The following is a 56,642-nucleotide window of genomic DNA, read 5'->3' as shown; positions in this document are numbered from 1 at the left end:
GAGGCCATGGCGTTATTTGAAGCGAGCTAGGAAGGCTCGTCTGGTCCGACTGGCCCGCCCGTGCAGCCGCGCACCAGCCCGACGTGGGCTCATGGGCATCGAAGGTCAGCGATTTTGACGCATTGAATCTGCGTCGTAGGGAAGGTAAGCAAGATGGTACAGGTGAGAGCACACCAGCCGATCAACACCGACGGCAGTATCAATCTCGAGGCTTGGCTCGATCACGCGGTCAGTGTCGATCTGGCACTGGATCGCGAAGCCTTGAAAGAAGCCTGCGAGTACGCTCGTGAGGCCGAACAACAAGCCAATGCGGCGAAGAACCTGTGGTCGGAAGGAAACTCGAGTTTCCGCACCGGCCTTGAGATCGCCGAGATTCTCGCCGACCTCAAGCTCGATCAGGATTCGCTGGTCGCCGCGGTCTTGTACCGTGGCGTGCGCGAAGGCCAGATTCAACTGCCCGCGGTCAGCCAGCGCTTCGGTCCGGTGGTGGCCAAACTCATCGACGGCGTGCAACGCATGGCGGCGATCAGCGACAGTCTGAGTCCGCGTAAATCCATGGTGATGGGCACTCAGGGCCAGGTCGAAAACCTGCGCAAAATGCTCGTGGCCATGGTCGACGATGTTCGCGTCGCGCTGATCAAACTGGCCGAGCGCACTTGCGCGATCCGTGCGGTGAAAACCGCCGACGACGAGAAGCGCAACCGCGTGGCCCGCGAAGTCTTCGACATCTATGCGCCGCTCGCCCATCGCCTGGGTATCGGTCACATCAAGTGGGAGCTGGAGGACTTGTCCTTCCGTTACCTTGAGCCTGACCAGTACAAACAGATTGCCAAGCTGCTCCACGAGCGGCGCCTGGATCGCGAGCGATTCATCAGCGACGTGATGAGCCAGCTGAAAAACGAATTGCAGGCGACCGGCGTCGAGGCCGACATCAGTGGCCGGGCCAAACACATCTATTCGATCTGGCGCAAAATGCAGCGCAAGGGTCTGGAATTCAGCCAGATCTACGACGTGCGCGCCGTGCGTGTGCTGGTCCCGGAAATGCGCGACTGCTACACCGCGCTGGGTATCGTCCACACCTTGTGGCGGCACATCCCGAAAGAGTTCGATGACTACATCGCCAACCCCAAGGAGAACGGTTACCGCTCGTTGCACACGGCGGTGATCGGCCCGGAAGGCAAGGTGCTGGAAGTACAGATCCGCACCCACGCGATGCACGAAGAAGCCGAGTTGGGTGTCTGCGCGCACTGGCGTTACAAAGGCACCGACGTCAAGTCCGGCTCCAACCACTACGAAGAGAAAATTTCCTGGCTGCGTCAGGTGCTCGAGTGGCATGAGGAACTGGGTGACATTGGCGGTCTGGCGGAGCAGTTGCGGGTCGATATCGAACCTGATCGGGTCTACATCTTCACCCCTGACGGTCACGCCATCGACTTGCCGAAGGGCGCGACGCCGCTGGACTTTGCCTACCGCGTGCACACCGAGATCGGTCATAACTGCCGTGGCGCCAAGATCAACGGGCGCATCGTGCCGCTCAACTACAGCCTGCAAACCGGTGAACAAGTCGAGATCATCACCAGCAAGCACGGCACTCCGAGTCGGGACTGGCTGAACCCGAACCTGGGTTACGTCACCACGTCGCGGGCACGGGCGAAGATCGTCCACTGGTTCAAATTGCAGGCGCGCGACCAGAACGTCGCTGCCGGCAAGACCCTGCTGGAGCGTGAACTCAACCGCCTTGGCTTGCCGCAGGTGGACTTCGACAAATTGGCCGAAAAGGCCAACATGAAGACCGCCGAGGACATGTTCGCCGCGCTCGGCGCCGGCGATCTGCGCCTGGCGCAACTGGTCAACCTGGCGCAGCAACTGGTCGAGCCGGAGCGCGGCAACGAGCAGCTGGAACTGATTCCGCGCAAGGCCACCGGTTACAAGCCAGGCAAGCGCGGCGATATCCAGATCCAGGGCGTCGGCAACCTGATGACCCAGATGGCGGGCTGCTGCCAGCCATTGCCGGGCGATGCGATCGTCGGTTACATCACCCAGGGCCGTGGCGTGAGCATTCACCGCCAGGACTGCGCCTCGGTGCTGCAACTGGCCGGGCGCGAGCCGGAGCGGATCATCCAGGTCAGCTGGGGGCCGGTGCCGGTGCTCACTTACCCGGTGGACATCGTCATTCGCGCCTACGACCGTTCCGGTCTGCTGCGTGACGTGTCGCAGGTGTTGCTCAACGAGCGGATCAACGTACTGGCGGTCAACACACGCTCGAACAAAGAGGACAACACCGCGCTGATGTCCCTGACCATCGAGATTCCGGGCCTGGATGCGCTGGGGCGGTTGCTGGGGCGGATTTCCCAGTTGCCGAACATCATTGAAACCCGGCGTAACCGTACGCCATAAAACGGGAGCGCTTTTCTGTAGGAGCGAGCCTGCTCGCGATGGACGTTAACGATGACGCGTGCTGTCTGGATGAAGGCGCCGCTCTCTGATCCATCGCGAGCAGGCTCGCTCCTACAGGGAGCGGACAGAGATTGAACGATGTATTCACTCGAAGACCTGCTGCACCTCATGAGCCGCCTGCGCGACCCACAGTACGGTTGCCCGTGGGACATCAAGCAAACCTACGCCACCATCGTCCCGCATACCCTGGAAGAAGCCTACGAGGTCGCCGACGCCATCGAGCGTGGTGACTTCGATCACTTGCAGGGTGAGTTGGGCGATCTGCTGTTCCAGGTGGTTTACTACAGCCAGCTGGCCCGGGAAGAAGGGCGTTTCGAATTCGCCGGTGTGGTCGACAGCATTACCCGCAAACTGATTCGCCGGCATCCACACGTGTTCCCCACCGGCGATCTGTACGCGCCGCTGGATGTCCCGCGTTTGAGCGAAGAGCAGGTCAAGCAACGCTGGGAAGAGATCAAGGCCGAAGAACGGGCCGAGAAGTCATCCGCGCCCCAGCAACTGTCCTTGCTTGATGATGTTCCCGCCGCACTGCCGGCGTTGTCCCGTTCAGCCAAATTGCAGAAGCGTGCCGGGCAGGCTGGTTTCGATTGGCCGGATGCCTTGCCGGTGCTGGACAAGGTCCGTGAAGAGCTTGATGAAATACTTGAGGCGATGGCCGACAACGACTCGGGCGCGATTGCCGACGAGGTCGGCGACCTGCTGTTTTCCGTGGTCAATCTGGCGCGCCACCTCAAGGTTGATCCGGAAACCGCGCTGCGTGGGGCCAACAGCAAGTTCGAACGACGTTTCCGTTTTATCGAACAGGCATTGCGCGACACCCATCGTCCCATGGAAGATTGCACCCTCGAAGAGTTGGACGCCCTGTGGGGCGAAGCCAAACGTCAGGAAAAGAATTTGCCCAGCTGCGGTTGAGCAGTTGCCTAAGTGAGTAATAAGCACCATGAGCATTTCCCTCCGCGACCAGTTGCTCAAAGCAGGGCTGGTCAACCAGAAGCAGGCCAAGCAGGTCAGCAAAGAGAAACAGAAGCAGCAGCGTCTGGCCCACAAAGGCCAGATCGAACTCGATGACTCCCAGCAGCGTGCGGCTCAGGAAGCCATGGCCGAGAAGGTCAAGCGCGATCAGGAACTCAACCGTCAGCAGCAGGAGAAGGCCGAGGCAAAAGCCCGTGCCGCGCAGGTCAAGCAACTGATCGAAGTCACGCGCCTGCCGAAATTGACGACCGAGGACTACTACAACTTCGTCGACGACAAGAAGGTCAAGCGAATCTCGGTCAACACCCTGATGCGCAATAAGCTCAGCAACGGTTCGCTGGCCATCGTGCACCACGGTGGTGGCTATGAAGTGATCCCGCGTGAAGCGGCCCTGAAGATCCAGGAGCGCGATCCGCAACGTATCGTGCAACTGAATGTGCAGACCGAAGAAGTCGCGGCCGAGGACGATCCGTACGCGGCCTATCAGATCCCTGACGATCTGATGTGGTAAGTCGTTAACGACTGCAACAACGACAAACCCCGCTCATGGCGGGGTTTGTCGTTTTCAATGCTGTCATGGCTTATGCGGACTGCTGCTCTCGTTGCCGTTCCAGCAGTTCCAGTTCGGCCCTATAGTTGTGAGCGTCGATTTCGTTATGGAACATCCCGACCAACAAGCCCTGTTGATGCACATCCCAGATGCGGATACCGGCGGCTACGCCTTCGTGGGATTTATGTGAATCGTCGCGTTCAGTTACTTTTACAGTCATCTGCTAGCTCCAATCTTGTTTATCTGCAGCAAGGCGTGTGCAGGATTCTGTTATATGTTTTGTTAGCTTGCTAAGTAAACTCTTCGATTTGGAAACAGACTTTTGCAAAATCGGGCAAAGTCTCGCAGGCCTTGCAGGCCGCGACATTCAGTCGCAGGCCGTTAAGTTTCATGACAAAAGCTTCATGTTCGCATTGAGGATAACCCCCCGGTTCGACACTGGCCGGAACCCCTATGGGAGAGAGTTTGCTCGCGATGAGGACGCATCACTGATACACCGCCATCGTCGGAGCGCGCCCGGAGCAATCTCGCCCACGGGGCTTTGCGTTTTCCAGGCAAAAAAACGCCCCGAACCAGTCGGGGCGTTTTCGTGTGCAGCGAAACGGCGGGGTATTACTTACCCTGCCAGCGCTTCAGTACCAGCGTGGCGTTGGTGCCACCGAAACCGAAGCTGTTGCTCATCACGGTGTTGAAGGCGACATCTTCACGAGTCTTGGTCAGGATTGGCAGGTCGGCCACTTCCGGGTCCAGTTCGTCGATGTTGGCGGAGCCCGCCATGAAGTTGCCTTCCATCATCAGCATGCAGTAGATCGCTTCGTGAACGCCGGCGGCGCCCAGGGAGTGACCCGACAGGCTCTTGGTGGAGCTGATGGCTGGAGCCTTGTCACCGAAGACAGCGCGCACACCTTTCATTTCCGCAACGTCGCCAACCGGAGTCGAGGTGCCGTGGGTGTTCAGGTAGTCGATCGGAGCATCAACGGTGGACATCGCCATCTGCATGCAGCGGATGGCGCCTTCGCCGCTCGGGGCGACCATGTCGTAGCCGTCGGACGTCGCGCCATAGCCAACGATTTCCGCGTAGATTTTCGCGCCGCGGGCCAGAGCGTGTTCCAGCTCTTCAACCACGACCATGCCGCCACCGCCAGCAATGACGAAGCCGTCACGGTCGGCGTCATAAGCGCGGGAGGCTTGTTCCGGGGTGTCGTTGCGCTTGCTGGACAGTGCGCCCATGGCGTCGAACAGGAACGACTGGCTCCAATGCTCTTCTTCACCGCCGCCGGCGAATACGATGTCCTGCTTGCCCATCTGGATCTGTTCCATGGCGGTACCGATGCAGTGAGCACTGGTGGCGCAGGCAGAAGCGATGGAGTAGTTCAGGCCCTTGATCTTGAATGGCGTGGCCAGGCAAGCAGAAACGGTGCTGCTCATGGTCCGCGTTACACGGTATGGGCCGACGCGCTTGACGCCTTTCTCGCGCAGGATGTCCAGCGCTTCCATCTGGTTCAGCGTGGAGGCACCGCCGGAACCGGCGATCAGGCCGGTACGCGGGTTCGACACTTGCTCTTCGGTCAGGCCGGAGTCAGCGATGGCATCTTTCATGGCCAGGTAGGCGTAAGCCGCCGCGTGGCCGACGAAGCGATAGATCTTGCGATCGATCAGTTCTTCGAGGGGAAGGTCGATGGAGCCGGAAACCTGGCTACGCAGACCCATTTCAGCATATTCCGGGTTGAACCGGATGCCAGGGCGGCTTGCACGCAGGTTAGCGGAGACGGTCTCTTTGTCATTGCCCAGGCACGAAACAATGCCCAGACCAGTGATAACGACGCGGCGCATGCGGATAACCCTTAGAAGTTGTCAGTGGAGGTGAAAACGCCGACCCGGAGGCCTTCGGCGGTGTAGATCTCGCGACCGTCGACAGTGACCGAACCATCGGCGATGGCCAGGTTCAGCTTGCCCTTGAGCACGCGTTTGATCTGGATGTTGTAGGTGACTTTCTTGGCGGTCGGCAGGACCTGGCCGAAGAATTTGACTTCGCCCGAACCCAGGGCGCGGCCGCGGCCCGGCAGGCCTTGCCAGCCGAGGAAGAAACCGACCAGTTGCCACATGGCGTCGAGGCCCAGGCAGCCCGGCATCACCGGATCGCCTTCGAAATGGCAGGCGAAGAACCACAGGTCCGGGGTGATATCCAGCTCGGCGACCAATTCACCTTTGCCGTACTTGCCACCCTCTTCGTTGATCAGGGTGATGCGATCAACCATCAGCATGTTGGGGGCGGGCAGTTGCGCGTTACCTGGGCCGAACAGCTCACCGCGACTGCAGCGCAGCAGGTCTTCCCGGGTAAAGGCGTTTTGTTTGGTCATGCGAGCTCCTCAATAGTCCCATGCGGCAGGTGGGGCAAATCTTCCCGGCCGATCGAAGCGTTCATGCCTCGAACCGGCAGCCTACTCATAGACTATTGCGTTGTGGTGAAAGTCACAGCACCAAGGACATGAATGTACACTTGTGCACTGAAATTTTTATTCAAGCCCCTTTTCGGGCCTGTTCGGGTGCCTAAGACTGCCGCACTTTCGACTTTCACGCCAGTCACAGATGGTCGAAAGGCCTGTACTACTGCACCCAGCGTTGCAGAATTTGCTGAAGATCAACCCGTTTGAAGGGCTTGGCCAGGTAATCGTTCATCCCCGCCGACAAGCAGGCTTCACGGTCGCCCTGCAAGGCATTGGCGGTCAGGGCGATGATCGGCAGGTCGGTGCAACCGGGCAGTTGGCGGATCTGGCGAGTGGCCTCGTAGCCGTCGATGATCGGCAATCGGCAGTCCATGAGGATCGCTTCGAAAATCAGGCTCTCGGCACTGCGCACGGCCTGCGCACCATCGGCCGCGACACTGACCGTAAAGCCCAGGCTGCGCAACATGGCTTCGATAACCGTCTGGTTGACCGGATTGTCCTCGACCAGCAATACATTGCGGCCCTCACCGTCACCCTTGCCGCTGGGCGCGCGGAGTGAACGTGCCGGCAATGGCTGTTGGTAGAGCGCCAGAGGAATTTCCAGCGTGAATACCGAGCCCCGGCCTTCCTCGCTTTGGGCACGCAAGGTGCCGCCCATGCGTTCGGCCAGGGTGCGGGCGATCGGCAGGCCCAGTCCGGTGCCTCCGTAACGCCTTGAAATGGAACTGTCAGCCTGCTGGAACGCGTTGAACATCAATTCCAGGCTTTGCGCCGAAATGCCAATTCCGCTGTCACGTACGGTGCAGGTAAACCACAACAATTCGTGATCGAGGGATTGCCACTGCGATTCGATGGTGACGCGACCCTGCTCGGTGAACTTCAGCGCATTGCCGACCAGATTGACCAGAATCTGCCGGATGCGCGTCGGGTCGCCCTGAACCTGAAGCCCGCGCATGTCGTCGGGGATCTGCAACTGCAGATCAAGCCCGCGCTGCACGGCGCTGTGCTGGAATGACTGCGCGCAGGCGCTGATCAGGTCCGCGAGGTTGAAAGGAATATGTTCCAGCTCCAGTTCCGAACGTTCGATGCGCGAGAAATCCAGAATGTCGTTGATGACTTTGAGCAGGTGTTCAGTGGACTCGGATGCCAGTGCGGCGTATTCGACCTGTTCCTCGGTCATGTCGGTGGTTTCCAGCAACTGCAGCATGCCCAGCACACCGTTCATGGGCGTGCGCAGTTCGTGACTCATCATGGCGAGGAAATCTGACTTGGCGTTGTTGGCCTTTTCCGCTTCTTCGCGGGTCTGGATCAATTGCGCCATTGCCTGCTGCTGTTCACGGCTGGCCTGTTCGAGGCCGCTGGCGAGGTTGTTGATGTGTTGCGACAGGGCGCCCAGCTCGGTGTCGTCGACGATGGGCAAGGGGGTCTTATAGTCACCGTTCTGGATCGCCTTGACCGCGTCGCCGATGTCCCGGATCGGTTGCGAGAGGCTTCCCGCCAGGCGCCGGGCGACCAGAAAGGTGAACAACAGCGCGAACAGCGCCAGAATACCGGCCTTGAGCAGGATTTCCTGCTGGCGCTGACTGAACGCGTCACTGGACAGTCCGACGATCACCCGACCCAGATAGTCTTCGGCAGGAGCCGTGGCCGCGCTGTTGCCACTCTGGAAAAAATCATTGTGCAGTGGTACCCGTTGCAGCCGCACCGGCGCCTGGAACACTTCGACCTGGCGTGGGCGGGCCGACGGTTGCTCGACGTGCACCAGAATCCGGTTGGCGCTGTCCTGGATTTCCAGAAAATGTACATTGGGCGTTGCCAATGTGGCCTTCAGCAGGCTGTCCAGCACTTCATTGTTGCCGGATATCACCCCGTACTCGGTCGCCGGCGCCAGTTGGTTGGCGATCAACTGACCTGTGTGGTTGAGCTCCTGGCGCAGGTCCTGGAGCCGTACGAATGTGAAGAAGCTGATCAACAGCAGTGTCAGCAGCAGGGCAGGGCCCAGGCTGATGAGCTGGGTCCGGGTGTTGATGTCCCAACGACGACGGAAGGTCATGGGCGGCGTTCTCCTTCTGCCAACAATGCTGCGACAGCTGCTTCATTTATCTGTTCGATACCCAGCGAGCGCGCCACTTGCGCGTTGCTCGAGACTTTGAAGCGCCGCGCGTAGTGCGTGCGTGGCCAACTGGCGGGTGGCTGGTCGAGCAAGTCGCCGAGCATCGCCAGCCAATCGCTTTGATCACTGTAGGTGCTGGCCAGGCTCCCGGCCTTGACGAAGCCGGCATTGGGGCCGATCAGCGCCATTTGTCGGGCATAGCTGCTGAGCAGCAGATTTTTCGCGGTTTTCGGGTTGTACAGGTCCGGATCGTCTAAGCCCAGCAGCACATCGCTGTTTTTCAGCAGGTTCTGTAACGGACGGTTGTCGAGGGTGTTATCCCAGCGCTCGGTGACCACTTCAAGACCCAATGGCAGAGCGGCCTGGCGCAGTTCCTTGAGCAAAAACTCGCTGTGGTTGTCGAACAGCACGCCAACCCGTTTGACCTGAGGCAAAAGGATTTGGATCAGGCGCAATTGACGGCCCAAGGGCGGATCGCTCCACAGCAGGCTGAGGTGCGCCGGCAGGGCGTCGCCCAGGTGTTGCCGCGCCTGCAGGCGGCTGATGCGCAGCACCAGTGTCGCCGGACCATGGCTGTCTTGCAGGCGCCAGTCGAGGCTCGGCAGGTCGAGCAGAATCAATCGGATATTGCCAGGCAGCTTGCCTGGTGCCGGCAGGTCGGCCAGCGGCTGGAAACGCACGTTGTCGCCAGGTCGCAATTCGCGCAAGGCCTGGGTGAAGGACTGTACGCCGGGGTTGTCTTCGATACCGGTGAGCAGAATGTCCGCGGCGTGGACCGCCAGGCTGCTCATCCAGCCACTGACCACCAGGCACAACATGACCAGTAGATGGCCAACGGTTGGCGTCCTGGGCAACCGATAATGCTGCATCTTAAAACGCCAGTTCCGCGCTGAAGTGCATCACCCGGCGCTCGTCGTAGTGGTTGTCGACGAAGCTGGTGGGCTGATAGACGAGTCGTTGCTCAAGCACGCCGGCCAATTCCAGGTTGGCCTTGCCCAGGCGGATGTGTTTGGCGATGCAAGTATCGACTCGTTCAAAGCCGTAGTCGTTGAGGGCTTCGTCACTATAGTAGAGGCGTGCACGGTTCCATTCGTGGTCCGAATCGGCGGAGCCGCTGTGACGCGCAGTCTGCTGCGCATCCAGGGAGGGGCTCCCCGGCACGGCGGCCGGTGATTGTTTCAGGCGAATGGCCGTGAGCACTGGCGGGAGTGTTTCGCTGTCGAGGAACAAGTCGTCAGCCTGCAATGGCGAGCTGAGAGCCAGCGCCATGACCAACGGCGAGCGAGGTGAGGAAGAACCCAGTGGCACGACGCTTCCTTGTTAGCGAGTGATGGCGCGCATGTTAAACGAGCTGTAAGACTTTTCCAGTCACGATGTCAGCATTTTCCGCGGCTTTGTTGGACTTCTTTGCACATGCGCCGCTAATTGACGCGGGGGCTGGCCGCCACTGGGCCGCTCCGTATAATGCCGACATCGCCACTGGTATGGATTAACGGATTGCATATGACTGAACAGCGCCCGATTGCGGTCCTGGGAGGCGGAAGTTTTGGTACCGCCGTGGCTAATCTGCTGGCTGAAAACGGTCATCAGGTCTTGCAGTGGATGCGTGACCCCGAGCAGGCCGAGGCCATCCGGGTCAATCGTGAGAACCCGCGTTACCTCAAAGGCATCAAGATCCTGCCCGGTGTGACACCGGTCACGGATCTGCAAGCCACCCTGGAGGCCTGCGACCTGTGTTTCGTCGCACTGCCATCCAGCGCGTTGCGCTCGGTGCTGGCCCCGCATGCCGAGCGTTTGCGCGGCAAGTTTCTGGTCAGCCTGACCAAAGGCATCGAAGCCCACACCTTCAAACTGATGAGCGAGATCCTTGAGGAAATCGCTCCGCAAGCACGCATCGGCGTGTTGTCCGGGCCGAACCTGGCCCGAGAAGTGGCCGAGCACGCACTGACCGCCACAGTGGTCGCCAGTGAAGACGAAGAGCTCTGTCAGCGGGTTCAGGCCGCGTTGCACGGTCGTACCTTTCGCGTCTACGCCAGCGCCGACCGTTTCGGTGTGGAGCTGGGCGGGGCGTTGAAAAACGTCTACGCGATCATCGCCGGCATGGCAGTGGCGCTGGGCATGGGGGAAAACACCAAGAGCATGCTGATCACCCGGGCATTGGCGGAAATGACCCGCTTCGCGGTGAATCAGGGCGCCAACCCGATGACCTTTCTGGGGCTGGCGGGCGTGGGTGATTTGATCGTCACCTGCTCGTCGCCGAAAAGCCGTAACTATCAGGTCGGTTTCGCCCTCGGCCAGGGTTTGAGCCTGGACGAGGCGGTCAATCGCCTGGGCGAAGTCGCAGAAGGCGTCAATACCCTGAAAGTGCTCAAGGCCAAGGCTCAGGAGGTCGGTGTGTATATGCCGCTGGTCGCCGGGCTGCATGCGATCCTGTTCGAAGGGCGCACGCTGGAGCAGGTAATCGAGCTGCTGATGCGCGCGGAGCCGAAGACGGACGTCGATTTCATTTCCACCAGCGGCTTCAACTGAGCCCTCTATGTAACAGGAACGGAGCGAGACATGAGCGATCAAAAAATAGAAGCCAAATACGAGTCCATCCTGCTGCGGGTACTGTGGATGATCGTGTTCTTGCTGGTCTGGCAAGTGGCGCAGTTCATCCTTGGCGCCGTGGTGCTGGTGCAGTTGATCTATCGTTTGATCTATGGCGCCCCGAGCGCCAGCCTGATGAATTTCGGCGACAGCCTGAGTCAGTTTCTGGCCCAGATCGGTCGTTTCGGCAGTTTTCACAGCGACCAGAAACCCTGGCCGTTCGCCGACTGGCCAACGCCGCGTACGCCGGAAGGTGAAGCGCCGCACGTCGTGGCGCCAGCTCCGCATCCGGCCCGAGATGAGGAACCCAAGCTATGAAACTCTGGGTATTGCGTCATGGTGAAGCTGAACCTCACGGTTCCAAACACCATGATTCGGAGCGGGCGTTGACCGCCCACGGTCGTGAAGAAGTACTGCGCAGCGCGGCGTTGTTGATCGGCCAGCCGCTCACCGCAATCTATGCCAGCCCCTACTTGCGAGCGCAGGAAACGGCGCAACTTGTACGAGACGCACTGGGTTTCGAACCGGAGATCCGTACTGTCGAATGGCTCACGCCGGAAACCGATCCGGACAAGGTGGCCGAGCAACTGGTGTCGGTGAGTAATGTCTTGCTGGTCAGTCACAACCCGCTGGTGGGGAACCTGCTGAGCTACCTGCAACATGGCGCCGGGCATCCGCCGGAGAAGGTCGGTACCGCCGGACTGGCCGAAATCAATGGCGATGAATTGCTGATCGGGTCGATGAAGCTCAAGGGCATCAAACACCCCTAACCGCGTTTAGCAGGAATGCGATCAAACGTTTTTCTGCGAAATAGTCAACCAAGCACTTGCTTGGTTGACTACGCTTGCTCCAGACCAAAATAAAGGAGCGAGTCGCATGTCTGCTGCTTTTCGTTTGCCTCTGGACGTTTTCTACGAGCGCGAGGCCCGTCATCCCCGCCAGCGCTTTCTGGTCCAGCCCGTGGGGGGCGGGGAGGTCGAAACGCTGACCTGGGCCGACGTCGGCCATCAGGCCCGATGCGCCGCCCACTGGCTGCGGGCGCGGGAATTGCCCCAGGGCAGTCACATCGCACTCATCTCGAAAAACTGTGCCCACTGGATCATTGCCGACCTGGCGATCTGGATGGCCGGGCATGTATCAGTGCCGCTGTACCCGAATCTGACTGCCAAGTCCGTGGCCCAGGTGCTGGCGCATTCGGAAGCGGCGCTGGCCTTCATTGGCAAACTCGACGATTGGCCGAGCATGTCCAGTGGAGTCAGCACGGATCTGCCGACCATCAGCCTGCCGCTGCATCCGCCGGGCAGATTCGATTTCAGTTGGGCCGAGCTGAAACGCAGTTCCCCCATCCAGGACGACCCCAAACCCGCCGCCGATCAACTGGCGACCATCATTTACACCTCCGGCACCACCGGGTTGCCCAAAGGCGTGATGCACAGTTTCGGCAACCTGGGGTTTGCCACGACCCATGGCACCCGATTGTTCGGCCTCAACGAGTCAGACCGACTGTTGTCCTATCTGCCGTTGTGCCATGTCGCCGAGCGGATGTTCGTCGAGCTGGCGTCGATCTATACCGGGCAGACGGTATTTTTTGCCGAAAGCCTCGACACGTTTCTGACCGATTTGCGCCGCGCCCGGCCGACCGCGTTGTTTGGCGTACCGCGGATCTGGACCAAGTTTCAGATGGGCGTCTACAGCAAGATCCCGGCAAAGCGTCTCGACTTCCTCCTTGGCCTGCCGATCATTGGCAAGCGGGTCGGGCACAAAGTCCTCGCCGGCCTGGGGCTGGACGCCTTGCGCGTGGCCCTCTCCGGCGCGGCGCCAGTGCCGCAGGCCTTGCTGTTGTGGTACCGCAAGCTCGGGCTGGATGTGCTGGAGGTCTATGGCATGACCGAGAACTGCGGTTATTCGCACATTGGCCTGCCGGGTCAGAACAAACCGGGGTGGATCGGCAAGCCCTGTCCGGAAGTCGAGGTGCGCATTGACGACTCGGGCGAGGTCCTGGTGCGTAGCGGTTCGACCATGCTCGGCTATTTCAAGGAGCCGCAGAAAACCGCCGACACCATTACCGAGGATGGCTTCCTGCGCACCGGCGACAAGGGCGAGCAAGACGCCGAAGGCAATCTGCGCCTGACCGGACGCCTGAAGGAAATCTTCAAGACCAGCAAAGGCAAGTACGTGGCCCCGGCTCCCATCGAAAATCGTTTGGCGGTGCATTCGCGGATTGAACAGGTGTGTGTGGTCGGCGATGGCTTGATTGCGCCACTGGGGCTGTGCGTGCTGTCGGCGGTCGGACAGCAGGATGCGGATGGTGCGGCGCGCGCCGGCCTTCACTCAAGCCTGGAAAAGTTGCTGGAGGAGGTCAATGGCGCCCTCGACAAGCACGAACGCTTGCGGCGTCTGGTGGTGGTCAAGGACAGCTGGGCGGTGGAAAACGGCTTCCTCACGCCGACCCTGAAAATCAAGCGTAACGTGATAGAAGCCACTTACGGTGAGCGTTTCGCGGAATGGAGCGAGCGCAGCGAGGCGGTGCTGTGGCAGGATTGAGTCACGAACAAAACCAACAAAGGAAAGTAGCGATGAGTTTGTGGCGCACCACTCCCAACATCGAGCAGTTGAATGCCATCCAGAAAAACACCATTGGCGAAGTGCTGGATATCCGCTTCGAAGCCTTTGACGACGAGTCGCTGACCGCGAGCATGGTCATCGACCATCGCACCCATCAGCCTTATGGTTTGCTGCACGGCGGCGCCTCTGTGGTGCTGGCCGAAACGGTTGGCTCCATGGCCAGTTACCTGTGTATCGACGCCAGCAAGTTCTATTGTGTGGGCCTGGAAATCAACGCCAACCATCTGCGTGGCCTGCGCAGCGGGCGGGTGACGGCGGTGGCCAAGCCGATTCACATCGGCCGCACGACCCATGTCTGGGACATTCGCCTGACCAGCGACGAGGGCAAGGCCAGTTGTGTATCGCGGTTGACCATGGCCGTGGTGCCGTTGGGACAAAATCCACCAGCGCGTTGATCCCTGTGTTGTGGCGAGGGAGCTTGCTCCCGTTGGATCGCGAAGCGGCCCCAATCACACTTGCCCGGGGCCTCCGCACATGACGGCTGCTGTGCAGCCGAACGCGAGCAAGCTCGCTCGCCACAGGTTCATGGGTTTGGCCGGACTGTCATCATTCCTGTCAGTTACGGTCATTGCTGCGGGGCGCAGTCTTGCGGACAATCGTGCTTTGGTTTCGTTGATGGATCGTCGGTATGTCGCAGCAGATATTTTTCGCCCACGCCAACGGGTTTCCTTCGGGGACCTATGGCAAGTTGTTCGCGGCGCTGGCGCCCGAGTATCAGGTGGCGCATCTGGAGCAGCATGCTCATGACCCGCGTTTCCCGGCAGACGACAATTGGTACAACCTGGTAGACGAACTGATCCATCACCTGGAGCAGCAACCGGAACCGGTCTGGGGCGTCGGTCATTCCTTTGGCGGCGTATTGCATCTGCACGCGGCGTTGCGCTGCCCTGAACTTTATCGCGGCGTGGTGATGCTCGACTCTCCGGTGCTGACCCGTACCGATCAGTGGGTGATCCGGGCCGCCAAGCGCTTTGGGTTCATCGACCGGCTAACCCCGGCCGGTCGCACCCTGGGACGGCGTGAAGAGTTCGCCGATCTGGAAAGCGCCCGTCACTATTTTGCCGGCAAGACCCTGTTTCGCGGCTTCGATCCGGACTGCTTCGACGCTTACCTGCAGCACGGTTTGTACAAGGTGGGCGACAAGCTGCGCCTGCGCTTCGATCCGGCCACGGAAATCAGCATTTACCGTGGCGTGCCCCACACCAGCCCTGGCCGACCACGGCAATTGAAAGTGCCTTTGGCGGTGGTTCGCGGGCGCAGCAGCCGGGTGGTGATGCGTCATCACGCCAGTTCGGTCGGGCGCCTGCCATTGGGCGAGTCCTTGACCATGCCCGGTGGCCACATGTTTCCTCTCGAACGTCCGCAAGACACCGCGATGTTGCTGAAAAAACTGTTCAGCCGCTGGGACGGTCGTCGCCAACAGGATTGCGCATGAGCCAGGTCGTTGAAGAAGTGCGCTTGAGCCTGCCGCACATCGAGCTGGCGGCGCACTTGTTTGGCCCGGAAGAGGGTTTGCCGGTGATTGCGCTGCATGGCTGGCTGGACAACGCCAACAGCTTCGCGCGCCTGGCGCCCAAGCTCAAAGGCTTGCGCATCATCGCCCTGGACATGGCCGGTCACGGACATTCCGGGCATCGCCCGACCGGTGCCGGTTATGCGATGTGGGACTACGCCCACGATGTCCTGCAAGTCGCCGAACAGCTTGGATTAAAGAGGTTTGCGCTGTTGGGACACTCCATGGGGGCCATCGCGTCTTTGATCATCGCCGGATCGTTGCCGGAGCGAGTGACTCATCTGGCGCTGATTGACGGCATCATTCCACCTACGGACAAAGCCGAAAATGCGGCCGAACGCATGGGCATGGCCCTGCAAGCGCAACTGGATCTGCGGGACAAGCGCAAACCGGTTTACGCCACTCTCGATCGGGCCATCGAGGCGCGAATGAAGGGGCTGGTGGCGGTCAGTCGCGAAGCCGCCGAACTGCTGGCCCAACGGGGCTTGATGCCAGTGCCGGGGGGGTACACCTGGCGCACGGATAACCGCCTCACGCTGCCATCGCCGCTTCGTCTTACCACTGAGCAGGCCATGGCCTTCGTGGATCGAATCAGTTGCCCGGCAAAACTGGTGGTTGCCGCCGATGGCATGCTCGCCAAACATCGTGAGCTGCTGGAGCGTCTACCCTTTAGCCGGGAACAGCTGCCAGGCGGCCATCATTTGCACCTGAATGACGAGTCCGGTGCCGATCTTGTCGCAGACTGTTTCAATCGGTTCTTCGCCGTTCCTTGACTTGCGCCGGGCAACTGTCGAGGCTGGGCGGGTTGAAATGGGAGACAACCATGATAGATCTCTACACCGCTGCGACCCCGAATGGCCACAAGGTCTCTATCGTGCTCGAGGAACTCGGCTTGCCCTACACGGTGCACGCGTTGAGTTTCGATAAAAAGGAACAGAAGTCCGCAGACTTCCTGAAGATCAACCCCAATGGCCGAATCCCGGCGATTGTCGATCGTACTAACGGTGATTTCACCGTGTTCGAATCCGGCGCGATCCTGATTTACCTCGCTGAAATGACTGGAAAGCTGTTGCCCGCCGACCCGAAAGGGCGTTCGGTGGTGATGCAGTGGCTGATGTTCCAGATGGGCGGCATCGGTCCGATGCAGGGGCAGGCCAATGTGTTTTTCCGCTACTTCCCGGAAAAGCTCCAGGGCGCCATCGACCGCTATCAGCATGAAACCCGCCGTCTCTATGAGGTACTTGATACGCGCCTGCAAGCCGTGGAGTTTCTCGCCGGCGAATACAGCATTGCCGACATCGCGACGTTCCCATGGGTGCGTGGCCACGAGTGGTCCGGTGTGTCGGTGGACGGTTTGTCAGCCTTGCAACGCTGGATGGCGACAATGGAAGCGCGCCCGGCGGTGCAACGCGGACTGCGTATTCCCGAACGCACCGATGACGCCAGTGTCGTCAAGGGCGCCCAGGCCATGCTGATCCGATGAGTGTATCGATGCGTTCCCTCAACCTGCTGACGCTGTGCTGTTTCAGTCCTCTGTTGTTTGCCGCCGATATTCCCGGCAGTCAGGACTTGCCGATTCTGCCGCGCATGACCGATGCGCAGATCGTCGACTATCGCCCCGCAGCCGAGCTCGAGCGGATTTATCCACTGGGTTCGATCCGCAAAATCAGCGGTCAGCTGCGCTTCGATGGGCAGGTCAGCGCCCGCGGCAATGCCACGTCGGTGACCTATGAGTTGCCGCCGGAGCATTCGGCGACAGAAGCCTTCACCGACGCCCGCGAAGCCTTGCAGAAGCAGGGCGCCCAACTGCTGTTCTGGTGCCAGGCCCGTGATTGCGGGGAGAGCAGCCTGTGGGCCAATGAAGTGTTCGGCAACGCCAAACTCTATGGCTCCGATAACGAGCAGGCGTATTTGCTGTTGCGGCTGGCGGCACCGAAGAACGATACGCTGGTGGCGCTCTACAGCATCACGCGTGGCAATCGCAAAGCTTACCTGCACGTCGAGCAGTTTGACGCCGCGGCTGCACTGGGGGATTTGCTGCCGACCTCCGCAACCCTGTTGCGCGAGCTCAAAAGCACTGGCGAACTCGATTTCCCCAAGCTGACCGACGCACCTGACGAGACCTGGCTGCGCTTGATCTCCCGTGGCCTGAATCTGGACACGACCCTGCGGATCGGTCTTTCCGGGCCGAAAGCCGAAGCCTGGCGTCAGGCGTTGATCGAGCAGGGCGTACGGGCGGCGCGGATGGAAGCCGGCCACGTCGAAGGCTCTGGCCTGCATATTGAACTGCTGCGTTAAGCTTGATCGGGTGAACGCGTTCGGCGCGTTCGCCTACTTTTTTGCGAACTGACTTTTCTTGAGATTTCGATGATCAATAACGACCGGCTGTTGGTGCAGATCCTGCTCCTGGTGCTGTTTGGCGCAAGTTTCTGGGTGATGGCGCCGTTTTGGTCGGCGTTGTTCTGGGGCGCGGTGCTGGCATTTGCCAGTTGGCCACTGATGCGTTTGCTGACGCGCTGGCTCAATGGCCGCGAGTCCCTGGCGGCAGCCATATTGACTGTCGGCTGGATGTTGCTGGTGGCGGTGCCGTTGGTGTGGCTGGGGTTCAACCTGGCGGACCACGTGCGTGATGCCGTGGCATTCATCAAGGACGTGCAGGTCGATGGCTTGCCTGAAGCCCCCGTCTGGCTCGGCAGTGTTCCCTTGGTGGGCATGCGACTGGTCGGAATCTGGAACAGTGTCGATCAGCAGGGGGCGGCGATGATGGTGTCGCTCAAACCCTACTTCGGTCAGGTCGGCAACTGGTTGTTGGCACGTAGCGCACAGATCGGCAGCGGCATTCTCGAACTGACCCTGAGCATTGTCTTCGTATTCTTTTTCTATCGGGACGGGCCGCGATTGGCGGCGTTTGTCCATGGCTTGCTCGAACGCCTGATCGGCAAACGGGCCGGGTACTACATCGAACTGGTGGCGGGCACGGTGCAGCGGGTGGTGAACGGGGTGATCGGCACCGCGGCTGCCCAGGCGGTTCTGGCGCTGATCGGGTTCCTGATTGCCGGCATACCGGGGGCCCTGGTGCTCGGGATCGTCACTTTCCTGCTCAGCCTGATTCCCATGGGACCGCCGCTGGTGTGGATTCCGGCCACTGCCTGGCTGGCCTGGAAAGGTGAGTACGGGATGGCGGTGTTCCTCGGGATCTGGGGCACATTCATCATCAGCGGCGTGGACAACGTGCTCAAGCCGTATCTGATCAGCCGAGGCGGTAATCTGCCGTTGGTGATCGTGTTGCTGGGCGTGTTCGGCGGGTTGATTGCCTTCGGCTTCATCGGCCTGTTCATTGGTCCGACGTTGCTCGCGGTGGCGTACAGCTTGCTGACCGACTGGAGCAAAAGCCATTCACGGGTCGATGATCGTCGCTGAATACGAGAGAGATCGCGGGGATAGAGAACACAGACTCGCGTTGGTCCATCGGACGGATGATGGGGACCGACAAACCAACGCCAGGCTGTAAAAGCGGCTCGGGCTTCCTTGCCCGAGTCGTAAGGCGGGGAATCAGAACTTGGCTTCGGCATCCAGTTGCAGGGTGTTGATGTCCGAATCTTTCTTGTTGATGTTGGCGTTGGTGTAGTCCGAGTTCGCCATGAAGTAAGTAGCACCGAGGGTGAAGTTCTTGTCCAGCTCGTAGCTTACTTTCAACTTGCTGCCGCGCGAGCCGGTGTAACCGTTGGCGAAGTCGGAGTCGGTGAAGGCGCCGACCACAGCGTTTTGCTGTACATCGCGGTAGTTGTAGTCGATAGCGAAGCCGTAGACCTTGGTCTTGACGCCGGCCAGCCAGCCAGTGTCCTGGTTGTTGCTGGCTTCGCTGTTGTTCACGTATTGGCCGTAAATCGACAGCGGCAGCGGCAGACCGCTCACGTCCAGCTGACCAAAGCCTTCGTACAGTTTGAATTCTTCGCCCGGGGTGTTGCCGTTGACGGCCAGTGCGCACGGTGCGGTGACTGTGCCACTGCCAGGGCAGGCACTGCTGTCAGCGTTGTCGTAGGCGTAGATACTGCCGCCCAGGGTTATTTTCAGATTATCGGTCAGTGCGAAGCGACCACCCAACTGGCCAGCGTACAGACGCAGGTCATGCTTGAACTGCACGCCCTCGCCGTCGACGTTGTCCTTTAGGGTGTAGTGACCGGCGCTGCCGAACAATTCGGTGCTGCCGCTCAGCGGGTATTTGTAAGTGACTGCCAGACCTTCCGGGTTGATATCGCTATCCCAGATGATGTCGCCCATGCTCACCCATGGCTGAGACATCTTGCCGCCGATCAGGTGCAGGTTCTTGATCGCATCCGGGTGGTAGTCGACGTAACCCTGATCCAGCCAGATCGCCTTCTTGTCGAAGTAGTTGTTCAGGTCCTGGTTGGTGGAACGCGCGTCATCGTTGCTGCCGGTGGCAATACGAATGCCGGTATCGACTTGCGGGTTGATTTCGCTGTAGGCACCCAGGCGGGCACGAATGCGCTGACGGTTCTGGTCCTTGCTGTTGGGTACGCCGTCGTTTTGAACGGTTTCCTGACGGAAGCGAACGTCACCCTTGAACTGGGTCTTGGCAGCCCACGCCAGTTTCTGGTCGAAGGTACTCAGCTCGTTGGTTTTCTTGGCAGTCGCCGCGATTTGTTCGTTGGTTTCCTGTTGGGCCTGGCGGGCGATCTGCTGATCCTTCTGATCCTTGGCCAGCTCGGCTTGCAGTTCGCTGTATTGCGCGTTGGTAATCGAACCGTTGGCCTTGAGCATGTCGAGCAGTTTGGCGTCAACTGCGGCGCTGGCAGGAACACTCATGGCCAGCAGCAAGCCACCGCACAGGGCTGCCGCAGTTTTCGTGGAAGCAAGACGCATATCAATCTCCGAAGATGAGAGTGGATGACATAGCCATCCAGGGCACAACCGACCATTGATGGACGGAAAACAGTGGCCGGGCTATAACCCGGCGCTCTAAAAACAGGCGCCAGTATCGCGACGGTTTATTACAGGGCGGTGGCAATGTGATGGCGTGTCGATGACGATGCAGAGTCGTCGCGAACTATTGAGTTAGAGCGCTGTCGTCGATTTGATCGTGTGCAAAAGATGGCGATAAGCGATACTCGCGAGGCTTTCACGCCATGAACGAGTGAGGATGGTGATGCCGTTGCAACGCCTGCAAAGTCTGTCCGAAATCGTCCCGCAAACGTGGGACGCCCTGGTGCCCGAGACTCAGCCGTTTCTGAGTCACGCATTCCTGAGCGCGCTGGAAGACAGTGGCAGTGTCGGCCCGCATACCGGCTGGCAACCCGAACATTTGCTGCATGTCGAAGGCGATCGACTGATCGCCGCATTACCCGGTTACCGCAAATGGCATTCCTACGGCGAGTACGTGTTCGATCATGCCTGGGCCGATGCCTGTGAGCGTGCCGGCATCGATTACTACCCCAAACTCTTGAGCGCCGTACCGTTCAGCCCGGTCAGCGGGCCACGCATGCTGGCGTCCAGCGTCGAGGACGGGTTCGAACTGCTGAAGAGCCTGCCGGGTTATCTGGAGATCGAAGGGCTCTCCAGCGCTCACATCAACTTCACCGATCCGTTCACTGACGCGGCACTGGCCGAACAGCCCGGCTGGTTGCAACGCATCGGCTGTCAGTACCACTGGCAGAACCGTGGTTATCGGGATTTCCAGGACTTTCTCGATGCCCTGAGTTCACGCAAGCGCAAGCAAATGCGCAAGGAGCGTGAACAAGTGGCGGGGCAGGGCTTTGAGTTCGAATGGCTCGAAGGTCGGCAACTGAGCGAAGCACAGTGGGATTTTGTCTATGCCTGCTACGCCAATACGTACGCGGTACGCCGGCAAAGACCCTATCTGACCCGGGAATTTTTCAGCCTGCTGGCCGAGCGGATGCCGCAATCGATCCGCGTGGTGCTGGCCAGGCAGGCCTCACGACCAGTCGCCATGGCGTTCAGTCTGGTGGGGGGCGACAGTTTCTACGGGCGTTATTGGGGCTGTCTGGCGGAGTTCGATCGGCTGCATTTCGAGACCTGTTTCTACCAGGGCATGGACTATGCGATTGCCAACGGTTTTCAACGCTTCGATGCCGGCGCTCAGGGCGAGCACAAGTTGATTCGCGGGTTTGAACCGGTGATTACCCATTCCTGGCATTACTTGCGCCATCCCGGGTTGAAAGCCGCGGTCAAAGACTTTCTGCACCAGGAGCGGCTGGGTGTGCTGGCGTATGCCGAAGAGGCGCGGACGGCCTTGCCCTATCGGCAGGAGTGATTTGAAGATTCAATCGATTCCGACAAACCCACCCGTCTGATGCTGCCACAGCCGCGCATACAAACCGCCCAGCGCCAACAGTTCAGCATGGCTGCCGGTTTCGGCAATCTTGCCATTCTCCAGCACCACCAACCGGTCCATGCGCGCGATGGTCGAGAGCCGGTGGGCGATGGCGATCACGGTTTTGCCCTGCATCAGGGTTTCCAGGCTTTCCTGGATCGCGGCTTCGACTTCCGAGTCCAGGGCTGAAGTGGCCTCGTCCATGATCAGGATTGGCGCGTCCTTGAGCAGCACGCGGGCGATGGCGATCCGCTGACGCTGACCGCCGGAGAGTTTCACCCCGCGCTCGCCGACATGGGCATCGAAACCGGTGCGACCCTCGGCGTCCGACAGGGTCGGAATGAAGCCATCGGCTCGCGCCTTGTGCACAGCCTCCCAAAGCTCGGCGTCGGTCGCGTCGGGCTTGCCGTAAAGCAGGTTCTCGCGGATCGAGCGATGCAGTAGGGATGTGTCCTGGGTGATCATGCCGATGCGCTCGCGCAGGCTTTCCTGGCTGACGTCGGCGATGTTCTGACCGTCGATCAGAATCCTACCGCCTTCGACATCGTAGAGGCGCAACAGCAGGTTGACCAAGGTCGATTTACCGGCACCGGACGGGCCTATGAGGCCGATTTTTTCGCCGGGTTTGATGCTCAGGTTAAGGCCGCCGATGATTCCGCTCTGCTTGCCGTAGTGGAAGTCGACGTTCTCGAACCGCACTTCGCCACGGGCAACGGTCAAGGGTTTGGCCTGATCGCGGTCGGTCACCGAGACGGGTTGCGAAATACTCTGCAAGCCGTCCTGAACCATGCCGATGTTTTCGAAGATGCCGGTGACCACCCACATGATCCAGCCGGACATGTTGACGATGCGGATCACCAGTCCCGTGGCCAGGGCGATGGCGCCCACGGTGATCAGCGATTGCGTCCACAGCCACAGCGCCAGGCCGGTGGTGCTGACGATCAGCAAGCCATTCATGCTGGTGATGACCACGTCCATGCTGGTCACGACGCGTCCCGCCAGCTGGGCTTTTTCAGTCTGTTCCTTGATCGCCTCGCGGGCGTATTGCTGCTCGAAATGGGTGTGGGCGAACAGCTTCAGGGTGGTGATGTTGGTGTAGCCGTCGACGATGCGCCCCATGAGTTTGGAGCGCGCATCGGAGGACACGACCGAACGCTCCTTGACCCGTGGCACAAAGTAGTAGAGGGCGCTGATGAAGGCGACGATCCAGCTCAGCAGCGGGATCATCAGGCGCCAGTCGGCTTCGGCGAACAGCACCAGGGAACTGATGGCGTAGATCAACACGTGCCACAACGCATCCACCGCCTGCACGGCCGAATCGCGCAGGGAGTTGCCGGTCTGCATGATGCGTTGGGCGATACGCCCGGCGAAGTCGTTCTGGAAGAAATTCAGGCTCTGTTTGAGCACGTAACTGTGGTTCTGCCAGCGGATCAGGCTGGTCATGCTGGGGCTCAGGGTCTGGTGCACCAGCAGGTCATGCAAGCCGACGAACACCGGGCGCAGGACCAGCGCCACCACGACCATCCAGGTCAGTTCGAGGCCGTGTTCCTTGAAAAAATTGACGTTCGGGGTGCCTTGGGCCAGGTCGATGATGCGGCTCAGGTAGCTGAACAGCGCGACTTCGATCAGCGCGCCAACCAGGCCGACGATCAGCAGGGCGGCGAAGCTCGGCCAGACCTGCTTGAGGTAATAGGTATAGAACGGCAGAACCCGATCCGGCGGAGCGGGCGTCGGGGCGTCGCGGAACACATCGATCAGTTTTTCAAAACGGCGATAAAGCATCGGTTCTTCACCCGCTAACGGGGTCTCCTTTAAACGGTATGAGCGTTGCCGGCATCGCCGGCAACGGCTCGGACATCCTTGTCCAGCTTAGTCTCAGTCGATGCGCTTGGCCGACTTGATGAACACCGGATCGGCCGGTACATCCTTCATGCCGCTACGGACGGTGGTTGGCGAGTTGACGATGATGTCCACCACGTCCATGCCTTTGACCACTTTGCCGAACACCGCATAACCATCGCCCTGGTCGAGGAAGTCGTTGTCCTTGACGTTGATGAAGAACTGGCTGGTGGCCGAATCCGGCACCGAGGTGCGGGCCATGGACAGGGTGCCACGCACGTTATGCAAGCCGTTTTTCGATTCGTTCTTGATCGGTGCCTTGGTGTCTTTTTGCTGCATTTGTTGAGTGAAACCGCCGCCCTGGACCATGAAACCCGGAATCACACGGTGGAAAATCGTGTTGTTGTAGAAACCGCTGTCGACGTAGTCCAGGAAGTTCTTGGTACTGATCGGGGCCTTGACCGGGTCCAGTTCGATCTCGATCTGGCCGTTGGTGGTTTCCAGCAGAACATGGGGCGCCTTGGCGGGCGTTGCGGCCATCAGGTTGGCGGCAAACAGAACGGAGCCAGCGACGAGGGCGATTTTTTTCAGCATGGGTCAGTGATCCTGAGGGTGGTGGTATCGACGGCGGCAAGAAACTCGAGCAGCGTCTGGTTGAAAAGTTCGGGTTGGTCCAGCGGGGTGGCGTGACGCGAATCGGCGATCACCACCAGCCGCGCATCGGGCAGCAGTTTTACGTAGTTTTCCTTCAGCGAGACCGGTGTGTAGTCATGGTCGGCGCTGACGATGAGGGTTGGACAGGATACCTTCGACAGTCGTTCCTGAACGCCCCATCCCACGATGGCATTGAAGCTGGCGAGATAAGCATGTTTGTCGTTTCTTGCCCAGCGTTCGGCCATTTTTTCTCGCAGATCCACCTGTCCGGGCTTGGGGAACAGTTTGCTGCCCAAGGCCTTGCCGATTGTCCCGAGACTGAGGATGTGCATCAGGCTCCAGCGTTTAAACCACTGCCAATAATCGTCGCGGCTGCGCAGTTTGACCTCGGGCGCGCTGTTGACGATGCACAGGCTTTTGAGCAATTGCGGCTGATCCACAGCCAATTGAAAGCCGATCATGCCCCCCATCGAAAGCCCCACATAGTGAGTCGGGCCGAGATTCAGGTGCTCGATCAACGCGATCAGGTCGGCGCTGAACCCGGCGATGCTGTAGCGCTCGCGGGGTTTATCCGAGCGACCGTGGCCGCGAACGTCCGGGACGATGACCCGGTAACGGGCAGCCAGCGCGGGGATCTGTTTTTCCCAGTCCAGGGTACTCGAACCCAGGCCGTGGACCAGCAGCAACGGCGTACCGTGGCCATATTCCTCATAGTGCAAGTTGCAACCATCGTGTTCGAAATAGGCCATGCATACACTCCGTGTCAGGCTTGTTCAGGCGCGGCGAAGGGGGCGTCCAGTGGTGCGGTATCGAAGGTGCGCAACAGTTCGATGAGAATCTGCGTCGCCGGGCCCAGGGGTTTGTCCTTGTTCGAATACAGGAAGAAGCTAGGGCTTCGGCTGCCGCCCTGATCCAAAGGTAGCAGCTTGAGCGTACCTTCCCTGAGTTCACGTTCGATCGTATGTCTGGGCAGCCAGGCGAAGCCCAGGCCACTGCTGACAAACGTGGCGGCGGTGGCCAGGCTGCCGACGGTCCAGCGCTGTTCGGCACCGAGCCAGCCGACGTCCCGGGGCTGTTGCCGACCGGAGTCGCGGATCACCACTTGCATATGGCTTTCCAGATCCTGGAAATTCAGCTCGCGATTGAGGCGATGCAGCGGGTGTTCGGGGTGGGCCACCGCGACGAATTCGACGTCGCTCAATTCCGTTCCCAAATAACCGGGAATGCTGAACCCGGTAATGGCCAGGTCGGCCACGCCTTCCAGCAGGACCTCCTCCACCCCCGACAGCACTTCCTCGCGCAAGCGCACACGGCACCCGCGGCTTTGCGGCATGAACGCGGTCAAGGCGCGGACCAGGCGGGCGCTCGGATACGCTGCGTCGACCACCAGCCGCACCTCGGCTTCCCAGCCTTGCTCCATGTGATGGGCCAGGTCTTCCAGTTGACTGGCTTGTTTCACCAATTGCCGGGAGCGGCGCAGCAGCACGCCACCGGCCTCGGTCAACACCGCCTTGCGGCCGTCGATGCGCAGCAGTGGCACGCCGAGCTGGTCCTGCATGCGCGCCACGGTATAGCTGACCGACGACTGCGAGCGATGCAGCGCCTCGGCGGCCTGGGCGAAGCCACCGTGATCGACGACGGCTTGCAGCGTTCGCCATTGATCAAGGGTCACGCGGGGCGCTTTCATGATGAGCTCCTCTTGTCCTAAGCTGGCAGCCCTTATTGGAGACTGCTGAATGAAAAAATTCTGTTGTGTGGTGTTGGCGATGCTGCCGCTGACTGCGTTTGCCTATCAGATCGATGTCGAAAAGCAGCTCAATGGCTTGAGCATCGACTACAACACCTATGACACCGATAGCGATATCGCCACCATTCAGGTGAACAACTACGGCAGCACCGATGCGACCTGTAAGGTGGTTTTCTACAACGGCCCGGAAGCGCCGCGCACCCGTAATATCGAAGTGGCCGCTGGCAAACACAAAACCGCGACGGCCAAGTTCAGCCGTTCCATCATCAAGATGCGTATCAAACTCACCTGCACCCCGAAATGACTGCACGAGCAAGCTTGCTCACGACAGCGTTGGGGGCAGTCGACAGCCCTTTTTTACTCGTCGCTATCGCGAGCAAGCCTGCCTCTACAACGCATGATCCGCTTATAAACGAATTTATCGATAGCTTATAGCAATTATTTGCGCTTTTTCATCGATATGACACTGTTTAACCTTCACTCCATCGACTTACAGCATTCTCAGATGGAGGCTACATCCCATGTCCCGCGTTCTGATCATCGAAAGCAGCGCACGTCAGCAAGACTCGGTTTCCCGTCAACTGACCCAAACCTTCATCAACCAGTGGAAAGCCGCTCACCCGAAGGACGAAATCACCGTTCGTGACCTGGCTGTCAACCCGGTGCCGCATCTGGACATCAACCTGCTGGGCGGCTGGATGAAACCCGCCGAACAGCGCAGCGACATCGAACAGGTTTCCCTGGAGCGCTCCAACCAGTTGACCGACGAACTGCTGGCCGCCGATGTCCTGGTGATGGCCGCGCCGATGTACAACTTCGCCATCCCGAGCACCCTCAAGGCCTGGCTTGACCACGTGCTGCGTGCCGGCGTGACGTTCAAGTACACCGAAACCGGTCCTCAAGGTTTGCTCAACGGCAAGCGCGCTTACGTGTTGACCGCTCGTGGCGGGATCTACGCCGGCAGCACCGCGGATCACCAGGAACCCTACCTGCGTCAGGTCATGGGCTTCATCGGCATCCACGACGTCACATTCATTCACGCTGAAGGCATGAACCTGGGCGGTGACTTCCAGGAGAAAGGCCTCAACCAGGCGAACGCCAGGCTTGCTCAAGTGGCCTGACCCGTTAATCGCCAGATAATCACTGGATGGTCTAGTGACCTGGCGCAACCCTTCAAGCCTGTACGCGCATCGAACCTCCCTTTGCACTTGTTGCTCCTGAGTGCTGTAGCCCGATTGAACGCTTTAGCGAGATCGGGCTTTTTTTTGCCTGGAATTTTGTATCGTTTGAGTGTTCGCGATCACCGGCAAAACCCGCTATCTTCGCCGCCATTCGAAACGAGGCGAGCATGGGCTATCTACTTTTTGTCACGCTGATCCAGGCGTTTTCCTTCAGTTTGATCGGCGAGTACCTGGCCGGTCATGTCGACAGTTACTTCGCGGTACTGGTGCGCGTGCTCCTGGCGGGACTGGTGTTTATTCCGCTGACGCGCTGGCGCTCAGTAGAGCCGGCGTTCATGCGCGGCATGTTGCTGATTGGTGCGCTGCAGTTTGGCGTGACCTACGTTTGCCTGTATCTGAGCTTCCGTGTGCTGACAGTGCCTGAAGTGCTGCTGTTCACGGTCCTTACGCCGCTGCATGTGACCCTGATCGAAGATGCGCTGAACCGCCGATTCAACCCATGGGCGTTGGTGGCTGCACTGGTGGCGGTGGCCGGAGCCGCGGTGATTCGCTACGACCGGATCAGCCCGGACTTCTTCATGGGGTTCCTGCTGCTGCAACTGGCCAACTTCACCTTTGCCGCCGGGCAGGTGCTTTACAGGCACCTGGTGGCACGCCACCCCAGCGATCTGCCGCACTACCGGCGCTTCGGTTACTTCTACCTGGGTGCACTGGCGGTGGTGTTGCCGGCGTTTCTGCTGTTCGGCAAACAGAACTTCTGGCCGCAAGCGCCGCTGCAATGGGGCGTGCTGCTATTCCTCGGACTGGTTTCCACCGCACTGGGCCTGTACTGGTGGAACAAGGGCGCCTGCCTGGTGAACGGCGGGACGCTGGCGGTGATGAACAACCTGCATGTGCCCGTGGGGCTGATGCTCAATCTGCTGATCTGGAATCAGCATGAGGACCTGGGGCGGTTGTTGCTGGGTGGGTCGGTGATTCTGATGGCGGTGTGGATCAGTCGGCTGGGCATGCGCAAACCTTTGACCGTCCACTAAACCTTGTGGGAGCGAGTTCGCTCCCACCGTTTTTTGTGGTGTCACATCACGTGTTTTTCCGCCTCGGGAATGTGGCTAGTGCCCAACACGGCCGGCAGCAACCCGGCGCGTAAATCCGTCCCGCTCGGTTGTTGATACAGATTCAGTCCGAACTCCGGCAACACCGCCAGCAGGTAGTCGAAAATATCCCCCTGAATCCGCTCGTAATCGGCCCAGGCCGTGGTGCGGGTGAAGCAATAGATTTCCAGTGGAATCCCCTGAGCGGTGGTCTGCATCTGGCGCACCATGCAGGTCATGTTCGGCTGGATCTCCGGGTGGCTCTTCAGGTACGCCAGGGCATAGGCCCGAAAGGTCCCGATGTTGGTCATCCGGCGACGGTTGGCCGACATCGCCGCGACATTGCCCTGGGCTTCGTTCCAGGCCTTGAGCTCGGCCTTCTTGCGACCCATGTAGTCGGTCAGCAGATGCACCTGGGACAGTTTCAGTTCTTCGTCATCGCGGATGAAGCGCACGCCACTGGCATCGATAAACAGGCTGCGCTTGATCCGCCGGCCCCCCGACTGCTGCATACCGCGCCAGTTCTTGAACGACTCGGACATCAGGCGCCAGGTCGGGATCGACACGATGGTTTTATCAAATCTCTGCACCTTGACCGTATGCAGCGTGATGTCCACCACATCGCCATCGGCGCCGACCTGCGGCATCTCGATCCAGTCGCCGACGCGCAGCATGTCGTTGCTGGTCAGCTGCACACTGGCGACGAATGACAGCAGGGTGTCCTTGTAGACCAACAGGATCACCGCCGACATTGCACCCAGACCCGACAGCAGCAACAGCGGCGAACGATCGATCAGCGTGGCGACGATGATGATTGCGCCAAACACGTACAAGACCATTTTCGTCAGTTGCACATAACCTTTGATCGAGCGGGTGCGGGCGTGCTCGGTGCGGGCATAGATGTCCAGCAGGGCATTGAGTAACGCTGCGATGGCCAGCAGCAGGAACAGGATGGTGAAGGCCAGTGCGACGTTGCCGAGGAAAACCATCGCCGTTTTGCTCAGATCCGGCACCAGGTGCAGGCCGAACTGGATCACCAGCGACGGGGTGATTTGCGCCAGGCGTTGAAACACTTTGTTGTGGCGAAAGTCGTTGATCCAGTGCAAGGCCGGCTGGCGACCGAGCATGCGGCTGGCATGCAGTATCAGATAGCGTGCCACTCGTCCGAGTATCAGGGCGATCACCAACAGCACTGCCAGCGCCAGACTGGAATGCAGGAGCGGATGCTGATCGAGAGTGCCCCAAAGGTCTTGGGCGTTGAGCCAGAGCTGTTTGATATCCATGGGTGAAACGATTCTTCTGTAGGACGCGACGGGGCGATTAAAGCATTTAAGACGCTTTGTATTACGCTCAGGGACAAATCAGGCAACAAAAAAGCCACTGTTTGCTGTCGTTTGCATAAAGAAACTCGGCCTGAGCGCTCGAAACCGGTACCCTATGCAGCTGTTTTTTTGCATATCTTCGAGGTAGCACCCGTGTTTTCCCAATTCGCCCTGCACGAACGCCTGCTCAAAGCCGTGGCCGAGCTGAAATTTGTCGAGCCAACGCCTGTGCAAGCAGCGGCCATTCCGCTGGCGCTCCAGGGGCGTGACCTGCGGGTGACAGCGCAAACCGGTAGCGGCAAGACCGCTGCATTCGTCTTGCCGATCCTCAACCGCCTGATCGGTCCGGCCAAGATCCGCGTCAGCATCAAGACCCTGATCCTGCTGCCGACCCGTGAGCTGGCTCAGCAGACCTTGAAAGAAGTCGAACGCTTCTCGCAGTTCACCTTCATCAAGTCCGGCCTGATCACCGGCGGTGAGGACTTCAAGGTCCAGGCCGCCATGCTGCGCAAGGTGCCGGACATCCTGATCGGTACGCCGGGCCGGATGATCGAGCAACTGAACGCGGGCAACCTCGACCTGAAAGAAGTCGAAGTGCTGGTGCTGGACGAAGCCGACCGCATGCTCGACATGGGCTTTGCCGACGACGTTCAGCGCCTGGTGGACGAGTGCACCAACCGTCAGCAGACCATGCTGTTCTCCGCCACTACCGGTGGTTCGGGCCTGCGCGAGATGGTCGCCAAGGTGCTGAACAACCCTGAGCACTTGCAGCTCAATGCGGTCAGCCAGCTGAACGAGACCACTCGTCAGCAAATCATCACTGCCGACCACAACCAGCACAAAGAACAGATCGTCAATTGGCTGCTGGCCAACGAGACCTACCAGAAGGCCATCGTGTTCACCAACACCCGGGCCATGGCCGACCGCATCTACGGTCGCCTGGTGGCTCAGGAGTACAAGGCGTTCGTGTTGCACGGCGAGAAAGACCAGAAGGATCGCAAACTGGCGATCGACCGCCTGAAGCAGGGCGGGGTGAAAATCCTCGTGGCGACCGACGTCGCCGCTCGCGGCCTGGACGTGGACGGCCTGGACCTGGTGATCAACTTCGACATGCCACGCAGCGGCGATGAGTACGTGCACCGCATCGGTCGCACCGGTCGCGCCGGCAACGATGGCCTGGCCATCTCGCTGATCTGCCACGGCGACTGGAACCTGATGTCGAGCATCGAGCGCTACCTCAAGCAGAGCTTCGAGCGTCGCACCATCAAGGAAGTCAAAGGCACCTACGGCGGACCGAAAAAGGTCAAGGCTTCGGGCAAAGCCGTTGGCGTGAAAAAGAAAAAGACCGACGCCAAGGGCGACAAGAAAAAAGCCGCGGCCAAGACCCCGACCAAGCGCAAGAGCGCCAACCGGCCGAAGAGCGACTCCCTGGTCAGCAAAGATGGCATGGCCCCGCTCAAGCGTCGCAAACCGGAAGCGCCGGCTGCTGAATAAAACGCCGTAGCGATCCCATAAAAAAACCGGACTCAGGTCCGGTTTTTTTATGCCTGCCAATAGTTGCTGCTATACGGACCTTTTGATCACTGGCTTGCAGGCGAAGTCGACCCCTTGACCCGTCACGCCGGGTGGGAGATCGCCAGCAAGCCGCCTGCCGTTTCAACCCTCAGTCTTTTTCTCCGCCGATCCCAGTTCCTTCAAGCGCTGGTCGATCAACTGGCACTTGTCCGGCAAATCCTTGGACGCAGTCCCAAGGTCCATCTTCTGCAACTCGGCATTGATCTCCTTGGCCTTGGTCGGGTTCTGCTCTGTGAGCCTGGCCACTTCCTGTGCCAGTTGTTCGCGTTTGGCGGTGGCCTCTTCGGGCGTGCAGGCCCAAGCGGGCAGGGCACAGGTCAAAGCGCCGGCGAGGGTGAGCTTGAGCAGTGTTTTCATGGTGGCAGGCCTCGGTTCCGGTTAAGGCGGGTTACCCGGTTGAGCGCTGCCCCATGGCAAAAGTTCAGTGACAGGCGATGGCCGCGCCTCTGTCGCTGGAGGTTAGTCTGCGTGGCAGCAGCTCGACTTCGCCCCTTCCGCGTACCGGTCGTGATGCCGCACCCATTCCATGATTTCCTCTTCATTCCTGCCCTTGGGTGTCAGATCGAGGTAGTTGTAGGCGCCGACCAGCATGTCCAGGCCTCGGGCGTAGGTGGAATAGGTGTGGAAAATTTCTCCGGCCTCATTGCGATAAAAAACACTGAGTCCCGGGAGTTCTTCCTCGGAACCGTCGGTTTTTTCGTAGTTGTACGTAGCCGTTCCGGCGGCGACCTCTTCGGCTCGGGCACTGACGCCAAAGTCATAATTAAAATCGCTGCCGGCCGAGGATACCCAGTCGAATTTCCAGCCCATGCGGCGCTTGAATGCCTGGAACTCGGCGAAGGGCGCATGGGAGACCGCCACCAGCGCGATGTCGTGGTGGGCCAGGTGCTGGTTGGCGCCGTCGATGTGATCGGAGAGAAACGAACAACCGGGGCAACCTTCGTCCCAGCCTTCGGCGAACATGAAGTGGTAAATGACCAACTGACTGCGCCCGCCGAACAAATCAGCCAGTTTCAATTCGCCGCCTGGTCCCTGGAAGCGATAGTCCTTGTCGACTTTCACCCAAGGCAGGGCGCGGCGTTCGGCGCTGAGTTTGTCCCGCTCCCTGGTGAAGGCTTTTTCGTGGGCCAGATGTTGTTTGCGGGCGACCAGCCATTCTTCCCGGGACACGACGGGATGATTCTGAATGTTCATGGGTTTTTCTCCTGCGCGATGCTTGGAGTTGACTGACACAGCTTAGTCGCTTGATCCCTGCCCAATTCGACATACCGCCGGTCGGTGCTGTTCGAAATCCCGGCTGAACGGCTGCCGTTCAGGCCGGTCACAACCTATGAAGGCCCTCTCACTCACGGGCACCGGAGGTTGAATCAGGATGACGACTTATAACTGGGATTTGATTGAGCGTTTGCTGCACGAGGTGCAAAACGGTGCAAGCAGTTTCACCCCGCGACCCTATGCCGAGCAGTACGCGGCGCAGAAGGCAGCGGAAGGCGAGCAGACTGAAAACCTGGATCACCTGAAAGCGGTGGCTGGCGAGTACGAAAAGTTGCTGCTGGAGCGTGGCTACATTGAGCCTCGGCCCGAGGATCAGGGCGGCAGCGGTTCCAATTACATTTTGACGCCCCGTGGCTCAAGCCTGTTGAGCCTGATCGACAGCAGCATTCCGGGCAATGACCATCCACGCCAGGTGCTGGATGAACAGGAAGATGCGCTGGTTGTCGAGACGTTTGATGCAGTGGCGGCGAAGGCGCAGATTGCCTGAAAACCACGATCGCAGCCTTTTGCAGGCGTTGCCCGAGGCTGCGATTCATTTACCGCTGTTACCCCTGTTTTAACGCCTTCAGGCATTTCAAATCGCTGAAATCCTTGCGCACGCCCTCCATTTTCTTCAGCAAGCGTTGACGTTGTTCCGGCGTGCTCTCTGCCATCAAATCCACAAATAGCGAACGCGCCTGGGCTTCGGTGTTGGCGAAGGCCTGGCGGTATTGTGGTGTCCACAAACTCTCGCGATTGACCAGAAGTGTCTCGATTTGTTGTGGGAATTGTGGGCTCTGACGTTGCGCCACGGCCTCACTGAACTGTTTCTGCCAATGGGCACGGTTGGCGATCCATTGCGTGTTCTGGTCACCCAGGCTGGTGGACCAGGCAACGACGCGCTGTTGCTGGGATGGATTGAGGGGGCCAAGCCAGTCTCGCAAGCGTTTTTCCATGCGCTCGCCGCGCTCCTTGATCTGCTGATCGAGGGACGGTTTCAAATATTGCTCCTGGTGTTTGCGCAGGTCCTTGGCGAAAGCTTCGTTCATTTCCGCGACCTGTTTGTCATTCAGGCCTTGCAGCAACTCGATGGCCGAGGGGGTGATCTCCCGTGCGGTCTCGGCGATTGCCTGTTTGGCCTCCTCCGTGCGGGCCTGCAGCGCCGCATCCGTGACTTGATTGGTTTCGACCATTGCCTGCAAGCGATCCAGCCAATCGAGGTAACCGGGTATCTGCGTGGAGCAATGCCAACTGAGGTGTTCCCTGAGGCGTTCGTTAAGCCAGCTTTTTTGCTCAATGTTCATGTCCAGATAGTCGCTGAGCGACCATGGAATGATGATGTCGAGATTTCGGTAAGCAAGGCCCATGCGACTGCACCCGCCAAGCGCGAGGGTGACGGTCAGCACAACCGCGATGCGTATTAACCAGCGCGACATGGACCCTTCCTTGCGAAAACCCGGCTTACCGGGCTGATACTCATGTGAACGCAGGTTGAGCCCGGCAGTTCAGCCGATCAATAGAAGCTGCGCTCTGCCTTCAGCGTGACCAGGCCGTCGCACTGGCTGTTGTGCCCGGAGTAGGCTGAGCAATTGCTGCCGCTGAGGCTGGAGTCGCTATAGATCAGATCAAGGTCGATGCCCATGAACGGACGGGACAGTTTCAGCGACCAATCGGTGAAACTGCCCACATAGCCACCGTCCACCGCGACCGGAGTATTCAACTGATGGGTGGTGTATTTGAGGCTGACCCCGATGCCGAAGGGTTGATTGCCGCCCAGGTCGGCGAACAGGGTGCCGTTCTGTTTGTCCGGGTCGTTGCTGAATGCTGCACCGAAACGGCTGCCGAGCAGGGTCAGGCCACCGAACAGTTCGTGGCTGTCGAGTGTGTCCACTTCGGGGTAACTGTAATGAATGAGACCCACTTCATAGCCGAGGGTTTGGTCAAAGGGGTGTTTAAACCCTGCGTAGGAATCGACTTCGAGATTTTTCCCGGGGCTTATTCCCATGCTTGGCGACCACTGCCCCACATAGAAGCCGCTGTCGTGAGTCAGGTCCAGGCCGCCGTGGAACGAGCCGACGGCCGATGGTTTCACCAGACCCTGAGCCATGCTGCGAGTCGGGTTGGTGCCCAGCTCGAGGTCGAAATCACCCAGCTCGCGCTGAAAGATTTGCGCGTGTGCCAGCGAGCAGACCAGGAGGCTGCCGAGCAGTAACAAAGGACGGGAGGTTTTGAGCATGCGTCACTCCATGAGCAGCGAGCACAGGCTGATGGCCTGCTGAAACGCTTGATCCAGACGCGTGCAAGGATACCGGCGAATGATTGGCGTCGATGGCCGTTCGTCGATTTATACGAGATCAGTGGTAGCAAGGAGGGTGTTTCAGGGTTCCAGTCCAAGCGCTTCGAAGCTCAAAGCGCTTGTGGACCAGGTGACGCAGAGGGTTTTACTTTTTGCCCAAGGTGATCTGCTTGGACGGGCCGAACGTCTGGCCGCTGACGCCTTTGGCAATTTGCTGGATTTCACCACCGGACTTGAGGAACGCAGCAATCTGGTTGTTGATTGATTCGCTGGTTTCGACGGCTGGAGCTGGCTTTGCTTTGCTGTTGGATGCTTTTACGCGCATGGCGGCCATTAACCTGTAGAAAATTAACTTGGCCAGGCATCGTACAGGAAATGCCGGCTAATTGCTTGGTAAATATCCCTTGAAGGACCGCGGGCAAGAGCGAGGTCAAGCGCAAGTTATTATCTTGATTAATCCCCTAAGCTACTGTTTTAACTAAAGACAAGGGCGAAAAAATGGGTGTTGCGCCGGTGAGTGACTGACGCTCGAATCCCGGGAATGGACTGACGAGCGGCCACGCCACCCGCCAGAACCCATGGTTTTTAAGGCTTTGAGCGAGATTTTCCTGCGCCATCGGGCCGGGCACCGAACGCGCCTGGGAAAACCGGGTAGAATGCGCCCACGCAATGAGGGTATTGAACATGGCTTTAGTCGGGCGTTACAACAGTTTGCAAGTGGTTAAACACACTAACTTCGGTTTATATCTGGACGGTGGTGCGGATGGCGAAATCCTTCTGCCTAATCGTTATATTCCAAAAGATATTCCCAGCGAAGATGAAGACTGGCTCAATGTTTTTGTATATCTGGACAGCGATGACAAACTCATCGCAACTACAGAAAAGCCGAAAGTTCAGGTCGGTGAATTTGCAAGTTTGAAAGTTGTTGAAGTCAACAGTATTGGCGTGTTCCTGGATTGGGGACTGCCGAAGGATCTGTTGCTGCCATATTCCGAAGAGAAGCGGCAGATGACCGCGGGCGAATACGTCGTGGTGCATGTCTACCTCGACAAGCACACCCGCCGCATCACCGCGACCGCGCGTCTGGACCGTTACCTGGACAAAACGCCGGCCAACTACACCGCAGGCCAGGAAGTGGACTTGCTGGTTGCCGAAGCCACCGACATGGGGTTCAAGGCGATCATCAACAACAAGCACTGGGGCCTGATCCACAAGAACGAAATCTTCAAGTTCATGCGCGCCGGTAAAGAGGAGAAGGGCTTTATCAAGGAAGTCCGCGCCGACGGCAAGATCAGCCTGAGCCTGCAACCGGTCGGCCAGGAAGCGGCCACCAGTCTGAACTCGAAGATCCTCGCCAAGTTGCGCGAGAACAATGGCACCCTGGCGGTCAGCGACAAGAGCGATCCAACGCTGATCAGCAGCATGTTCGGTGTCAGCAAAGGCAACTTCAAGAAAGCCATTGGTGCCTTGTACAAGAATGGCCAGATTGTCATTCACGCCGATCGCATTGAACTAAGCTAAGCGCTTGCCAGCCCCATGCAGGAGCAGCTCGAACCGGCGGCGGCTCCTGTAAGGGCAGGATGATGAAAAAAACACTCATAGCCTATGTCGCCACCCTGGCGGCGTTTCTCGTACTCGATGGCCTCTGGCTCGGCGTCCTCATGGCCTCGACTTACCGGGAGCTGCTTGGTTCGTTAATGCTCGAACAACCACTGTGGGCCCCGGCAGCGCTGTTTTATCTGCTTTATGTCGCCGGTTGTGTGGTGTTAGTGGTGATGCCGGCGCGGAGCTGGACACACGCCGCGCGTCTGGGGGCATTATTGGGCGCGGTGGCCTACGGCACCTATGACTTGTCTAACTGGGCGACCCTGCAAGGGTGGTCGGCGCGGTTGGCGTTGATTGACATGGCGTGGGGGGCGGCGGCGACCTGTATCGCCTGCGCCACCGGTTTCCTGGTGGCGAGCAGATTATCCGGGGCCATTCGCGACAGACCGGTGTAGGCGCGATGACGCAAAGGGCAATTTCAAGGTCTCTGTCAGGCGGCAATTTCTGGCCATCTGGTTAATAATCGACAGCATCATTTTTCGCCCCGACACCGCTTGTTCAGCAAGCGGGGCGGGGCTTTGCTTTTACTGTCGAGTCACTGCCATGTTCTATGTCGTTTTCGAGGTCTTGCTGTGAGCGTCACTCGGCGTAGCGCCGATGGATTTGCCCTGCAAGTGATGCTGGGCTTGTGCCTGATCTGGGGCGTTCAGCAGGTGATGATCAAGTGGGCGGCACCTGACATTGCGCCAGTCATGCAGGCAGCGGGGCGTTCGGGCATGTCCGCGTTGCTCGTTGGGTTGTTGATCTGCTGGAAGGGCGGTTGGGATCAAGTCGGCACCACCTGGCGCGGCGGCGTGTTGGCCGGCGCACTGTTTGGCCTGGAGTTTTTCTTCATTTCCGAAGGCCTGCAACTGACCACGGCGGCCCATATGTCGGTGTTCCTCTACACCGCGCCGATTTTTACCGCGCTGGGTGTGCATTGGTTATTGCCGAGCGAGCGGTTAAGACCTGTGCAATGGCTGGGGATCTTCCTCGCCTTCGTCGGCATCGCCATAGCGTTTGCCGGTGGCGTGTCCTGGGCCAACCTCGATCACCGCATGCTGATGGGTGATGCGCTGGGTGTATTGGCGGGTGCCGCCTGGGGCGCCACCACGGTGGTGGTGCGTGCTTCGCGGCTGTCGGAAGCCCCCGTGACCCTGACCCTGTTCTATCAGTTGATCGTCGGCTTTGTCGGCCTTCTGTTGATCGCGCTGCTCAGCGGCCAGATCACCCACGTCAGCCTGACCACCGTGGCAGTGACCAGTGTGCTGTTTCAAGGCGTGGTGGTGTCGTTCTTCAGCTATCTGACCTGGTTCTGGCTGTTGCGCCGGTATCTGGCGGCGAACCTGGCAGTCTTCTCGTTCATGACGCCGTTGTTCGGTGTCACGTTCGGTGTGGTGTTGCTGGGCGAAAAACTGAGCCTCAACTTCGTGATCGGCGCGGTTCTGGTGCTGCTGGGCATCACCTTTGTCAGCGCTGAGCAGTGGGTGCGTCGCCGTTTGCGCAAAGCGCTTGGCCAGCACTGACCGGGCTCAGGAGCAACCCGCCGGCCAGCAGCAAGCCACTGCCGGCGATCACCAGCGCAGGTTGCAAACCACCGCTGAAATGGCTGCTCAATGCCGCCAGTAAAGGCCCGCTGAGCTGGCCTGCGGCAAAGCACGCGGTCAGCAGCCCGGCATTGCGTTGGCTGGCGTGGGGCGCCAGTTCCCGGGAACGCTGCATCACCAGTTGCATGCAGGCCAGGAACGGGGTGCCACACAAGATCACCCCTAGCGCGAGTCCCGGACCGTTGCCCAGCAGGCAAGCGAAGACCCCGGCGGCTTGCATCCATAAGGTCAGGGTCAGCCAGTGACGCGTGGTATTGGCCGCTTGTCGGCGCAGACTCACCAACACCACGCCAATCGCCGCTGCCAGGCCGAAGCAAGGCCAGAACAGATCGGCCTGCCACTGCCCGTGGAACTGCGCGCTGGCCATTTGCGACAGGAAAGTGGCCGGGATGATGTAGCCCAGACCGTACAGTCCATAGACCACGCCTAAACGGCCGATGCCTCGATTACCCGTGCTGACAACGCTTTCAGAGGCGGGCACGGCCACGCCCGGCTGCGGCAGGAAGCGCAAAACCCCCAACAACATCAACAGGGCAACGGCGGCATACACCAGCCACAACGTGGCGGAAGTCTGGCCCAGGAGGTTCGCGATCAGCGCCAGCACCCCGGTCAGGAAAATCCCCAGACCCGGTCCGGCAAATACCACGGCGCCGAGCCGCGGTCGCCCGGCGGCAGCCGCCAGTGGCTGGCTCAGCGCGGTAATCATCACCAATACCCAGGCACTGGCCACGCCGGTGCCGAAACGCAGCAACAGATGCGACCAGAACCCGTTGGCCCAGAACGACGCCAGGGTCAGCAACACACAGAGCCACAAACCGCCCAACAGGCGACGGCGGACTTGATCGGCACGACGGGACAGCATCGCGTCCACGGCGCCGACGAAGTAGCCCAGGTAATTGGCGGCGGCAATCAATCCGGCGGCGGTCAGGTCGATCTGGCCTTCGCTGAGTAAATGCGGCAGTTGCGGCGTCAAGGCAAAACGGCCAATGCCCATGGCCATCATTAGAGCGACAAAACAGGCAAGCAAGCGAATGAAGGGAGACATGGCATGAGTTCCAGCTGAGGATCAATGACCGTCAGGCTAGGATCGATTGACTTTCTTTAAAAATGAATAATAGTGAGTAACTTGTTCTTGTTTGGAGAATGGCGTGGAATTCAGTCAATTGCGGATTTTCCAGGCGGTGGCGGAGGAAGAGTCCATCACTCGTGCCGCCGAACGCCTGCACCGGGTACCGTCCAACCTGTCGACCCGGCTTAAACAGCTGGAAGAGCAACTGGGGGTCGAACTGTTCCTGCGCGAGCGTCAGCGTTTGCAATTATCGCCTGCGGGAAAAGTCCTGCTGGACTACACCACCAAGTTGTTTGCCTTGCATGATGAGGCTCACGCTGCCGTACAGGGCGGGCAACCGGCCGGCGACTTCGTGCTCGGCACCATGTACAGCACCGCTGCCATTCACCTTCCGGCACTTTTGGCGCGCTATCACCGAACCTACCCGGCGGTGAACCTTCAGGTGCAGTCCGGGCCCAGCGGCGAATTGCTGGAAGGCTTGCTGACCGGTCGGCTCGATGCGGCGCTGGTGGACGGTCCGCCGGAACTGGCGGGGCTCGACGGTGTGCTGTTGTGCGAGGAGCGACTGGTGCTGATCAGCGAGGCGGACCACCCACCGGTGCTCAGTGCGCGAGATGTGGAAGGGCGTTCGGTGTTCACCTTTCGTCAGGGCTGCTCTTACCGGATGCGCCTGGAGGCCTGGTTTTCCCACGATCACGCGGCGATGGGCCGGGCCATGGAGATCGAGTCCTATCCGGGGATGCTGGCGTGCGTGATTGCCGGTTCCGGAGTGGCGCTGATGTCGGAGTCGATGCTCGCCAGCCTGCCAGGCCGTGAAAGCGTGGCGGTACACCCGCTGGCCGAGCCGTTTGCCACGGCAACCACTTGGCTGATGTGGCGCAAGGGCATGGTCGGGGCCAACCTGAATGCGTGGATCGAACAGCAAGAGGCGGTGTATCCGTCGGCGCAAGTTCAGGCGCGTGCGATGGCATAAGTTGATATTGGTCAATTGTGATCGATTCAGTAACAGATCATTGCCAATTTGGTTGAGCATTGCACAGCACTTCAGACTATTATCAGTGCGAAGGGGCTACAGAATTCCGGCCGCTCGGCACTACCCTGAAGGGGGCATCATGAAAGAGAAAATTCAGAACTGGCTGCATGACCTGGGTGTCGCACTCGGTTTGATCGAACCGCCTCTGCAACCTGTGCCAATTCGCACGGACGACGAACAACGCCGTCGCCAGCCGCGTCGCCGCTAATCCTGTAAGAGCGAACCCGCTCGCGATGGACGTTAACGATAACGCTGGTTGTTTTGAACTGCGCGTCGCCTGTAAGTTTTTCGCGAGCAACTTTGCTCCTGCAGGGGCGCGTACGGATGGGGGCAAACGGCGATCATGATCGCTAATGTCTGCCAATCTCCAGCAAAAACCGACTCAAGTCTTTCACCGTCCGGGCAGTCTTGAGCAGTCGGTCCTCCTCGGCGGTGAACGCCGTCAAGCCAAACTCGTCTTCCAGATGGAAGATCAACTCTTCGATATCCGCTTTATCCAATCCCAACTGCGCCAGGCTGGCGTTGTCGTCGAAGTCATCCTGACTCTCCAGCAGACGGCTGATGAAGTGATGCACTGCGGCACGAACGGCAGCTTTTTTCATGATGGTTCTTCGAGGGCGTTATCGTTGTTGTCCCTGCGTTGACTGTCCTGAAGAGGAGTACAGCAGGCTTCAGCCGTGACAGCGCTGCCACTCGTCAATCATGTGGCGCAAATGCTCCCCGGAGAAACTGCCGAAATGGCCGCCATGCACCGTGCGGATCGGCAGGCAGCGCAAGCGTTGCAGGCTGCGCGCGTAGTCATCGAGGTTGGAATGGTAGGCGTCTTCGATCAAGGGGCCGTCATAAATGATGTCGCCGCTGAACAGGGTCTCGGTCGCCGCTTCGTACAGGCAGATGCCGCCCGGCGAGTGCCCTGGCGTGTGCACGACCTGCAATACCCGATTGCCCAGATCCAGCACATCTCCGTCTTCGACAAAACCCGTGGCCGGTGCGGCCTTGACGCTGTACTCGGCGTAGCAAAGCGGGCAGTCCGGATGCGCCTCGAACATATCGTCACCGACGAAAGCCCTGCTCAAGTCGTTTTCGCCGTCCGGTGCGGCGAGGATGTCCGCTTCGGCGGGATGCACCAGGCGCTCGGGGAATTCGTGATGACCGGCGATGTGATCGAAATGGCAATGACTGGCCACTGCCACCAACGGCCGCTCGGTGATCCACGGCAACTGCTCGCGCAGACTGACCAGCCCTGAGCCGCTGTCCAGCAGCAGGTCCTTGTTCCGGCCCTGGATGTGCCAGAGGTTGCAACGGTAGAAGGGCCGGATGAACGGCTCGTGAATCAGGCGGATGCCGTCACTGAACTGTTTGACTTCGAACCACTGATCGCGAGAAACAATTTTCATCAAAGGTTTTCTCCAGACGAAAAAAAACGGGTGTGGCAACCGACGCCACACCCGCCGAAGAAAGCATCAAGTCGTTATATTCAGCTTAGGCGGCGCTTGCCACTGTCACTTGGCGACGGGACATCAGGCTGACAATCACGAAGCTCACCAGGCCTACGCCGAGGCTGTAGTAGATCGGGGTGTTGGCGTCCAGACCATCCTTGACCATGAACAGCAGGGCAGTGGCGAAGCCCAGGCCCATGCTGGCGATGGCGCCGGCGGTGGTCGCGCGTTTCCAGAAAATCGCACCGATCAACGGGATCAGCATGCCGCCTACCAACAGGTTGTACGCCAGGGTCAGGGCGCTGATCACGTCGTTCACGACCAGGGCGATACCCAATACCACCACACCGGTCAGCAGGGTCACCAGACGGTTCATGCCCAGGCTCGACTGTTTACCGCCGCGCAGTTTCGGCAGCAGGTCTTCGGTCAGGGTGGTGGCAGCGGCGAGCAGGCCGGCGCTGGCGGTGGACATCATGGCAGCCAGCGCTGCAGCAATCACCAGGCCACGGATCCCGTCCGGCAGGGACAGTTTGACGATGGCGGCGAAGGCGTTGTTGACGTTGTCCAGGTTCGGGATCAAGACGTGTGCAGCCATACCGATCAAGGCACAGGCCAGACCGTAGATGATGCAGTAGATGCCGGCAGCCGTACCTGCGACCTGAGCGACTTTCGCGGTCTTGACGGTGAACACCCGTTGCCAGATGTCCTGACCGATCAGGATGCCGAAGAAGTAGATCATGAAGTAGGTGATGATGGTGTCCCAGCCGATGGTGGTGAAGCTGAAGCTTGCCGCCGGCAGTTTCAACACCAACTCATCCCAGCCGCCCACGCGGTACAGGCAGATTGGCAGCAGGATGAACATCAGGCCGACGGTCTTGATCACGAACTGGACGATGTCGGTCAGGGTCAGGGACCACATGCCGCCAATGGCCGAGTAGATCACCACCACGCCACCGCCCAGCAGTACCGACACCCAGAACGGCAGGCCGAACAACACTTGCAATACGGTGCCGATGGCCAGGATCGAGGTCACGCCGATCATCAGTGCGTACGCCAGCATGATCGCCGCGCTCGCGGAGCGGGCCATCGGGTTGTAGCGCTTCTCCAGCACCTGGGTAACGGTGTAGATCTTCAGTTTCAGCAGCGGTTTGGCGAGGAACAGGTTCAGCGCGACGATCCCGCAACCCAGTGCGGCGCACAGCCAGAAGCCGGAAATGCCATGTACGTAACCCAGACGCACGGTGCCCACGGTGGAGGCGCCGCCGAGAACGGTAGCGGCCATGGTGCCCATGTACAGGCTCGGGCCGAGGTTGCGACCTGCGACCAAAAAGTCTTCGTTGGTCTTAGCCTTGCGCATGCCGTAATAGCCGAGAAGCAGCATCGCGGCGGCATAGATGAGAACGACGAATAAATCCAATGCCATGATGGCGTGTCTCCGATTGTCTTTTTTATGGTGGAACTGAAATCAATCCCTGTGGAGCCACCTGTTCCTGTGGGAGCGTGGCTTGCCCGCGATGAGGGCGCCGCGGTCTGTCAGGCAGACCGTGTCATCGTTCTTCGCGGGCAAGCCACGCCCCCACAGGTCATGTGTTGACCACAGGTAATGCGTTGAGTCAGGCGGCTTGTCGTGCCGCCGGTTTTGCGAGCGAGCCCGCTCTTTTGCTGCGTGGATCATTCGGCCCGAACACCGCAGCCGATTCCGGGAACAGGCTCAGCAATGCCAGGTACACCAGTGAGGCCAGGCCCAGGGTGACTGGCAAGCTGATGTCGATACCATCAGCCAGGTTGCCCAGCGGACCGACAAACTGCCCCGGCAGGTTCACAAAGCACAGGCCAACGGCCGCGCTTGGAATCCATGCACCCAAACCACGCCAGTTCCAGCCGTGGCTGAACCAATAACGACCGCCTTTCTCGCCGCGGGTGAACACTTGCAGGTCATCCGGGCAGTAGAAGCCGCGACGCACCAGCAGGCCGATGATCATGATCACCATCCATGGGGTGGTGCAGGTGATGATCAGCACGGCGAAGGTCGACACGCTCTGCACCAGGTTCGCCGCAAAGCGCCCGATGAAGATGAAGGCAATCGACATCACACCGATCAGCAGCGTGGCCTTGACCCGCGACAGTACCCGCGGGAACACACTGGACATGTCCAGGCCGGTGCCGTAGAGCGACGTGGTGCCGGTGGACATGCCGCCAATCACCGCGATCAGGCACACCGGCAGGAAGAACCAGCTCGGCGAGACCGCCAGCAGACCGCCGACGTAGTTGTTGGCCGCGATGTAGTCCGGTGCCTTGATCGCTACGATGGTGGCGGTGGCCAGGCCGAACAGGAACGGAATGAAGGTCGCGATCTGCGAAATCACCACCGCCGCCATGATCCGGCGCTTGGAGGTTTCACGCGGGATGTAGCGCGACCAGTCGCCGAGGAACGCACCGAAGGAAATCGGGTTGCTCATGGCTACCAGTGCCGCACCGATGAAAGCCGCCCAGAAACCTGGCTGACCCATGTTGACGGTGCCGGCGTAGTTCACATCGAAAGGACCGGCGAAGGCGAAGGCGCCCAGCAGGAACAGCAGGCTGGCGCTCCACACCGCGATCTTGTTGACCCACAGCAGGAAGCGGAAACCGTAGATGCAAACGGTCAGCACCAGAACCGCGAACAGACCGTAGGCAAGGCCCAGGGTCAGGTCGGTTTCCGGAAGGCCGATCAGGCGCTTGGCGCCACCGATCAGCGCATCACCCGAACTCCACACCGAGAGCGAGAAGAAGGCGATGGCGGTCAGCAATGACAGGAACGAACCAACGATCCGCCCGTGCACGCCGAAGTGCGCACCGGAAGACACGGCGTTGTTGGTGCCATTGATCGGGCCGAACAGGCCCATTGGCGCAAGGATCAGCGAACCCAGCAACACGCCCAGCACAATCGCCCAGACCCCAGCCTGAAAAGACAGGCCGAACAGCACCGGGAAACTGCCGAGTACGGCAGTGGCGAAGGTGTTGGAACCACCGAAGATCATCCGGAACAAGTCCGTCGGGCCCGCGGTGCGTTCGTTGTCCGGGATCTGTTCGACCCCGTAGGTTTCAATTTGTGTAAGGCTTTGGTCGTTGTTGTTTTTATTCATGATCTGCTCCGATCATTAAGGCGCACTCATCGTGTGTGAGTGTCACCCATGTTGGCTAAGGGGTTGGCAGCCCTTCCGGCATCGCGGACAAATGTTCGTGACAGGCTAGCCATTGGCCTTGTTGTTCTTGGCCAGACGCTTGTTTCTTGAAAACAATCGTCTCGCGCTCCTGGCTAAAGTGCTGTTCCCCTTGCATGCGCAGTTCGGTGGCTACGTCATGAATGAAAATCGCCACGTCACCTTGCAGGCTGACGAAGGCGTTGCTCGAGGTGCACGAAATCACCTCGAAGCCGACCTCGGCACGCCAGCTGTCCCACAATGCCTGATAGGCATCGCGCGACAGCAGGGGTTGTTCGAGGGTGTAGAAGACAAAGCTGGCATCGGCGCTGAACGCGCCGAAGTAGGCTTCGCGATCGTTACGGGCAAATGCCGACACCAGATCGGCGGCGGCTTTCAAAACCTGATCACGTTGGTTCACGGTCAATCCTTAGCGGTGGACCACGCCTGGCAGTACGCAGAGCATTTCGTACAGCAGGTTGGCGGCCAGCAGCGAGGTGTTGCCGGTGGTGTCATAAGCGGGCGAGACTTCTACCAGATCGCAACCGACCAGGTCGAGGCCTTGGCAGCCACGAACGATCTCGATCGCCTGAATGGTGGTCAGACCGCCGATTTCCGGGGTGCCGGTACCTGGCGCCCAGGCCGGGTCGATGCCGTCGATGTCAAAGCTCAGGTAAACCGGACCGTTGCCGACTTTTTCGCGAACTTCGGCCATCAGCGGTTCCAGGGATTTGTGCCAGCACTCTTCGGCCTGGACCACGCGGAAACCCTGGTTACGGCTCCAGTTGAAGTCATCAGCGGTGTAGCCCTGGGCGCGCAGGCCGATTTGCACAACGCGATCCGGGTCCAGAAGGCCCTCTTCAACGGCGCGACGGAAGGTGGTGCCGTGGGCGATTTTCTCGCCGAACATGTGATCGTTCACATCGGCGTGAGCGTCGATGTGCACCAGGCCGACCTTGCCGTGCTTTTTGTGGATGGCACGCAGGATCGGCAAGGTGATCGTGTGATCGCCGCCCAGGGTCAGCGGGATTACACCGTGTTCAAGGATATTGTCGTAGGACTCTTCGATGATCCGTACGGCATCCAGCAGGTTGAACGTGTTGATCGCAATGTCGCCGATGTCGGCCACCGACAGCGAGTCGAACGGTGCAGCGCCGGTCGCCATGTTGTACGGGCGAATCATGACCGATTCGGCACGAATTTCGCGAGGCCCGAAACGGGTACCAGGGCGCAGCGAAGTGCCGATGTCCAGCGGGACGCCAACGAAGGCAGCATCCAGGCCGGCAGCAGTTTCCAAATGGGGGAGTCGCATCATGGTGGCGATGCCGCCGAAGCGCGGCATTTCGTTGCCGCCCAGTGGTTGGTGAAGAATCTTTTCCACGGGTAGGGCCTCATCGTCGTTGTTTTATTTATGTCGGATACACCGTCCCACAGTAGGCACGGGCACCGCTGGGAGTTGATTCTGCGAAATGTAGTGGCGGGGAAGAATCGCTACGGGCAAATACTTAGTTCAGATTTTTCTAAACTAACGGCAAAGGCCGAGATAGACTTTATGCCGTGCGCAGCATTCTGTGGCGAGGGAGCCTGCTCCCGCTGGGCTGCGAAGCGGCCCCAAAACATTCACCCTCATGAGTCAGATGCACTGCACCGTCAGATTTCAGGACTGCTGCGTCCGGACGCGGATCGACCAAACGGGAGCCAGCTCCCTCGCCACAAAAGCAACATGCACTGCCTTGCAAATGGAGCCCTTCATGGCCAACGCTTTACCCGACCTGAAACTATTGCGCATTTTCGTCAGCGTAGTGCGTCATCAAGGCTTCGCCAACGCCCAGCAAGAGCTCAATCTCTCGACGTCGGCCATCAGCACCTACATGAGTCAGCTCGAAGCGGCGCTGGGACTGGTGCTGTGCCATCGCGGCCGTGGCGGTTTCAGCCTCACCAGCAAGGGTGAGCTGTTTCATCAGGAAACCTTGCGATTACTGGGCGAGCTGGAAGGCTTCGAACAATATGCTGCCGCGCTCAAGGGCGAGTTGCGCGGGACGCTGAACCTGGGGGTGATCGACTCCACCGTCAGCGACAAGGCCCTGCCGTTCGCCGAAGCCATTGGCGCCTACAGCCAGGAACACCCGGCAGTGCATCTGCATTTGTCGGTCATGAGCCCCTACGAACTGCAACTCGGCGTGCAGGACAACCGTCTCGACCTGGCCATCGGCGCGTTCTCCACGCGCATGAGCGGCCTGGTGTACATGCCGCTTTACCGCGAACAGCACTGGTTGTATTGCAGTACCCGGCACCCGTTGTTCAATGAGCGGCGTATCCCCGAGCAGGTCATCACCCAACAACGCATGGTCGGTCGCGGTTACTGGAGCCAGGCCGAGCTGGCGCGGCACGGCTTCAAGCACAGCGCCGCCACCGTGGAGAGTATGGAAGCGCAGTTGATCCTGGTGCTGTCCGGCGCCTACATCGGTTACTTGCCCGAGCATTACGCCCAGGCCTGGGCGGACAAGGGCGACTTGCGGGTGCTGCTGCCAGCGACCTTCGGCTATCAGGCGCCATTCTCGATGATCGTGCGCCGTGGACGCAGCCGCGAGCCGCTGATCCAGACCTTCCGCGACTTGCTCAAAGCGCAGCTCAACCAGGCCGCTTAAGGAGCCGTCGCGATGCCCAGAATTCAATGTTCCCGCTGCCTGCGTCCGCAAAGCCATTGCCTGTGCCCGCTGATCCCCCGTCTCGACAGCCGCACCCGTGTGTTGTTGCTGCAGCACCCGAGTGAGGTGAACCATGCGCTGAACACCGCGCGCCTGGCCGCGTTGGGTTTGAGCAATGCCGAACTGATCGTCGGTGAGGTCTTCGAGGATCTGCCGGCGCTGTTGAATCAACCGGGGTATAAGGCGCGGTTGCTGTTTCCTGCTGAAGACGCACTGCCGTTGCATGCCTGTGCCGGCTCCGATGAGCCGATATTGCTTGTGGTTCCGGATGGCACCTGGCGCAAGGCACGCAAGCTATTGCACCTCAACCCGCTGCTGGCGGCGTTGCCGAGGGTGACCCTGGCCGAGGGGGGAGTGTCCCGCTACCGGCTGCGCAAGGCCCCGGGGCCTGGAGCGTTGTCGACGATTGAGGCGATTGTCCAGGCGCTGGAAACCCTAGAGGCACCGACGTCGTTCGGGCAATTGCTCAGGCCGTTCGAAGCGTTGATCGAGGGGCAGATTGCGGCGATGGGGGAGGATACTTACCAGAAGAATCACGGCGGATGATCATTTGTGGCGAGGGGGGCTTGCCCCCTCGCCACAGGGAATGAGTCAAATCTACCTTTCGCGCATCGCCTCGGTCCGCGCTTTGAGCACCGGTTTGAGCAGGTAATCCAGCACACTTTTCTCCCCGGTGATGATATCCACCGTTGCCACCATCCCCGGAATGATCAACAGCGGTTTGGCATCCCCGCCCAAGTGGTTTTTGTCGGTACGCACCTGAATCAGATAGAAGCTGTTGCCCTTGTCGTCGGTGATGGTGTCGGCGCTGATCAATTCCAGCTTCGCGCTCAGGCCGCCGTAGATGGTGTAGTCGTAGGCGCTGAACTTGACCATGGCTTTCTGGCCCGGATGCAGGAACGCCACGTCCTGGGGCCGGACCTTGGCCTCGATCAGCAGGTTGTCTTCCAGAGGCACGATTTCCACTATGTCGTTGCCCGGCTGGACCACGCCGCCGATGGTATTGACCTTCAGCGTTTTGATAATCCCGTGAACCGGCGAGACCACCGTAGTGCGGGTCACTCGGTCGTCGATGGCAATGCTCGATGCGGTGATTTTCGACAGGTCGGTACGTTTCTCATTCAGCTCCTTGGCGGCTTCCGAACGGAAGGTTTGTTCGGACTCGTCAATCTTGCTCTTGATTTCGTTGATCGCCGATTCGGCGCGGGGAATGGCCAGGGTGGTGGCGTTCAGCGAGCCGCGAATCTCCACCGCGCTGCGTTTGAGGCGCAGGATCTCCACCGGTGACACCGCGCCGGTGCCCACCAGCGGCGTGGACATGTTCATCTCTTGCTGCAGCAGTGCCAGGCTTGAGCTGTACTGTCCCTGTTTCGAGCGGAATTCCGCCAGTTCCTGGGTTTTTTGCCGGAGTTGTTCCGTCAGCGTCCGTTGTTCGCTGGCCAGTCGACGTTGCCGTTGTTCATACAGCGAACGTTCGTCTTCAGCCACCTGCGGCGCCTTGGCGATCACTTCGTCCGACAGCTTGAACGGCCGGCCTTCAGCCTCCGCCGACAGGCGTTCGACCTGTGCGGTCAGTGCATAGCGATCAGCCTCGCTTTCGCCCTTGTTCGACAGATAACGCGTGTCATCCAGGCGCAGCAAGGTGTCGCCCTTGTTCACCATTTGCCCTTCACGCACGAAAATTTCGGTGACGATGCCGCCTTCAAGGTTCTGGATCACCTGAACCTTGCTCGATGGAATCGCCTTGCCTTCGCCCATGGTGACTTCCTGCAGCACCGCGAATTTGGCCCAGACCAATGCGCTGATCAGCAAGGCGGCCGCCAGCCACACGGTGATCCGCGACCAGCGCGGCGAATCCTGCAATGAAGCGCCGGCGGTTTCCGGCATGAATTCGCTTTCGGCGCTCTTGGCGAAACTGCCGAAGTAACCCCGCGGCTTCGAATGGGCAGGCGACTTGTCGGATGATGAACGGGCCATGAGTCGCTCCTAGACGGCCGCAGAGCCGACGCGGCCCTTGCGCAGTGCATCGATGACCGCTTCTTTGGGCCCGTCGGCGACGATCCGCCCGTTGTCCAGCACTACCAGTCGATCGACCAGGCTGAGCATCGAGGTGCGATGGGTGACCAGTAACACGGTTTTGCCCTGGACACAGCCATGGAGTTTTTGCCGCAGAGCGTCTTCGCTGCTGTTGTCCATGGCGCTGGTGGGTTCGTCGAGCAGCAGGATCGGTGGGTCGAGCAACAACGCCCGGGCCAGCAACACGGCCTGGCGCTGACCGCCGGAAAGCAACTGCCCACGCTCGCCGACAGGGCGGTCGAAGCCTTGCGGGTGTTGCCGGGCCAGTTCGGTAACGCCGGTGAGTTCGGCCACTTCAAGCATGCGTGAATCGCTGATGTAGCGTGCGCCCAGGGTCAGGTTATCGCGCAGGCTGCCGGCCAACAGCGGCAGGTCGTGGGCGACATAACCGATCTGGTGGCGCAGGTCGGCGACGTCCAGTTGTCGCAAGTCCAGGCCATCGAGCAGCAGTTGGCCTTCCTCCGGTTCGTAAAAACCCATGACGAGTCGCGCCAGGGTGCTTTTGCCCGAGCCGCTGCGACCGATGATGCCGACCCGCTCGCCGGGCTTCACGCTGAAGCTGACATTGGCCAGCGCTGCATTGTTCTGGCCGTTGTAGTGGAAAGTCACGCCGACGACATCCAGGGCGCCTTGCAGTTGCGTGCGCTCCAGCGGCCGCTGTTTGGCATCGCGTTCCTGGGGCAGTGACATCAGCGCATCGGTGCTTTTCATGGTCAGCTGTGCTTGCTGGTAGCGCGTAATCAAGCCGGCAATCTGGCCCAGTGGCGCCAGCACGCGGCTGCCGAGCATGTAGCTGGCCACCAGTGCGCCCACGCTGAGGTTGCCGGCGATGATGCTGTAGACGCCGGCAACGATGGTCGCCATGCCGGAAAACTGCTGGATGAACAACGTGCCGTTGGTGGCCAGCGCCGAGAGGTTACGCGCATGGCTGTCGAGGCGGGTGAGGGCGCCGTGGGTGCTTTCCCACTTGTGCTGGCGCTCGCTTTCGGCGCTGCAGGCCTTGAGGGTTTCCAGGCCTCCGAGGGTTTCGATCAGCAGGGCCTGGCGTTCGGCACCGAGGCTGAGGCTCTTCTGCACGGTATCGCGCAGACGCCTCTGGATTACCATGGCGAAAATGATCGTGATCGGAAACGCCAGCACCGGGATCACTACCAGCCAGCCACCGAGCAGGCCGATCACCACCAGCATCAGCACCACGAAGGGCAGGTCGATGAGGCTGGTGAGCGTGACCGCCGTGAGGAATTCCCGCAGGCCCTGGAAGTCATGAATGCTCTGGGCAAAACCACCGATGGTTGCCGGCCGCGCTTTCATCGACATGCCGGTGATGCGCTCGAACAGGGTCGCCGAGAGGATCACATCGGTTTTCTTCCCGGCGGTGTCCAGCAGATGCGCGCGCACCACCCGCAGCACCAGTTCGAATCCGGTGCCGATCAGCAAACCGATGGATAGCACCCACAAGGTCGATGTGGCCTGATTCGGCACCACGCGGTCGTAGGTCTGCATCACGAACAGCGGCACCATCAGGCCCAGCAGGTTGATCAGGAAACTCGCCAGGATGGCGTCGCTGTACAGCCATTTCGACAGCTTCAGGGTGTCGCGGAACCAGGCCTGTACACGGGGCACCAGCGGTGAGCGCAATTCTTCCAGTTCATGTCGTGGTCGGGCGAACAAGGCCTGGCCGGAATAATGTGTTTCAAGTTCCTTGGGGCTGATCCATTGTTCGCCGCCGTCGGCTTCGCTGGGCAGGATCAGCACCCGACCGTCATCGCCGTAGCGGCGTAAAACGGCAGTGCGGCCGTTGTCGAGCAGCAGCAACACCGGCAAGTTGAGCGCAGAGATGTCATTGAGATTGCGACGCAGCAAGCGCGCCTGCAATCCGGCCCGGGCCGCTGCGCGAGGCAGCAGGTCCAGGCTCAGGCGTTGGTGTGCCATTGGCAGCCCGGCACTCAGGCTGGCGCGACTGACCGTCGCGCCATGAAGTTTGCAGAGGATCAACAGACCGTCCAGAAGCGGGTCATCGAAGCTCAGACGCGGATCGACACCGATGTTGCCGGGTTCCATGCTGGTCAAGTTAGTCGCTCCAGGTACTACTTCAGTTCAGGCAGACGCGCTTGGTTTTTCACCTCGTTCCGGGCGACGGCATCGGCGGGCAGCACCACCCGCTGTTTGCTCAGTAACTGGCCCATGCTCGCCAGTACACGGTACATCGAAAACTCCTCGGTGTAGCGAACTTCGGTGTAGCGGCGGTTGGCGTTGTAGAGCTCGTTTTCACTGTCCAGCAGGTCGAGCAGGGTGCGTTGGCCAAGGCCGAACTGATCCTGATAGGCCACTCGCACGCGTTTACTGGTCTCGGCGTATTCACGGGCGGTCGGGGTCTGTTTCTTGGCGTTGACCATGGCGTTCCAGGCCAGGTGGATGTTTTCGTTGAGCTGGCGCAGGGCGTTGTTGCGGATGTCCATCGCCTGATTGATCTTGTGCGCATCGCTGGCCAGGCGGGCCTTGTCGCTGCCGCCACGGAACAGGTTGTAGTTCATCACCACGCCCACACGCCATTCGTTGTCATGGCCTTCTTCGCCTGCAATGTTGTTGTTGGCGCCGACCGCGGCTTCGGCATCGAGGCGCGGATAAAACGGCGACTTGGCCACTTCGTACTGGCTTTCGGCCGATTGCACGTCAGCCTGGGCGGATTTCAGGTAAGGGTTGTTGTCCACCATGCTTTGCTGGGCTTCCTGCAGCGAGGCAGGCACTTCGCCGCGGGTCGAGGGTGGTGTTTCAAGCTCATCGGGCATGCGTCCGACGACGCTGTAGAAATTCGACTCCGCATCGGCCAGGTCGACTTCGGCGGTGTCGAGGTTGTTCTCTGCCAATGCCCGGCGTGCGCTGGACTGGTCAGCGTCGGCGTTGCTGCCGACACCGCGCTGGGTGCGCAGGCCGATCTGGTCATTGACCCGCAAGTGCGCTTGCAGGTTGTTCTTGGCCAGTGTCACCAGTTCGCGGCGCTTGAGCACTTCGAGGTAGACCTCGATGGTGCGCAGAGCCAGGTCCTGTGCGGTGCCCTGGGCGTAATAGGCCCGGGAGTTGACCACGCCTTTGGTGCGCTCGACCTCGTTGGCGGTGTTGAAGCCGTCGAAGAGCATCTGCCGCAGGCGCAGTTCCGATTGGGTGTAATTGAGGATTGCGGTGTGGTGATTGCCTAAAGCCCGGGTGTTGGTGTTATCGCTGTACCCGCGCCCGTACGCGGCATTCAAGTCTACCGATGGATAAAAGCCTCCCTTGGCGACCTTGACGTCTTCATCAGCCGACAAACGGCTGTCTACTCGCGACGCCAGCTCAGGGTGGGTCGCGATGGTGCTCTGGATCGCCTCGGTCATGGACATTGCATCAGCGTGAGAAGTGCAGGCCATGGCCAGCAAAACCGCGCTGCAGAGGGGGGTTAAGAGGCGCATGGGTACATCTCCCTGATTCCTGATGGTTCTTTATCAGTCGCCAATTATTTGACGACATTTATAGGTAAACCGTTTCATGCTTTTAACAACAGAGCTAAGAACATTCTGAGGAGGAGCTAAGAACTATTTCTCATAATTCCTATGCCAAAAAAAACTTATGCGCTCCGCAAAATCCAGCACATTGTTCAATGCGAAAGCCCTTGATTTATGAGCTTTAGGGCGCTCTTCGGGGTTTGAGGAAAGTTCCAATCCACTTATCGACAATGGACGGAGAAGTGCTGGAGGGGAGGGACGCGTAGCAGACTGGGGTGACGGTTTTTTGTCACTCGTGTGATTCAGGATCGTTACGCTGCGCTCGCAGGACCGGTTGTGCCGGATTTGGATCCCGATGCCATTGATTGCAAACGGGTTTATCCGGATACGCGAACGATGTCCGTGAGTTTTACGCTGGGCGAGTTGGTCGCCAGGACGGCGGTTTATTCAGATAAACCTGCTGACCGGCAGATGATTCGCCAGGCAACCCGCCTGAGCCATCGAGCATGTTCTCCGCGATAAAACAGGGTGCCGACAGCGGTTGGCAGCGGAGGAAATGCACATGGCTACGCTCATCGGTATCGTCAGTAAAGTCATCGGTCAGGTGTTCGCGGTGGCGGGCGACGGCACGCGTCGAGTCCTGGTCGAGGGGGACCGGTTGTTCGCCGGCGATCAACTGAATACCGGGGCCGAAGGCGCAGTGGCGGTGCATTTGCAAAATGGCCATGAGCTGACCCTCGGTCGCGGCAGCAGTCTGCAAATGACCCCTCAGTTGCTGGCCGATCAGTCGCCCCATGTGGTGGACACCCATGAGTCGATGACGCCGAGCCAGGCGCAACTCACCGATGTCGAGCAACTGCAAAAGGCCATCGCTGCCGGTGATGACCCGACGCAAACCGCCGAGGCCACGGCGGCCGGTCCAGGTTCGACCGGGCCTGCCGGGGGGGCGCTGGGCGGTGGCCACAGTTTTGTCATGCTCGAAGAAGTGGCAGGACGGGTCGACCCGACCATCGGCTTCCCGACTGCCGGCTTCAATGGCATTCCCGAGTTTCCCGAAGCGCGGCACAACGCCGACATCAACAATGGCACAGACGGCACGGGCATCTCGGGGCCTGTCATCACTTCGCCTGTCGTTACGCCACCGGACGTCACGCCGCCTGTCGTTACGCCACCGGATGTTACGCCGCCTGTCGTTACGCCTCCGGACGTTACACCTCCCGTCAATCACCCGGTCACTCTCAACGGCCTGTCCGTCGAGGGCGGTGAACTGACCGTCAAGGAAGCCAACCTTGCCGATGGCTCGGCGAGCAATCCCGCTGCACTGACTCAGAACGGCACCTTCACCGTCACGGCGCTCGACGGGCTGACCAGCCTGAGCATCGGCGGGATCAACGTGATCACCGGCGGCGTGGCCGCAGGTTTTCCGCAGTCGATTACCACAGCGCTGGGCAGCACCCTGACCGTCACCGGATACAACCCGGTCACTGGTGTGGTGAGTTACAGCTACACGCTCAATGGCAACGAAAACCATGCGAGCGGGGACGGCACCAGTCTCAGTGAACACTTCACTGTAGTGGCCAGCGACAGCAATGGCGACACGGCAACCGGGTCGCTGGACGTCAACATCACCGATGACACGCCCAAAGCCGTCGACGACAGCCATGATTTGACCGCTTCGGAAACGCAACTGACCTTGAGTGGCAATGTCCTGACCAACGACGTGCAAGGTGCCGACCGCGTGCCTACCGGCCCCAACAGCGGTCCGATCACCCCCGGTACGTTCAATGGCACATACGGCACCCTGGTGCTGAACGCCAACGGCACCTACACCTACACCCTGAATTCCAACGATGCCGATTTCAAAGCCCTGCACGGCGGTGGCAACGGCACCGAAACCTTCACCTACACCCTCACTGATGCCGACGGCGACACCAGCACCGCCAATCTGGTTTTGCAGGTCCACAACAATGACGACCCGGTCACGATCGGCGGCCTGAATGTTGAAGGTGGCGAGCTGACCGTTTACGAAAAAAACCTCACCTACGGCAGCAGTCCCGACCATACGGCGCTGACCCAGAGCGGCACCTTCACCGTCAACGCACCGGACGGCCTGCAAACCCTGACCGTGGAAGGCGTCGCGATTGTCAGCGGCGGTGTGCCGGTGGGCTTCCCGCTGTCGGCGACCACGGGCACCGGCGCCACCTTTACCGTCACCGGTTATAACGCCGAGACGGGCGTGGTGAGTTACACCTACACCCTCAATTACAGCGACACCCATCCGAATGCCAACGGTGCCAACAGCATCAGTGAGAACTTTACAGTCGTGGCTACCGACACCGACGGCAGCACGGCGACTGGGCAAATCAACGTCAACATCGTCGACGACGTGCCGAAGGCCAACGCCGATGTGGCCTCGGTCGGCGAGGGCGGTGTGGTCACCGGCAACGTGCTGGCGAATGACGTCGGCGGCGCGGACGGCCCGGCCGTCGGTGGCGGCGTGGTCGGCGTGCGCGCCGGCTCGGACACCTCGACCCCGGTGGTCGGCGGCCTCAACAGCCAGATCAACGGCACCTACGGCTACCTGACCCTCGACGCCCACGGCAACGCCGAATACCACAGCTACCCCAACAGCGTGAACGGCCCCGGCGCGACCGACACCTTCACCTACACCCTGCGCGACGGCGACGGCGATCAAAGCACCACCACCATCACCATCGACGTGCACAACAGCTGTATCCAGGCGGTCAGCGACAACGACGTGACCGTGTTCGAAAAAGCCCTCGACTTCACCAAGGACGGCCAGGACCTGAGCGGCGGTTACGCCACCGGTAGCGAGCCGGGCAACACCGGGGAAACCGCCAGCGGCACCCTGGTCGGCTCGGTCACCGGCGGCAGCGGCGCGCTGACCTACACCCTGGTCGGCAGCGCCCAGGGCAACTTCGGGTTGATCCAGCTCAACCCCGACGGCACCTACACCTACACCCTGACCAACCCGGCGCACACCACGCCGCAGGCCAACGACGGCCCGAACACGGTGACCGAAACCTTCACCTACCACGCCACCGATTCGCTGGGGAACGTGGCCACCAGCACCATCGTGGTCAACATCGTCGACGACGTACCGAAGGCCAACGCCGATGTGGCCTCGGTCGGCGAAGGCGGCATCATCACCGGCAACGTGCTGGCAAACGACGTCGGCGGTGCGGATGGCCCGGCCGTCGGTGGCGGCGTGGTCGGCGTGCGCGCCGGCTCGGACACCTCGACCCCGGTGGTGGGCGGCCTCAACAGCCAGATCAACGGCACCTACGGCTACCTGACCCTCGATGCCCACGGCAACGCCGAATATCACAGCTACCCCAACAGCGTGAACGGCCCCGGCGCGACCGACACCTTCACCTACACCCTGCGCGATGGCGACGGCGATCAAAGCACCACCACCATCACCATCGACGTGCACAACAGCTGTATCCAGGCGGTCAGCGACAACGACGTGACCGTGTTCGAAAAAGCCCTCGACTTCACCAAGGACGGCCAGGACCTGAGCGGCGGATATGCCACCGGCAGCGAGCCGGGTAATACCGGCGAAACCGCCAGCGGCACCCTGGTCGGCTCGGTCACCGGCGGCAGCGGTGCGCTCACCTACAGCCTGGTCGGCAGCGCCCAGGGCAACTTCGGACTGATCCAGCTCAACCCCGACGGCACCTACACCTACACCCTGACCAACCCGGCGCACACCACGCCGCAGGCCAACGACGGCCCGAACACGGTGACCGAGACCTTCACCTACCACGCTACCGACTCCCTGGGGAACGTGGCCACCAGCACCATCGTGGTCAACATCGTCGACGACGTACCGAAGGCCAACGCCGATGTGGCCTCAGTCGGTGA

Annotated in this window: 53 protein-coding genes and 2 pseudogenes (1 of these 55 running past the window's edge); 28 read left to right on the top strand and 27 right to left on the bottom strand. The window is 60.1% G+C overall.

Translation table 11 applies throughout. The features are described from left to right. The 4 genes from rlmD to ACVWYU_RS27490 form a co-directional block, all read left to right on the top strand. Window positions 1-30, top strand: partial view of a 23S rRNA (uracil(1939)-C(5))-methyltransferase RlmD gene (rlmD, locus tag ACVWYU_RS27505; RefSeq protein WP_247257901.1) — the 3' portion only. Its footprint begins 1,323 nt before the window's first position; only the last 30 of its 1,353 coding nucleotides appear in the window; the start codon falls outside the window, past its left edge; it ends in the stop codon at window positions 28-30. Between the two features lie 123 nt (window positions 31-153). Then, on the top strand, window positions 154-2,397 hold the full coding sequence (relA, locus tag ACVWYU_RS27500; RefSeq protein WP_090324501.1) for a GTP diphosphokinase: 2,244 nt from the start codon (window positions 154-156) through the stop codon (window positions 2,395-2,397). A 138-nt stretch (window positions 2,398-2,535) separates the two neighbouring features. Beyond that, window positions 2,536-3,369, top strand: a complete 834-nt coding sequence (gene mazG / locus ACVWYU_RS27495) for a nucleoside triphosphate pyrophosphohydrolase (protein WP_457374179.1) — start codon at window positions 2,536-2,538, stop codon at window positions 3,367-3,369. 28 nt (window positions 3,370-3,397) lie between these two features. After that, entirely contained in the window at window positions 3,398-3,940 is a 543-nt protein-coding gene (locus tag ACVWYU_RS27490; RefSeq protein ID WP_090324498.1) for a DUF2058 domain-containing protein, read from the top strand. A 70-nt stretch (window positions 3,941-4,010) separates the two neighbouring features. Here the strand turns inward: ACVWYU_RS27490 and ACVWYU_RS27485 are convergent, their stop codons facing one another. From ACVWYU_RS27485 to ACVWYU_RS27460, 6 genes and pseudogenes are all read right to left on the bottom strand, one after another. After that, window positions 4,011-4,199, bottom strand: coding sequence for a hypothetical protein (locus ACVWYU_RS27485; RefSeq protein ID WP_090324496.1), 189 nt, complete (start codon window positions 4,197-4,199; stop codon window positions 4,011-4,013). A 392-nt stretch (window positions 4,200-4,591) separates the two neighbouring features. After that, a complete protein-coding gene (gene fabB, locus ACVWYU_RS27480) occupies window positions 4,592-5,812 on the bottom strand; it encodes a beta-ketoacyl-ACP synthase I (protein ID WP_090324493.1) in 1,221 nt (406 codons plus the stop codon). An 11-nt stretch (window positions 5,813-5,823) separates the two neighbouring features. Further along, window positions 5,824-6,339, bottom strand: coding sequence for a 3-hydroxyacyl-[acyl-carrier-protein] dehydratase FabA (fabA, locus tag ACVWYU_RS27475; RefSeq protein WP_090324492.1), 516 nt, complete (start codon window positions 6,337-6,339; stop codon window positions 5,824-5,826). Between the two features lie 247 nt (window positions 6,340-6,586). Next, on the bottom strand, window positions 6,587-8,479 hold the full coding sequence (locus ACVWYU_RS27470; protein ID WP_090324490.1) for an ATP-binding protein: 1,893 nt from the start codon (window positions 8,477-8,479) through the stop codon (window positions 6,587-6,589). After that, complete coding sequence (locus ACVWYU_RS27465; protein WP_457374178.1) at window positions 8,476-9,408, bottom strand: ABC transporter substrate-binding protein; 933 nt, start codon at window positions 9,406-9,408, stop codon at window positions 8,476-8,478. Before ACVWYU_RS27465 ends, ACVWYU_RS27470 begins: the two co-directional genes overlap by 4 nt. Before the next feature lies 1 nt (window position 9,409). Continuing rightward, window positions 9,410-9,691, bottom strand: a pseudogene (locus tag ACVWYU_RS27460) (TonB-dependent receptor); the annotation flags it as partial. Between the two features lie 351 nt (window positions 9,692-10,042). Between ACVWYU_RS27460 and ACVWYU_RS27455 the strand changes: the two are divergent. The 10 genes from ACVWYU_RS27455 to ACVWYU_RS27410 all read left to right on the top strand — a co-directional run bounded on the left by ACVWYU_RS27455 (window position 10,043) and on the right by ACVWYU_RS27410 (window position 18,686). After that, a complete protein-coding gene (locus tag ACVWYU_RS27455) occupies window positions 10,043-11,068 on the top strand; it encodes an NAD(P)H-dependent glycerol-3-phosphate dehydrogenase (RefSeq protein ID WP_247257904.1) in 1,026 nt (341 codons plus the stop codon). Between the two features lie 30 nt (window positions 11,069-11,098). Continuing rightward, window positions 11,099-11,446, top strand: coding sequence for a DUF4389 domain-containing protein (locus tag ACVWYU_RS27450; RefSeq protein WP_090324485.1), 348 nt, complete (start codon window positions 11,099-11,101; stop codon window positions 11,444-11,446). After that, complete coding sequence (gene sixA / locus ACVWYU_RS27445; RefSeq protein ID WP_247257905.1) at window positions 11,443-11,898, top strand: phosphohistidine phosphatase SixA; 456 nt, start codon at window positions 11,443-11,445, stop codon at window positions 11,896-11,898. The genes ACVWYU_RS27450 and sixA overlap by 4 nt, the downstream gene beginning before the upstream one ends. Before the next feature lie 106 nt (window positions 11,899-12,004). Then, window positions 12,005-13,672, top strand: coding sequence for an AMP-binding protein (locus ACVWYU_RS27440; protein ID WP_457374177.1), 1,668 nt, complete (start codon window positions 12,005-12,007; stop codon window positions 13,670-13,672). Between the two features lie 32 nt (window positions 13,673-13,704). Then, a complete protein-coding gene (locus tag ACVWYU_RS27435; protein ID WP_090324480.1) occupies window positions 13,705-14,148 on the top strand; it encodes a hotdog fold thioesterase in 444 nt (147 codons plus the stop codon). 233 nt (window positions 14,149-14,381) lie between these two features. Next, window positions 14,382-15,188: an alpha/beta fold hydrolase gene (locus ACVWYU_RS27430; RefSeq protein WP_390957064.1), complete on the top strand. Its 807-nt coding sequence runs from the start codon at window positions 14,382-14,384 to the stop codon at window positions 15,186-15,188. Then, window positions 15,185-16,039 (top strand): alpha/beta hydrolase, encoded by an 855-nt coding sequence (locus tag ACVWYU_RS27425; protein ID WP_090324477.1) that lies wholly within the window; start codon window positions 15,185-15,187, stop codon window positions 16,037-16,039. Before ACVWYU_RS27430 ends, ACVWYU_RS27425 begins: the two co-directional genes overlap by 4 nt. A gap of 50 nt (window positions 16,040-16,089) precedes the next feature. Then, window positions 16,090-16,749 (top strand): glutathione S-transferase family protein, encoded by a 660-nt coding sequence (locus ACVWYU_RS27420; protein ID WP_090324475.1) that lies wholly within the window; start codon window positions 16,090-16,092, stop codon window positions 16,747-16,749. 8 nt (window positions 16,750-16,757) lie between these two features. Continuing rightward, on the top strand, window positions 16,758-17,564 hold the full coding sequence (locus ACVWYU_RS27415; protein ID WP_457374176.1) for a DUF4892 domain-containing protein: 807 nt from the start codon (window positions 16,758-16,760) through the stop codon (window positions 17,562-17,564). 69 nt (window positions 17,565-17,633) lie between these two features. Continuing rightward, window positions 17,634-18,686, top strand: a complete 1,053-nt coding sequence (locus tag ACVWYU_RS27410) for an AI-2E family transporter (protein ID WP_090324472.1) — start codon at window positions 17,634-17,636, stop codon at window positions 18,684-18,686. Between the two features lie 132 nt (window positions 18,687-18,818). Here the strand turns inward: ACVWYU_RS27410 and ACVWYU_RS27405 are convergent, their stop codons facing one another. Further along, window positions 18,819-20,150, bottom strand: a complete 1,332-nt coding sequence (locus ACVWYU_RS27405) for a putative porin (protein WP_457374175.1) — start codon at window positions 20,148-20,150, stop codon at window positions 18,819-18,821. 283 nt (window positions 20,151-20,433) lie between these two features. Between ACVWYU_RS27405 and ACVWYU_RS27400 the strand changes: the two genes are divergently transcribed. Further along, window positions 20,434-21,558 (top strand): GNAT family N-acetyltransferase, encoded by a 1,125-nt coding sequence (locus tag ACVWYU_RS27400; RefSeq protein ID WP_457374174.1) that lies wholly within the window; start codon window positions 20,434-20,436, stop codon window positions 21,556-21,558. Between the two features lie 9 nt (window positions 21,559-21,567). On the opposite strand, the gene ACVWYU_RS27395 is transcribed toward ACVWYU_RS27400, so the two are convergent. The 4 genes and pseudogenes from ACVWYU_RS27395 to ACVWYU_RS27380 all read right to left on the bottom strand — a co-directional run bounded on the left by ACVWYU_RS27395 (window position 21,568) and on the right by ACVWYU_RS27380 (window position 25,798). Further along, on the bottom strand, window positions 21,568-23,400 hold the full coding sequence (locus tag ACVWYU_RS27395; protein WP_247257911.1) for an ABC transporter ATP-binding protein: 1,833 nt from the start codon (window positions 23,398-23,400) through the stop codon (window positions 21,568-21,570). 93 nt (window positions 23,401-23,493) lie between these two features. Next, window positions 23,494-24,051, bottom strand: coding sequence for a peptidylprolyl isomerase (locus ACVWYU_RS27390; protein WP_090324466.1), 558 nt, complete (start codon window positions 24,049-24,051; stop codon window positions 23,494-23,496). Window positions 24,052-24,054: 3 nt separating this feature from the next. Continuing rightward, a pseudogene (locus ACVWYU_RS27385) lies at window positions 24,055-24,860 on the bottom strand (alpha/beta fold hydrolase). A gap of 14 nt (window positions 24,861-24,874) precedes the next feature. Then, window positions 24,875-25,798 carry a LysR family transcriptional regulator gene (locus ACVWYU_RS27380; protein WP_090324462.1) on the bottom strand — a complete coding sequence of 308 codons (924 nt, stop codon included), beginning with the start codon at window positions 25,796-25,798 and terminating at the stop codon, window positions 24,875-24,877. A 49-nt stretch (window positions 25,799-25,847) separates the two neighbouring features. Here ACVWYU_RS27380 and ACVWYU_RS27375 point away from each other — a divergent pair, with 49 nt between their 5' ends. The 3 genes from ACVWYU_RS27375 to ACVWYU_RS27365 all read left to right on the top strand — a co-directional run bounded on the left by ACVWYU_RS27375 (window position 25,848) and on the right by ACVWYU_RS27365 (window position 28,073). Next, on the top strand, window positions 25,848-26,162 hold the full coding sequence (locus ACVWYU_RS27375) for a 3-phosphoglycerate kinase (protein ID WP_090324461.1): 315 nt from the start codon (window positions 25,848-25,850) through the stop codon (window positions 26,160-26,162). Window positions 26,163-26,379: 217 nt separating this feature from the next. Further along, the gene (locus tag ACVWYU_RS27370) at window positions 26,380-26,979 is read left to right on the top strand and encodes an FMN-dependent NADH-azoreductase (protein WP_457374173.1); all 600 of its coding nucleotides are present in this window, start codon (window positions 26,380-26,382) and stop codon (window positions 26,977-26,979) included. Between the two features lie 227 nt (window positions 26,980-27,206). Then, window positions 27,207-28,073 carry a carboxylate/amino acid/amine transporter gene (locus tag ACVWYU_RS27365; protein WP_457374172.1) on the top strand — a complete coding sequence of 289 codons (867 nt, stop codon included), beginning with the start codon at window positions 27,207-27,209 and terminating at the stop codon, window positions 28,071-28,073. A gap of 41 nt (window positions 28,074-28,114) precedes the next feature. Here ACVWYU_RS27365 and ACVWYU_RS27360 read toward each other — a convergent pair whose 3' ends face one another. Then, window positions 28,115-29,413 carry a mechanosensitive ion channel family protein gene (locus ACVWYU_RS27360; RefSeq protein ID WP_457374171.1) on the bottom strand — a complete coding sequence of 433 codons (1,299 nt, stop codon included), beginning with the start codon at window positions 29,411-29,413 and terminating at the stop codon, window positions 28,115-28,117. A gap of 192 nt (window positions 29,414-29,605) precedes the next feature. On the opposite strand from ACVWYU_RS27360, the gene ACVWYU_RS27355 reads away from it, so the two are divergent. Further along, on the top strand, window positions 29,606-30,946 hold the full coding sequence (locus ACVWYU_RS27355) for a DEAD/DEAH box helicase (protein ID WP_103404941.1): 1,341 nt from the start codon (window positions 29,606-29,608) through the stop codon (window positions 30,944-30,946). A 162-nt stretch (window positions 30,947-31,108) separates the two neighbouring features. Here the strand turns inward: ACVWYU_RS27355 and ACVWYU_RS27350 are convergent, their stop codons facing one another. After that, window positions 31,109-31,384, bottom strand: a complete 276-nt coding sequence (locus ACVWYU_RS27350; protein ID WP_090324425.1) for a hypothetical protein — start codon at window positions 31,382-31,384, stop codon at window positions 31,109-31,111. 102 nt (window positions 31,385-31,486) lie between these two features. Next, window positions 31,487-32,221 carry a DUF899 domain-containing protein gene (locus ACVWYU_RS27345; RefSeq protein WP_090324423.1) on the bottom strand — a complete coding sequence of 245 codons (735 nt, stop codon included), beginning with the start codon at window positions 32,219-32,221 and terminating at the stop codon, window positions 31,487-31,489. Between the two features lie 178 nt (window positions 32,222-32,399). Between ACVWYU_RS27345 and ACVWYU_RS27340 the strand changes: the two genes are divergently transcribed. Next, entirely contained in the window at window positions 32,400-32,789 is a 390-nt protein-coding gene (locus tag ACVWYU_RS27340) for a transcriptional regulator (protein WP_457374170.1), read from the top strand. A gap of 58 nt (window positions 32,790-32,847) precedes the next feature. On the opposite strand, the gene ACVWYU_RS27335 is transcribed toward ACVWYU_RS27340, so the two are convergent. From ACVWYU_RS27335 to ACVWYU_RS27325, 3 genes are all read right to left on the bottom strand, one after another. After that, window positions 32,848-33,717 (bottom strand): DUF6279 family lipoprotein, encoded by an 870-nt coding sequence (locus ACVWYU_RS27335; RefSeq protein WP_457374169.1) that lies wholly within the window; start codon window positions 33,715-33,717, stop codon window positions 32,848-32,850. 77 nt (window positions 33,718-33,794) lie between these two features. Continuing rightward, window positions 33,795-34,517 (bottom strand): TorF family putative porin, encoded by a 723-nt coding sequence (locus ACVWYU_RS27330; protein WP_457374168.1) that lies wholly within the window; start codon window positions 34,515-34,517, stop codon window positions 33,795-33,797. 205 nt (window positions 34,518-34,722) lie between these two features. Then, complete coding sequence (locus ACVWYU_RS27325; RefSeq protein ID WP_017337097.1) at window positions 34,723-34,911, bottom strand: hypothetical protein; 189 nt, start codon at window positions 34,909-34,911, stop codon at window positions 34,723-34,725. A 350-nt stretch (window positions 34,912-35,261) separates the two neighbouring features. On the opposite strand from ACVWYU_RS27325, the gene ACVWYU_RS27320 reads away from it, so the two are divergent. The 3 genes from ACVWYU_RS27320 to ACVWYU_RS27310 all read left to right on the top strand — a co-directional run bounded on the left by ACVWYU_RS27320 (window position 35,262) and on the right by ACVWYU_RS27310 (window position 37,687). Then, the gene (locus tag ACVWYU_RS27320; RefSeq protein ID WP_090324417.1) at window positions 35,262-36,098 is read left to right on the top strand and encodes a CvfB family protein; all 837 of its coding nucleotides are present in this window, start codon (window positions 35,262-35,264) and stop codon (window positions 36,096-36,098) included. Between the two features lie 62 nt (window positions 36,099-36,160). Beyond that, window positions 36,161-36,577 (top strand): DUF2177 family protein, encoded by a 417-nt coding sequence (locus tag ACVWYU_RS27315; RefSeq protein WP_457374167.1) that lies wholly within the window; start codon window positions 36,161-36,163, stop codon window positions 36,575-36,577. A 177-nt stretch (window positions 36,578-36,754) separates the two neighbouring features. Then, window positions 36,755-37,687 carry a DMT family transporter gene (locus tag ACVWYU_RS27310; protein ID WP_457374166.1) on the top strand — a complete coding sequence of 311 codons (933 nt, stop codon included), beginning with the start codon at window positions 36,755-36,757 and terminating at the stop codon, window positions 37,685-37,687. Here ACVWYU_RS27310 and ACVWYU_RS27305 read toward each other — a convergent pair. Then, a complete protein-coding gene (locus ACVWYU_RS27305; RefSeq protein WP_457374165.1) occupies window positions 37,632-38,813 on the bottom strand; it encodes an MFS transporter in 1,182 nt (393 codons plus the stop codon). The genes ACVWYU_RS27310 and ACVWYU_RS27305 overlap by 56 nt on opposite strands. Before the next feature lie 103 nt (window positions 38,814-38,916). Between ACVWYU_RS27305 and ptrR the strand changes: the two genes are divergently transcribed. Further along, the gene (gene ptrR / locus ACVWYU_RS27300; protein WP_247257926.1) at window positions 38,917-39,810 is read left to right on the top strand and encodes a putrescine utilization regulator PtrR; all 894 of its coding nucleotides are present in this window, start codon (window positions 38,917-38,919) and stop codon (window positions 39,808-39,810) included. A gap of 139 nt (window positions 39,811-39,949) precedes the next feature. Continuing rightward, the gene (locus ACVWYU_RS27295; protein ID WP_003184145.1) at window positions 39,950-40,078 is read left to right on the top strand and encodes a PA1414 family protein; all 129 of its coding nucleotides are present in this window, start codon (window positions 39,950-39,952) and stop codon (window positions 40,076-40,078) included. A 142-nt stretch (window positions 40,079-40,220) separates the two neighbouring features. On the opposite strand, the gene ACVWYU_RS27290 is transcribed toward ACVWYU_RS27295, so the two are convergent. The 6 genes from ACVWYU_RS27290 to speB form a co-directional block, all read right to left on the bottom strand. Next, complete coding sequence (locus ACVWYU_RS27290) at window positions 40,221-40,472, bottom strand: phosphopantetheine-binding protein (RefSeq protein ID WP_248916460.1); 252 nt, start codon at window positions 40,470-40,472, stop codon at window positions 40,221-40,223. Between the two features lie 69 nt (window positions 40,473-40,541). Beyond that, window positions 40,542-41,267, bottom strand: a complete 726-nt coding sequence (locus tag ACVWYU_RS27285) for an MBL fold metallo-hydrolase (RefSeq protein WP_457374164.1) — start codon at window positions 41,265-41,267, stop codon at window positions 40,542-40,544. Window positions 41,268-41,352: 85 nt separating this feature from the next. Further along, window positions 41,353-42,732: a sodium:solute symporter gene (locus tag ACVWYU_RS27280; protein ID WP_247257929.1), complete on the bottom strand. Its 1,380-nt coding sequence runs from the start codon at window positions 42,730-42,732 to the stop codon at window positions 41,353-41,355. A gap of 190 nt (window positions 42,733-42,922) precedes the next feature. Further along, window positions 42,923-44,434, bottom strand: a complete 1,512-nt coding sequence (locus ACVWYU_RS27275) for a purine-cytosine permease family protein (RefSeq protein ID WP_457374163.1) — start codon at window positions 44,432-44,434, stop codon at window positions 42,923-42,925. Between the two features lie 55 nt (window positions 44,435-44,489). Next, window positions 44,490-44,912: a YybH family protein gene (locus tag ACVWYU_RS27270; RefSeq protein WP_090324403.1), complete on the bottom strand. Its 423-nt coding sequence runs from the start codon at window positions 44,910-44,912 to the stop codon at window positions 44,490-44,492. A gap of 9 nt (window positions 44,913-44,921) precedes the next feature. Continuing rightward, window positions 44,922-45,872 (bottom strand): agmatinase, encoded by a 951-nt coding sequence (gene speB / locus ACVWYU_RS27265; protein WP_090324401.1) that lies wholly within the window; start codon window positions 45,870-45,872, stop codon window positions 44,922-44,924. Between the two features lie 370 nt (window positions 45,873-46,242). Here speB and ACVWYU_RS27260 point away from each other — a divergent pair, with 370 nt between their 5' ends. Together ACVWYU_RS27260 and ACVWYU_RS27255 are read left to right on the top strand one after the other, a co-directional pair. Continuing rightward, window positions 46,243-47,139 (top strand): LysR family transcriptional regulator, encoded by an 897-nt coding sequence (locus ACVWYU_RS27260; RefSeq protein ID WP_090324399.1) that lies wholly within the window; start codon window positions 46,243-46,245, stop codon window positions 47,137-47,139. A 12-nt stretch (window positions 47,140-47,151) separates the two neighbouring features. Beyond that, entirely contained in the window at window positions 47,152-47,745 is a 594-nt protein-coding gene (locus tag ACVWYU_RS27255) for a tRNA-uridine aminocarboxypropyltransferase (RefSeq protein WP_457374162.1), read from the top strand. Window positions 47,746-47,796: 51 nt separating this feature from the next. On the opposite strand, the gene ACVWYU_RS27250 is transcribed toward ACVWYU_RS27255, so the two are convergent. From ACVWYU_RS27250 to ACVWYU_RS27240, 3 genes are read right to left on the bottom strand one after another with little or no spacing between them, the layout of a single operon-like run. Then, window positions 47,797-49,176: an HlyD family type I secretion periplasmic adaptor subunit gene (locus ACVWYU_RS27250; protein WP_248916456.1), complete on the bottom strand. Its 1,380-nt coding sequence runs from the start codon at window positions 49,174-49,176 to the stop codon at window positions 47,797-47,799. A 9-nt stretch (window positions 49,177-49,185) separates the two neighbouring features. Next, window positions 49,186-51,345, bottom strand: coding sequence for a type I secretion system permease/ATPase (locus ACVWYU_RS27245; RefSeq protein ID WP_457374161.1), 2,160 nt, complete (start codon window positions 51,343-51,345; stop codon window positions 49,186-49,188). 17 nt (window positions 51,346-51,362) lie between these two features. Continuing rightward, window positions 51,363-52,721, bottom strand: coding sequence for a TolC family outer membrane protein (locus ACVWYU_RS27240; RefSeq protein WP_457374160.1), 1,359 nt, complete (start codon window positions 52,719-52,721; stop codon window positions 51,363-51,365). Window positions 52,722-53,316: 595 nt separating this feature from the next. On the opposite strand from ACVWYU_RS27240, the gene ACVWYU_RS27235 reads away from it, so the two are divergent. Continuing rightward, a partial coding sequence (locus tag ACVWYU_RS27235) for a retention module-containing protein (protein ID WP_457374159.1) occupies window positions 53,317-56,642 on the top strand: 3,326 nt, incomplete at its 3' end.

This window comes from Pseudomonas sp. TE12234, assembly GCF_054061835.1.
The sequence above is the reverse complement of the archived record's forward strand: the minus strand, read 5'-3'. Positions and strand labels throughout refer to the sequence as shown.

Coding starts and splice junctions, on each gene's coding strand:
- ACVWYU_RS27365 (WP_457374172.1), top strand. CDS start 27,207: ATGGGCTATCTACTTTTTGTCACGCTGATCCAGGCGTTTTCCTTCAGT.
- ACVWYU_RS27240 (WP_457374160.1), bottom strand. CDS start 52,721: ATGCGCCTCTTAACCCCCCTCTGCAGCGCGGTTTTGCTGGCCATGGCC.
- ACVWYU_RS27280 (WP_247257929.1), bottom strand. CDS start 42,732: ATGGCATTGGATTTATTCGTCGTTCTCATCTATGCCGCCGCGATGCTG.
- ACVWYU_RS27490 (WP_090324498.1), top strand. CDS start 3,398: ATGAGCATTTCCCTCCGCGACCAGTTGCTCAAAGCAGGGCTGGTCAAC.
- ACVWYU_RS27295 (WP_003184145.1), top strand. CDS start 39,950: ATGAAAGAGAAAATTCAGAACTGGCTGCATGACCTGGGTGTCGCACTC.
- ACVWYU_RS27375 (WP_090324461.1), top strand. CDS start 25,848: ATGAAAAAATTCTGTTGTGTGGTGTTGGCGATGCTGCCGCTGACTGCG.
- ACVWYU_RS27255 (WP_457374162.1), top strand. CDS start 47,152: ATGCCCAGAATTCAATGTTCCCGCTGCCTGCGTCCGCAAAGCCATTGC.
- ACVWYU_RS27470 (WP_090324490.1), bottom strand. CDS start 8,479: ATGACCTTCCGTCGTCGTTGGGACATCAACACCCGGACCCAGCTCATC.
- relA (WP_090324501.1), top strand. CDS start 154: ATGGTACAGGTGAGAGCACACCAGCCGATCAACACCGACGGCAGTATC.
- ACVWYU_RS27395 (WP_247257911.1), bottom strand. CDS start 23,400: ATGCTTTATCGCCGTTTTGAAAAACTGATCGATGTGTTCCGCGACGCC.
- ACVWYU_RS27260 (WP_090324399.1), top strand. CDS start 46,243: ATGGCCAACGCTTTACCCGACCTGAAACTATTGCGCATTTTCGTCAGC.
- sixA (WP_247257905.1), top strand. CDS start 11,443: ATGAAACTCTGGGTATTGCGTCATGGTGAAGCTGAACCTCACGGTTCC.
- ACVWYU_RS27305 (WP_457374165.1), bottom strand. CDS start 38,813: ATGTCTCCCTTCATTCGCTTGCTTGCCTGTTTTGTCGCTCTAATGATG.
- ACVWYU_RS27345 (WP_090324423.1), bottom strand. CDS start 32,221: ATGAACATTCAGAATCATCCCGTCGTGTCCCGGGAAGAATGGCTGGTC.
- ACVWYU_RS27485 (WP_090324496.1), bottom strand. CDS start 4,199: ATGACTGTAAAAGTAACTGAACGCGACGATTCACATAAATCCCACGAA.
- ACVWYU_RS27420 (WP_090324475.1), top strand. CDS start 16,090: ATGATAGATCTCTACACCGCTGCGACCCCGAATGGCCACAAGGTCTCT.
- ACVWYU_RS27430 (WP_390957064.1), top strand. CDS start 14,382: ATGTCGCAGCAGATATTTTTCGCCCACGCCAACGGGTTTCCTTCGGGG.
- ACVWYU_RS27410 (WP_090324472.1), top strand. CDS start 17,634: ATGATCAATAACGACCGGCTGTTGGTGCAGATCCTGCTCCTGGTGCTG.
- ACVWYU_RS27380 (WP_090324462.1), bottom strand. CDS start 25,798: ATGAAAGCGCCCCGCGTGACCCTTGATCAATGGCGAACGCTGCAAGCC.
- ACVWYU_RS27315 (WP_457374167.1), top strand. CDS start 36,161: ATGAAAAAAACACTCATAGCCTATGTCGCCACCCTGGCGGCGTTTCTC.
- ACVWYU_RS27250 (WP_248916456.1), bottom strand. CDS start 49,176: ATGGCCCGTTCATCATCCGACAAGTCGCCTGCCCATTCGAAGCCGCGG.
- fabA (WP_090324492.1), bottom strand. CDS start 6,339: ATGACCAAACAAAACGCCTTTACCCGGGAAGACCTGCTGCGCTGCAGT.
- ACVWYU_RS27325 (WP_017337097.1), bottom strand. CDS start 34,911: ATGGCCGCCATGCGCGTAAAAGCATCCAACAGCAAAGCAAAGCCAGCT.
- ACVWYU_RS27425 (WP_090324477.1), top strand. CDS start 15,185: ATGAGCCAGGTCGTTGAAGAAGTGCGCTTGAGCCTGCCGCACATCGAG.
- ACVWYU_RS27370 (WP_457374173.1), top strand. CDS start 26,380: ATGTCCCGCGTTCTGATCATCGAAAGCAGCGCACGTCAGCAAGACTCG.
- ACVWYU_RS27285 (WP_457374164.1), bottom strand. CDS start 41,267: ATGAAAATTGTTTCTCGCGATCAGTGGTTCGAAGTCAAACAGTTCAGT.
- ACVWYU_RS27360 (WP_457374171.1), bottom strand. CDS start 29,413: ATGGATATCAAACAGCTCTGGCTCAACGCCCAAGACCTTTGGGGCACT.
- ACVWYU_RS27400 (WP_457374174.1), top strand. CDS start 20,434: ATGCCGTTGCAACGCCTGCAAAGTCTGTCCGAAATCGTCCCGCAAACG.
- ACVWYU_RS27320 (WP_090324417.1), top strand. CDS start 35,262: ATGGCTTTAGTCGGGCGTTACAACAGTTTGCAAGTGGTTAAACACACT.
- fabB (WP_090324493.1), bottom strand. CDS start 5,812: ATGCGCCGCGTCGTTATCACTGGTCTGGGCATTGTTTCGTGCCTGGGC.
- ACVWYU_RS27350 (WP_090324425.1), bottom strand. CDS start 31,384: ATGAAAACACTGCTCAAGCTCACCCTCGCCGGCGCTTTGACCTGTGCC.
- ACVWYU_RS27390 (WP_090324466.1), bottom strand. CDS start 24,051: ATGCTGAAAAAAATCGCCCTCGTCGCTGGCTCCGTTCTGTTTGCCGCC.
- ACVWYU_RS27335 (WP_457374169.1), bottom strand. CDS start 33,717: ATGTCGCGCTGGTTAATACGCATCGCGGTTGTGCTGACCGTCACCCTC.
- ACVWYU_RS27330 (WP_457374168.1), bottom strand. CDS start 34,517: ATGCTCAAAACCTCCCGTCCTTTGTTACTGCTCGGCAGCCTCCTGGTC.
- ACVWYU_RS27275 (WP_457374163.1), bottom strand. CDS start 44,434: ATGAATAAAAACAACAACGACCAAAGCCTTACACAAATTGAAACCTAC.
- ACVWYU_RS27435 (WP_090324480.1), top strand. CDS start 13,705: ATGAGTTTGTGGCGCACCACTCCCAACATCGAGCAGTTGAATGCCATC.
- ACVWYU_RS27440 (WP_457374177.1), top strand. CDS start 12,005: ATGTCTGCTGCTTTTCGTTTGCCTCTGGACGTTTTCTACGAGCGCGAG.
- ACVWYU_RS27290 (WP_248916460.1), bottom strand. CDS start 40,472: ATGAAAAAAGCTGCCGTTCGTGCCGCAGTGCATCACTTCATCAGCCGT.
- ACVWYU_RS27415 (WP_457374176.1), top strand. CDS start 16,758: ATGCGTTCCCTCAACCTGCTGACGCTGTGCTGTTTCAGTCCTCTGTTG.
- ACVWYU_RS27405 (WP_457374175.1), bottom strand. CDS start 20,150: ATGCGTCTTGCTTCCACGAAAACTGCGGCAGCCCTGTGCGGTGGCTTG.
- ACVWYU_RS27450 (WP_090324485.1), top strand. CDS start 11,099: ATGAGCGATCAAAAAATAGAAGCCAAATACGAGTCCATCCTGCTGCGG.
- ACVWYU_RS27340 (WP_457374170.1), top strand. CDS start 32,400: ATGACGACTTATAACTGGGATTTGATTGAGCGTTTGCTGCACGAGGTG.
- ACVWYU_RS27455 (WP_247257904.1), top strand. CDS start 10,043: ATGACTGAACAGCGCCCGATTGCGGTCCTGGGAGGCGGAAGTTTTGGT.
- mazG (WP_457374179.1), top strand. CDS start 2,536: ATGTATTCACTCGAAGACCTGCTGCACCTCATGAGCCGCCTGCGCGAC.
- ACVWYU_RS27465 (WP_457374178.1), bottom strand. CDS start 9,408: ATGCAGCATTATCGGTTGCCCAGGACGCCAACCGTTGGCCATCTACTG.